The sequence below is a fragment of the Bradyrhizobium sp. WSM4874 genome (assembly GCF_055811835.1).
The window spans coordinates 69,089-124,190 of the sequence record NZ_JBVVPR010000006.1; the positions used below are offsets into that span (position 1 = coordinate 69,089).

Below are 55,102 nucleotides of genomic sequence, written 5' to 3' on the forward strand. Positions count from 1 at the left end.
GAAATGGGCGAGCGAGGTGCCTGATGGTTTCGTCTTCTCGGTCAAGGGGCCGCGCTTTGCCACCAACCGGCGCGTGCTGGCCGAGGCTGGCGATTCCATCAAACGTTTCTATGATTCCGGCGTGCTGGAACTGGGCGATCATCTTGGGCCGGTGCTGTGGCAGTTCGCGCCGACCAAAAAATTCGACGGTGCCGATTTCGGTAAGTTCCTCGAGCTGTTGCCGCGCAAGCTCGACGGACGCGCGCTGCGCCATGTCGTCGAGGTCCGTCACGACAGTTTCTGCACGCCGGACTTCGTCACGCTGATCCGCGAATTCGAGACGCCCGTCGTGTTCGCCGAGCACGGCAAATATCCTGCGATCGCCGACGTCGCCGGCGATTTCGTCTATGCCCGGCTTCAAAAGGGCAATGACGAGATCAAGACGTGCTATCCGCCGAAACAGCTCGATGCTTGGGCCAAGCGCTTTCAGGACTGGGCCGAGGGAAGTGAACCCGACGACCTGCCGAAGGTCGACAAGGCCAAGCCAAAGAAGGAGCCGCGCGACGTTTTCGCCTATGTCATCCACGAGGGCAAGGTGCGCGCGCCGGCCGGCGCGATGGAACTGATCGCACGAGTGAGTTGAGGTGTTTCGCTAAAGGTGTCTCATGGCAAAGGCCAAAAAGCTCTTCACCATCGGCTATGAGCAGACGCCGCCCAAGGCGGTGCTGGACGAGTTGGAGCAATCCGGCGTCAAGCTCGTCGTCGACGTGCGCGCGGTAACGTCATCGCGCCGACCCGGCTTTTCCAAGAAGCAGTTGTCCGCGGGCCTCGATGAACGCGGCATCGCCTATGTCCACCTCGCGGCGCTCGGAACGCCCAAGGAAGGCCGCCTCGCCGCCCGCAGTGGGCAATACGATGTGCTGGAGAAGATCTACGCAAAGCACCTGAAGACGCCGCAGGCCAGGAAAGAGATGGACGAACTCTCGGCACTGGTGAAGAAAGCCGGCCCCGTCTGCTTGCTCTGCTACGAGCGCGACCACACCCATTGCCACCGCCAGATGATTGCGGAGATCATCGAGGAGCGCGACGGCGTGGCGGTGAAGAATTTGGCGGGGCGGCAGGTGTAGCGGTCGTTCGTGTACCGTCTGCTTGAGCAGAAGAAGGACGACGGCGTGCCGCGGAGGTCGCAGGTCGGCCGTTCATCCTTCGAGGCTCGCAAGAGCTCGCGCCTCAGGATGACGGTTCTGACTTCGGTGCGTAGTGCACAACTAAAACGGCGAATGGCGAAAGCCTACCCCTCTCCCGCCAGCTTAAACGTCCCTTCCATCATCTGCACGCATTGCCCGCCGACATGGGCCGAGACGATCTTGCCGTCCTGCTTGCTCACGCGCGTCTGCAGGATGCTCGGCCGGCCCATGTCAAAACCCTGCCCAACCGTGAGCTTCAACTCGCCGTCGCGCGTGGCATCGAGCTCGGCGAACAGCGCGGCTGCGGCAACCGTGGCGCTTCCGGTGGCGGGATCTTCGGCGAGGCCGCCAGCGCCCCGCATGAACATCCGCGCCTGCCGCTCGCAAGGCGCCTCCGCCGCGGGCACATCGCGCGTATAGAACCACGCCGAGAATGCGCCGTCGCACGGAAATACCTTGCCGAAGGCCGTCGCGTCGGGCCTTGCTCGCCTGAGCGCATCGCGCGAGTGCACCTCAATCACCAGAAACGGCGTTCCAACACTGACGACCTGCGGCGCGTGACGGTCGACCTTGATGTCGTCTGCACTGAGCGAGATGCAGCTTGCGGCATCGGCGGCAGACAATTGCGACAGGCGCGCCAAAGGCTGTGGTGCGGTGAGCTCGGCGCTGATCACGCGGCCCTGCTCTCGCGAGACATCGACCGGCACCAGCCCCGCCTTCTCCTCGAACCGCAGGCGCGGCTTCGGCTCCTTCGCGATCGTCGCCAGCACGAAGGCGGTACCGACATTGGGATGGCCAGCGAAAGGAAGCTCCCTGACAGGCGTGAAGATGCGCACCTCGGCATCATTCGCATTGTCGCGCGGCGGCAGCACGAAGGTCGTCTCGGAATAGTTGAACTCGGTCGCGATCGACTGCATTTGCGTGGTCGACAACCCGCCGGCATCGAGCACCACGGCGAGCTGGTTGCCGCCGAAGGCGCGGTCGGTGAACACGTCGACGGTGATGTAGCGGCGCTGCATCTATCGCTTCCTCATGCAAGGCGCGGCCGCAACCGGCCGCATCGCGCGCCAGTCTACAAGCCGACGACATCGCTCGTCATGCCCCAATATTCGGTGCAATCGGAGCAATCGCGGTGACGCGTCGGAGGCCGAGAAGCGGCTTCTGCAATGCAAGACCCAGGCTTGCGGAGATAGTTCATCACGCGCCTCACCGAAGCGCGCCCCACTTCAACGAAGCGCGACTCGCATTTGAAGGCGCGTTAGCCCAATTGAAACACCGCCACCTTCTGCTCATAGCCGCGCACCTCGACCTCGCCGAGCGCGACGGCATCGCTGCCGTCCTCGCCCAGCGCCTCGCGGACGGCCGCGGAGATCAGGAGCTGCGAGCCGAACTCCTTGTTCAGCGCCTCCAGCCTGGAGGCGAAGTTCACGGTGTCTCCGATGACGGTGTATTCCTTGCGCCGGGGCGAGCCGATATTGCCGGCGACGACCTCGCCGAAATGGATGCCGATTCCGATTCTGAGCGGCCAGCTCGTCTGCGCGTTGATGCGCTCCATCGCGGTCAGCATCTCGCGGCCCGCGGCGACCGCGCGGTGCGCGGCGTCGGAGGTCTCGAGCGGGGCGCCGAACAGGGCAAGAAAGCCGTCGCCCAGAAACTTGTTCACGATGCCACCCTCGCGGTCGAGAATGTCGACCAGCACGGCAAAGGCACCGTCGAGCCTATCGACCACCTCCTGCGGGGTGCGCGACTGCGCGCCCGTGGTGAAGCCGCGGAAATCGACGAACATCACGGCAACGCGGCGGAGGTCGCCGGCGGCGCTCGTCCCCGCCGCCATCAGCCGCTCCACCACCTGAGGGGAAACGTGCTGGCCGAACAGGTTGGTCACCCGGTCGCGCGCGGTCGCTGCCGCAATGCTCGCGGAGAACTGGCGCCGGAGCTGCGCACCGACCGCGCCTGCAAGCACGCCGCAGATCAGGATGATGGTGCTTCGCACCGCGTGGAAATAGATCTGCGGCTCGCCGCTCCCGCTGACGGGGTCGAAGATCAGCGCCACGGTGAGCAGCTCACCCGCAGCAACGAAGCCGGTGAAGGTGGACAGCCAGAAGTCGAGCCGCAGGGTCGAGAGGATGACGAAAATGAAATAGATCAGCGGCACGACGAAGCCGAGCGCCTGGCTCGCACCCATGCTGCGGATCTGCAGGATCAGGATGACGGTCGGCAGCGAGGTCTCGATCAGCGCACCGATATAGCGCCGGATCACCGGCAGATCGCGGTCGAGCTTGAGGTTTCGCCTTATCTGGCTATGGACCCAAACCTCGAACAGGATGAAGCCGGTCAGGAGACCATAAACCTCGGCAAGCCCCTCCGTGCCCCGCCAGACCCGCTGCACCACGGAGGAATCGACGAGATAGATCGCGGTGAGGAACACGACGATGACGCAGCCCGTCGTGAGCAGCGCCCTCACCCGTACGAGCTCGGTACGCAGCACTTCGCGCGTCAGCTCGCGCTCGAAGTCCTCGGACATCACGGCATGCTGCCGGGCCTTCCTGCTCGCAAAACTGACCATCCTGCCCCCTTGATTCCAGGGGCATCTTGCCTCAATCCAGCGTGCGGCGGAAGCGCGTCACGGCGATGGTCATGGCGAGCAGCATCAGGACTGCCAGCGCCAGCGCGTCGAAATGCAAATTTTGCATGCTCGCGCCCTTCAGCATGATGGCGCGGACGATGCGCAAATAATGCGTCAATGGCAGGCACTCGCCGACATATTGCGCCCAGGCCGGCATCCCGGCAAACGGGAACATGAAGCCGGACAGCAAGATGCTCGGCAGGAAGAACATCATCGACATCTGCATCGCCTGGAGCTGGTTCTGCACCAGGGTCGAGATCGTGTACCCGACCGCCAGGTTGGTCGTGATGAACAGCGTCGAGAGCAGCGCCAGCAGGAACAGATTGCCGAGCACCGGCACGCCGAACAGGCCGACCCCGATGCCGATAATGAGAAACGCCTGCACGAATCCGACCAGCACGTAGGGAATGATCTTGCCGAACATCACCTCGACCGGCTTGATCGGCATCGACAGCAAGGCCTCCATGGTACCGCGCTCGACTTCCCGTGTGACCGATAGCGCGGTGAAGATCAGCATGGTCATGGTGAGAATGGTGCCGACGAGGCCCGGCACGATGTTGAGGCTCGACGCGGCGGCGGGGTTGTAGCGGGCATGCGCGCGGATCTCGAACGGCATCTCCGGGGGATCTCCGATGTAGAGATCGTGCTTGAGCGCGGTCTGCACGACCATGCCGAGCGAGCCGATCGCCGCACTCGCTGCGACCGGATCGGTGGCGTCGGCCGCAACCAGCAGCGTAGGTCTGTCGCCGCGCCGTACCGCCCGCTCGAAGCCGCGCGGGATCTCGACGCCGAACAGCACCTTGCCGGACTTCAGCAAATTGTCGAAATCGTCGACGTCGTGCACCTCGTAGATGAAGCGGAAATAGGCCGTATTCTCCAGCGCCTTCAGGATCGAGCGGGCGAGATCGGAATCCTCCTGGAGCAGCACCGCGCTCGGCAGATTATGCGGCGTGGTGTTGATGGCATAGCCGAACAAGAGCAGCTGCATCACCGGCAGCATCACGATCATCGCAAACGACACGCGGTCGCGCCCGAGCTGGATGAACTCCTTGATCAGCATCGCATAGGAGCGCCTCCAGAAACCGAAGCGCTCCCGGATCGCGTGCCGTGGTTCGGGACCGTCGACGGCGGTCATTGGAAATTGTCCTTGGAACGGCCCATCAATTCGATGAACACGTCTTCCAGTGACGGCGATGATTGATGCCAGTGCAGCCCGCTTTTCTCGCGCCACGGCGCGATGCTGGCTTCGAGCGCGGCGACGTCGCGGCCGGAGACGTGCAGCGACGTACCAAACGGCGCCACCATGTCGATTCCCGGCTTGCCGGTGAGCGCAGCCGTGAGCTCGTTCAGGTCCTCGCCTGTCACGGTGTAGGTCGTCAGCGCGGATTTCGCGATCACCTCCTCCACGGTGCCGTGCACGAGCAGATGGCCATAGGCGATATAAGCGATCTCGTGACAGCGCTCGGCCTCGTCCATGTAGTGTGTCGAGACCAGCACGGTGAGACCGTCGGCCGCCAGTGCATGAATCTCGTTCCAGAAATCGCGCCGCGCTTTGGGATCGACGCCGGCGGTCGGCTCGTCGAGCAGCAGCAGCTTCGGACTGGGCAATGTGCAGGCACCCAGCGCCAGCCGCTGCTTCCAGCCGCCGGAGAGCTCGCCCGCGAGCTGCTCCTCGCGACCCGACAGCCCCAGCCGCTTGATCATGTCGCGCGCGGCGCCGCGTGCATCGCGAAGGCCGTACAGGCGCGCGACGAATTCGAGGTTTTCGCGGACAGAGAGATCCTGATAGAGGCTGAATCGCTGGGTCATGTAGCCGACCTGGCGCTTGATCTTTTCCGCATCGCGCCTGATGTCGTAGCCGAGGCAGGTGCCCTCGCCGCTGTCGGGCGTGAGCAGGCCGCACAGGATGCGGATGGTCGTCGTCTTGCCCGAGCCGTTCGGGCCGAGGAAGCCGTAGATCGAACCGCGCTTCACCTGCATCGACAAATCGTGCACGACCTCGCGGCCACCGAACGACTTGGTCAGGCCCTTGACGTCGATCGCGATGCCATTGCCGCCGCTCATCGCTTGTCCGCCACCGGGGTTTTTGGATTGAAATGGACGTCGATAGGTTGTCCGACGCGCAGCGCATCGGGGCGCGACGGCCGCGCCTGGATCAGATAGACGAGCTTGTTGCGCTCCTCGAGACTGTAAATGACCGGCGGGGTGTATTCGGCCGAAGTCGCGATGAAATAGATCTTTGCTGTGAGATCGGCGGCGCAATTGTCGCACGCGACCCGCACGGTATCGCCGATCGCAAGCTTCGGCAGCTCGGTCTCCGGCACGAAGAAGCGCAGCTTCATGTTGCCGGGCGGCATGATCGAGAGCACGGGCCGCTGCGCCGCCACCATCTCGCCCTCGCGAAAATAGATCTGCTGGATGGTACCGGCTACGGGCGCAAACCCTTTGCGGCGCGCCATCCGCGTCTCCGAGGTCGCCACCCGTGCCTCTGCGACGCGCAAGGCGGAGACGGCCGAGTCGAGATTGGCCTGCGTGCCCGAGCCGGTCTTGCTCAGCGAAGCCGCGCGGTCATAGGTCTGCTGCGCGTTCGCCAGTGTCGCCTTGTTCTGGTTGAGATCGGCAAGCTGGAGATCGTCGTCGACGGAATAGAGGTGATCGCCGACCTTGACTTCGTCGCCCTCGCGGATGTTCAGCTTCGTCACGCGGCCCGCCTCGTCGGGGCTGACGAAGATCATGTCGGCCTCGACCCAGCCCTGGAAACCGGGATCACGTTTCTCCTTGCACCCGGCAAGCCCGGTTGCGAGCGCGATGATCAGTGCAGCTCCGAAAATTACCTGCGACGACCTCATGTCGTGCTCCGTTCGCCAAAAATCAAATCGAGATGAACGCGCAGCATGTCCTGCGCGTCGAGCGGCGCGTGCCGCGCAAACAGGCTCTGCCAGATCACCGCGATCATCGCGGGTGCGACCAGGATCTGCGGATAGTGCGCCAGGTTCTTCTGGCGGATCTCGCCGCGGGCGATGGCGAGTTCGATCAGCGCGCGCATGGCGGCGATGCCGCGTGAGACGACCTCGCGGTAGTAGAAATCGGCCACGGACGGAAACCGCGGTCCCTCGGCCACGATCAGGCGCACGAGATCGCCGCGCCTGGTGCCGATGACCTCCTTCAGGAAGTTGCTGGCAAACGTCTCGACGAGATCGCGCACCGACCCCGCCGGCGGCGGCAATGCCGTCAACCGCGTCACAACAGGCACGATCACGGTCCGCACCAGCTCCTCGAACATCGATTCCTTGTCCCTGAAGTGCAGGTAGATGGTGCCCTTGGCGACACCCGCGCGCTTCGCGATGTCGTCGAGCCGCGTCGCGGCAAAGCCGCGCGCGATGAATTCCTCCATCGCGGCATCCACGATCGCCGCACGCCGTTCCGCCGCACGCGTGGCACGGCTCGACGCGGGGGCCGGGTCGTTGCCAGCACGTGCAGAGGCCTTCGCGTTGGCGCGAGTTACCGGCGGCGTGGTGGCTTTGGCGGGCTTCTTGATCATCCACATATGATGACTGACCGGTCAGTCATAGTCAAGGCGCAGCATTGCGGACCTAGTGGCCAACAATTTAGTCTTGACTAATTTATTAGCGCATACTAATCTAACTTCTATGATCGAAGCCGCCCCAAATCCCGTCACCACAGTGATGCGCGCCCTTGCCGATCCAACCCGGCGCGCCGTGTTCGAGCGCGTCTTCGAGAGCAAGGAGATCAGCGTCGCCGAGCTCACGCGCGGCAGCGGCGTGACGCAAGGCGCGATCTCGCAACATCTGAAGTCCCTCAAGCAGGCCGGCCTCGTCGCCGAGCGTGCCGAGGGCCGCAACGTCTATTACCGTGCCGCGCCGCAAGGCCTCGAACCGCTGGTCTCCTGGATGGACCATTACGGCGTGTTCTGGCGCGAGCGCTTCCAGAACCTGCGTGACCTCTTGAAGGAGATCGACCCGTGAGTGCTGTTGAATTGAAAGCCGAGACAAAAGACATTGTCCTCGACGAGGTGCTCCCTCACGCGCCGGAGACGATCTGGAAGGCGCTGACCAGCGCCCAGCTGATCGCGCGCTGGCTGATGCCGCCGAGCGGTTTCGAGCCTGTCGAAGGCAACACCTTCACCTATCAGACTACGCCGGGCGGCGCCTGGGATGGCGTCATCCATTGCCGCGTCCTTGAAGTCATGCCGAACCGGCGCCTCGTCTACGCCTGGAAGGGCGGCGATGAGCGCAACACCGGCTACGGCGCGCCGCTCGACACTATCGTGACGTGGTCCCTCACCCCGGTGGAGGCCGGCACGCGGATCCGTCTGGTTCATGCGGGCTTCGTCATACCCAGGAACGAATCCGCCTACACGGGCATGAGCGGCGGCTGGAAGAAGGTCGTCCGCCAGCTCGACGAGATCAGCGGCGAAGATAAGTAAGGAGTTGTCGCAATGACCAATCCGTTTACCGGCGGCTGCGCCTGCGGCGCGATCCGCTATTCGATCGCTAGTGAGCCCCTGTTCAGCAATCACTGCCAATGCCGGGACTGCCAGCGCGAAAGCGGCAGCGGCCACGGCTCCTACGTAACCTTCGCGCGCGCCGGCGTCACGCTTACCGGCGAGGCGAAGCATTGGGACATGGTCGCCAACAGCGGCAACGTGAAGACGCGCGGTTTCTGCACGCAGTGCGGCGTGCCTGTGTACATGACCTTCGCGGCACAGCCCGACGTCTTTACGATCCGCGCCGCAAGCCTCGACGAGCCTGCCCGCTACAAGCCGCAGGCGGTCACTTTCGCCGCGCGCGGACATGACTGGGATCGTCTTGACCCGGACCTGCCGAAATTCGCGGGCATGCCGCCGGGATAACGCATCGCAAATGGAAGCGCGCGCAAGACCGCGCGCGTTCACGTCAACTATGAAACTTCAGCCCATCAACGATCTTGTCGATCACCTTGCGCTCGGCGCGCACCGCGAGTCCGACGAGGTTGAGGTCAGGGCGCGCCACCGCCCTTACCGCCTCGCGGTTGGCGGCGTCATGGGTGGTCGCGAACATGTCCTGGGTGTAGACCGCCGGCTTGACGCTACGCGTCAGTGCCCGATCGAGCGCGCGCGTCAATGCGGGACCGTCGGCGCCATAGATCAGGATGGGCTGGCCGATGAGCGCGTGATACTTCGTGCCCGACGCGTCCTCATAGGGCTCGCCAATGCATTCCGGAAAGGCTGCGGCGATGCCGCTGGTGAGGAAGGCCGCGACATTGAGCTTCTGCCAGGCCTGAAGATCGGTGCGGATCACGATGGCGATTTTGGTATCGAACTGCATACAACTCCCCGACTGTCATTCCGGACTCGATGCTACGCACCATCGGAATGACGGCAAGAGGAATCAACCCTTTGCGTCGCAGGCCCAGGCGCGGATCACGCATTCCTTGCCGCCGTATTTGTAGCATTCGCGCGTCGCGGCATTGAGCGTGGCCGAGATCTTCGGCTTGACGGCATAGCCATAGGCACCGCAGGGATTGGAAAGGTCGACCGACATCGCGGCGCATGCGCGCTTCATCGTCACGGTCGTGCAATCGCCCTTGCACTGCTTCTGCGCCGCCGCACGCGCTTCGTGCTCGGCGCCATAATCAAAGGCCTGGCCATAGGCGCCACACTTGCCGACCGCAAATGCACCGGCGGCGTGCGCATCCGTGATATGGCGAGCGCCCGCGACGCACACGGACAGCGCAAAGAAAAACATCGCGCAACGGCGCGCGACGACGTTCGAAGCCATGGAAAAACCCCTCCCCCCAAGGCAGGTGGAGTGGACTGTAAGCGCCGGTCGTTTCCAGATGGTGAACGGGGCGTTGAAATCGGCAGGCTGGGAGGCGCTTCGTAGGGTGGATTAGCGAAGCGTAATCCACCAACTTCGTTCCGCGGCCGGTGAAGCGTGGTGGGTTACGCTTCGCTAACCCACCCTACAAGAGCTATCCCCGCCGTGCCGCTTCCAACGCCTGCGGCGTGTCGATGTCGAGGAAAGCGCTCTCGCCATCCACCGGCACTTCGGCGACTGCCTCGGTGTGCTTGGCGATTAGATGGCGCGCGCCGACATCGCCGTCGAGCGTCATCAACTCCTTGAAGAAGCGGCGCGACCACAGCACGGGATTGCCGCGGCGGCCCTCGCTGACGGGCACGACGATGAGATTACCGCGGTCCGGTGCGAACGCGTCGATGAGACGATCGATTAGGCCGGCATCGATCAGCGGCATGTCGCCGAGGCACACCACAGCGCCGTCGGACGTCTCTGGGACGGCCGCGATCCCGGCCTTGACGGAGCTTGCGATGCCGCCGGCGAAATCCGGATTCCTGGCGAAACGCACCTTCAGGCCTTGCAAGGCTTGCTCGATCAGCTCGGTCTGATGGCCGGTGACGACAATCACCTCGGACGCCTTGGAGGCCAACGCCTGCTCGGTCGCGATTCGCACCAGCTTCTTGCCGTCGAGCTCGGCTAGAAGCTTGTTCGGTCCGCCCATCCGGGTCGAGCGGCCTGCCGCGAGCACGATGACTGCGACCTGGTTGTTCCCCTCGATCTCCGGTTTTGCGCGCGGCTGCGGGCGTGTAACGATCTCCATCAGGAGACCGCCGACGCCCATGCCCATCAGCTCGGAACGCGTCACCTTGATGCCGGCCAGGAGCCGCATCAGCACCCAGTCAAAGCCGTTCTCGACCGGCGAGCGCGCGCAGCCGGGCGCACCCAGCACCGGCACTGTGCCGGCCCGGGCAATCAGCAGCAGATTGCCGGGATCGACCGGCATGCCGAAATGCTCGATCTCGCCGCCGATTCCGGTCACCGCCGCAGGGATCACGTCGCGGCGGTCGGCGATCGCGGATGCCCCGAACACGATGACGAGTTCGGCGCCAAGACCCAGCAATTCCTTGATCGCAGCCGACAGCGCCTGCTCCTCATGCGGGACCCGCCGCTCGGCGATGATGCCGGCCCCGGCCGGCGCCAGCCGCTCGGCGGTGACGCGCAACGTCTTGTCGATCACCTTGGAGGACAGGCCGGGCAGCAGGGTCGAGACCACGCCGACACGCTTGATCGCGTAAGGCGCGATCTTCAGCACGTCGCGACCCGCGGCCTTCACCGCGGCATCACGCAAGTTCCCTTCGACGCCGAACGGGATGATCTTGACGGTGCCGACCATCTCGCCCTCGACCACCGGCTTGAAGGCGGAGAGCGTGGCAAAGGTAATGGCCTCGTCGATATTGTTGATGCGGTCCACCGCGGCGCGATCGATCACCAGCACGCCCGGGCGCGCGGCGAACAGATTGGCGCGACCGGTGAAGGCACGCTCGACGTGAATGCCATCGCCACCAACGGCGAGTGCGATGCTGGCAGCCGCGATGTCCTCGGAGACATCGCCCTCCTCCATCCGCACCACCACGACGTCCTTGATGCCGGCGCGCTCCAGCGCCTCGACCTCGGTGGGCCCGATCGTCGTGCCCTTTTTCAACACCAGCGGTCCCTGACGCAGGGTGTGGACGGTCACCCCGCCGATCGCATCCCTGGGGCTCGCCGGGCCGAATTTCATGCCGCTTCTTCTTTTTCTTTGGGCGGCAGGCGAAGCACCGCCGTGATCTCGGCCATGATCGACACCGCGATCTCGGATGGCGAGACCGCACCGATCGCAAGCCCGATCGGCGCATGGATGCGCGCGATGTCAGCCTCCTTGGCGCCCTGCGCCCGCAGCCGGTCGCCGCGCTTGGCGTGCGTCTTCCGCGAGCCGAGCGCGCCGATATAGAAGCAGTTGCGCTCGAAGGCGTGCAGCAGCGCGGGGTCGTCGATCTTGGGATCGTGCGTTACCGCGACGAAAGCCGTGTAGGCATCGACATTAAGCGACGGCAGCGCCGTGTCGGGCCATTCCGCAACCAGCGGAATGTCGGGGAAGCGCTCCGGGCTCGCAAAGGCCGTGCGCGGGTCGACTACGGTGACGTCGTAGCCGAGCGAGCGCGCCAGCGGCGCCAGGGCCTGGCTGATATGAACGGCGCCGACGATGACGAGCTTTGCGGTCGGCGCGTAGACGTTGAGGAAGAGCTTCTTGCCGCCGGCTTCGACACTGGCGCTTTTGCCCATGCGGAGCTGCTTGTCCAGCTCGGCGCCTAATGGATCCCTGGCAAAATCCTTGGCCTTGACCAGGCGCTGTTCGCCGCTCTCGGTGTCGGTCACCAGGATCACCGGGCGGCGCGCGGCGCGCTCGGCATTGAGTTCGTGCAGGATTGCGAGCTTCACGGCTAGCCGACCTTCTCGACGAAGACGCGGATGGTGCCGCCGCAGGACAGCCCGACATTCCAGGCAGTCTCGTCGGCAACGCCAAACTCCAGCATCCTGGGCTTGCCGCTCTGGATCACATCCATCGCCTCCGTGACCACGGCGCCCTCGACGCAGCCACCGGAGACCGAGCCCAGGAACGTGCCCTCGTCGTTGATGACGAGGCTCGAGCCCGCCGGGCGCGGTGCCGAGCCCCAGGTCTCCACCACTGTGGCGAGCGCGACGCCACGGCCGGCCTTCTGCCAGTCCTCCGCCGCCTTCAGAATATCCTCGTCGCGATCGAGCATGGCTACCTCTCAGGCTGCGGAGCGGATCAGGCTGCGGTGATGCGGCGGCAGCGGCCGTGAGAGCGTGGTGATCAGCTCCTGGATCGAGCTCAAATTATGTACGGGGCGGAATTCGTCAACGTGCGGCAGCATCATTTTGATGCCCTGGGCCTTGGCCTCGAAGCCGCCAAACCGCAGCAGCGGGTTGAGCCAGATCAGCCGCCGACAGGAGCGGTGCAGCCGGTCCATCTCGAAGGCGAGCTTGGAATCGGCCTCCCGCTCCAGCCCGTCGGAGATCAGCAGCACGATGGCGCCCTGGCTCAGCACGCGCCGCGCCCATAATTTGTTGAAATTGTGCAGGGAGGCCGAGATCCGCGTGCCGCCGGCCCAGTCCTCGACCGAGGCCGAGCAGCTCGCCAGCGCCTCGTCGGGGTCACGCTGGCGCAGCGCCCGGGTCACGTTGGTGAGGCGAGTGCCGAACAGGAACACCGAGACACGTTTGCGCGCGTCCCCTATGGCATGCAGGAAATGCAGGAACAGGCGGGTGTACTCGCTCATCGACCCCGAGATGTCGAGCAGCGCGACGATCGGCGCCGGTTTCTCGATCCGCCCGAGACGATGGATGTCGATGATGTCGCCGCCGGTGCGTAGCGAGGCGCGCAGCGTGCGGCGGAGGTCGAGGCGCAGGCCACGGGAATCGGGCAGGTGCCGGCGCGTCAGAAGCTCGGCCTGCGGCAATCGCATCCGCTCGACGGCGCGGAGCGCTTCGGTGATCTCTGCCGCGCTCATCTGCGCAAAATCCTTTTTCTGAAGGATTTCCTTGTCCGAGACCGACAGGCGCAAATCCTGCTCCTGGTGCTGCGGCGTCTCCGTCATGCGCGGCTGCGACATCGCCTCCTGGACGCGGCGAGAGCCGGCCTGCGGCTTCTTCTTGGCCTGCTCCGGCAGCGGCACCGAGTCCAGCATATGCTTCCACTCTTCCGACGCGCGGAAGAACAGGTTGAAGGCCTGCTTGAAGATCAGCGCATGCTCGTGACGTTTGACGAAGATCGCCTCCAGCGTGGTGAAGACGTCGTTACGGCGGCCGATGTCGATCACCTCTAGCGCGCTCATGGCATCGATGACCGCACCCGGCCCGACCGGCATGCCGGCCGAACGCAGCGCGCGGGCGAAGCCGACGATGTTGTCGGCGAATTGCTCGGTTTGCTCAGGCGCAAGGTGGTTGATGGCCATGGTTCATCCTTGCTCCGTCATTCCGGGGCGCCGCGAAGCGACGAACCCGAAATCCGGAGATTGTGGCGCGAGATTCCGGGGGCCCGCTCACGCGCGCCCCGGAATGACGGCTAGTCGCTCGTCACGTCCTTCAGCACCTTCTGCAAGGTGTCGCCCTGCATCCGCGTGATGTCGTCCTGATACTTGAGCAGCGCGCCCAGCGTGTCGCCGACCACTTGCGGGGTCAGGGATCGGGCGTCGAGCTCCGACAGCGCGGTGGCCCAATCGATGGTCTCGGCGACGCCCGGCGACTTGTAGAAATCCTGATTGCGCAGCGCCTGGACGAAGCGCACGACCTGCTGCGACAATTTTGCGGAGATGCCCGGCACGCGCGACTTGACTATCGCGAGCTCGCGATCGGCGTCGGGATAATCGACCCAGTGATAGAGACAGCGCCGCTTCAGCGCGTCGTGGATTTCGCGGGTGCGGTTGGAGGTGATGATGACGATCGGCGGGCTCGGCGCCTTTACGGTGCCGAATTCGGGGATCGTCACCTGGAAGTCGCTGAGGATTTCGAGCAGATACGCCTCGAACGCCTCGTCGGCGCGGTCGAGCTCGTCGATCAGCAGCACCGGCGGCCCGGCGACGTCGGGCTCCAGCGCCTGGAGCAGCGGTCGCTTGATCATGTAGCGATCGGCGAAAATGTCGGATGACAATTGATCGCGATCGGTGTCGCCGGCCGCCTCGGCCATCCGGATCGCGATCATCTGCGCGGCGCTATTCCACTCGTAGACCGCCGAGGAGACGTCGAGGCCTTCGTAACATTGCAGGCGGATCAGCTTCCGTCCCAGTGCCGCCGACAGCACTTTTGCGATCTCGGTCTTGCCGACGCCGGCCTCGCCTTCCAGAAACAGCGGCCGGCCCATCCGCAGCGACAGATAGGTCACCGTGGCCAGCGATCGCTCGGCGAGATAGCCGCGCGACGTCAGGAGTTCGAGCATCGAATCGACCGATGCCGGCAAGGCACCGGACGTGTTGGCCGCTGAGGTCATGAAAAAGCCAGTCTCGCTACGCCCTCACCGGGGACAAGTTTGGGCCGAGGCGTGAGGATCACTCACTCCTTGACGTTGGCGGCATCGAGGGCACGCCGCGTCAGCACGCCGATGAGGTGCGCGCGGTATTCGGCGCTGCCATGGATGTCGCTGTTGAGGCCGTCCGCCGGCACCTCGATGCCGTCAAGCGCCTTCGCGGCGAAGCGCTTCTTCAGGGCTTCCTCGAACGCGGTGACACGGAACACGCCTTCGGAGCCGGCGCCGGTGACCGCGACCCGAACATCGGAGGGGCGCCGCGCCACGAACACGCCGACCAGCGCGTAACGCGAGGCCTGGTTACGGAACTTGATATAAGCCGCCTTCTTCGGCAGCGGGAACATTACCTTGGTGATGATCTCGTCGGCCTCGAGCGCCGTCGTGAACAGGCCCTGGAAATACTCTTCCGCCTTGAGGCGCCGCTTGTTGGTGACGATGGTGGCGCCGAGCGCCAACACCGCAGCCGGATAGTCTGCGGTCGGATCGTTGTTGGCGAGCGAGCCGCCGATCGTGCCCTTGTGGCGCACGGCGGGATCGCCGATCTGGCCGGCGAGGTTCGCGAGCGCCGGGATCGCCTCGCCGACGATGGCGGAGCTTGCGACTTCGGCATGCCGGGCGGTGGCACCGATCACGAGCGCGCGGCCCTTCATCTCGATCGTGTTGAGCCCATCGATATGAGAGAGGTCGACCAGATGCGGCGGGCTGGCGAGGCGCTGCTTCATGACGGGAATCAGCGTGTGGCCGCCGGCGATCACCTTGGCGTCTTCGTTCTTGACCAGGATGTTGGCGGCCTGCCGAACCGTCCCGGGGCGATGGTATTTGAAATCGTACATCTGAATGTCCTGATCGCAGAGTGCGCGCGCGGTTTACGCGAGATCGGATTTCGCCATCGCCTTGGCGCCGGCGGAGATCGAGGTGACGATGTTCTGGTAGCCGGTGCAGCGGCAGAGATTGCCTTCCAGCTCCTCGCGGATAGTGTGGTCGTCGAGCTCGTTGCCCTTGCGATGGACGATGTCGATCGCGGTCATGATCATGCCGGGCGTGCAGAAGCCGCACTGTAGGCCGTGGTGTTCGCGGAAGGCCTCCTGCATCGGATGCAGCGGCGCGCCGTCGGCGGCCAGCCCCTCGATCGTCTTGACTTCGTGGCCATCGGCCATCACCGCGAGCGTGGTGCAGGACTTCACGGCCTTGCCGTCCAGATGCACAACGCAGGCGCCGCACTGTGAGGTGTCGCAGCCAACATGGGTGCCGGTGAGCCGCAGATTCTCGCGCAGGAACTGCACCAGCAGGGTGCGGGGATCGACATTGGCCGTGACAGGATTGCCGTTCACGATGAGGGAGATTTTTGCCATAAGCACTCTCTATCAGCGCCCCGACGGGTCCCGTCGAAGCGGTTCTTATAATTATTCCAACCCATCATATGGGCCATTATGCCCCGGGGCAACATCACCGGGAATGCAAGGCGCCATGACAAAACGCGATATGCCGAAAGGCGCCATGCTTGAGGTATTGGCCTTCAGCCCTGTACCGCCTTGGCGAAGTTCGCGAAAAATTCGTCGGCCAGTTTCTTGGCGGCGCCGTTGATCAGGCGCTGGCCGAGCTGCGCCAACTTGCCGCCGATCTGCGCCTCGACCTCGTAGGACAAAAGCGTGCCGCCGTCCTTCTCCGCAAGCTTGACCACGGCGCCACCCTTGGCGAAACCGGCCACCCCGCCCTCGCCTTCGCCGGAGATCTTGTAGCCGTTCGGCGGGTCGAGATCGGACAGCGTGACCTTGCCCTTGAAGCGCGCCGACACCGGGCCGACCTTCATTTTCGCCGTCGCACGAAAGCCGCCATCATCGGTCTTCTCCAGCTCCTCGCAGCCGGGGATGCAGGCCTTCAGCACCTCGGCATCGTTGAGCTTGGCCCACACGGCCTCGCGCGGCGCCGCAAGCTGGACTTCGCCGTTCATCGTCATGGCCATGGGTGCCTCCCGGGATATCGAACTTGGATCGCGCAACTATAATGCTGCTCAAGTACCGCAGCGAGGCGGCAAAAGCAAAGGGTGGCCCCCGGTCACGTGCAATGCATATTCGCAACTGCAAAAAGCTTGCGCCGGCGGTTTGGGATTGGCACAGGCGGGCCATGGTGGTTAGGTCGCACAATATGAGCACATCCCTCTCCCCCCTGCTCGCGCCGATGCTGTCGAGCGTGGCCATGCGCGCGGTCTGCGACGACCGGTCGACCCTCCAGAACATGCTCGATTTCGAGGCAGCCCTGGCCCGAGCCGAGGCGGCCACAAGTGTGATTCCCGCGTCCGCGGTGGGCCCGATCGAAGCCGCATGCAAGGCCGATACCTTTGACATGGCCGCGCTGGCTGAGGCCGCCACGCGATCCGGCAATCTCGCGATACCCCTGGTCAAGACGTTGACCGCCAATGTCGCCAGGACCGATGCAGAGGCCGCACGCTACGTGCATTGGGGCGCGACCAGCCAGGACGTCATCGACACCGCGACCATGCTCACGCTTCGCGCCGGCATCGTTGCGCTGGACGCCGATCTCGGCCGCGCCATTAAAGGCTTTGCCGCGCTGGCACGAGCCCACCGCAACACGGCAATGGTGGCGCGAACCTGGCTCCAGCACGCCCTGCCGATGCCGTTCGGGCTGAAGGCTGCCGAATACGCAGCAAGCCTTGCCCGCGCCCGCTGCCGCTTGAGGCGGCTCTCCCGCGAGGGCCTCGCACTGCAATTCGGCGGCGCGGCCGGCACGCTTGCAGCACTTGGCGACAAGGGCCTCGTGGTTTCCGAACGGCTGGCGCAGGAGCTGAACCTGCCGCTGCCCGAAGCGCCCTGGCACACCCATCGCGACCGCATCGCGGAAGCCGCATCAGCTTTCGCGATTCTCGCCGGCAGCTGCGGCAAGATCGCCCGCGACGTCTCACTGATGATGCAGACCGATGTCGGCGAAGCGTTCGAGCCTGCCGGCGAAGGCCGCGGCGGCTCCTCGACCATGCCGCACAAGCGCAACCCGGTGGCCGCCGCAAGCGCGCTCGGCTGCGCAACCATGGCGCCGCAGCTCGCCGCGACGATATTCGCTGCGCAGGTGCAGGACCATGAGCGCAGCGCTGGCCCCTGGCACGCGGAATGGCCGACGCTGCCGCAATTGATGCTGGTCACCTCCGGCGCGCTTGCCGCCATCGTCGACGTCGCGGAAGGACTGGACGTCGATGCGGCGCGCATGCGCAGCAATCTCGATGCGACGCACGGGCTGATCATGGCGGAAGCGGTCACCTTTGCGCTGGCCGAGACGATCGGCAAGAGCGATGCGCATCATCTGATCGAGGCCGCGAGCAAGCGCGCGGTCGCCGAGAAGAAGCATCTGCGCGAGGTGCTCGCAGCCGATTCGCAGGTCACTGCGCATCTTTCGCCGGAAAAAATTGCGGCGTTGTTCGAGCCGATGGCCTATCAAGGCGCTTCCCAAGCCCTGATCGACCGCCTGCTCGACAGCCTCGAACGCGAATAAAACAGTCCTGAGCGCAAATAAACGGAGACGCCCGCATGCCCATGATCGATGCCGACGGTTGCCTGATCAACGTCTCCGTCGAGGGCCGCGACGGCGGGCCGACGCTGATGCTGTCGAACTCGCTCGGCTGCACGCTGCAGATGTGGGAGCCGCAGATGAAGGCGCTGACGCAGATATTCCGCGTCATCCGCTACGACCGCCGCGGCCACGGCAAGTCCAACGTTCCGCCCGGCCCCTATACGGTGGAGCGCTTCGGCCGCGACGTGCTGGCCATCCTCGACGACCTCAATATCGAGAAAGTGCACTGGTGCGGCCTGTCGATGGGCGGCATGGTCGGGCAATGGCTGGGCGCGAACGCGCCGGAGCGCTTCGGCAAGCTCATCCTCGCCAACACCTCCTGCTACTATCCCGAGCCGACCAAATGGCTGGAGCGCATCGACGCCGTGAAGAAGGGCGGCATCGCCGCCGTCGCCGACGCCGTTATTGCCGGCTGGCTCACCCAGGATTTCCGCGAGCGCGCACCCGACATCACCGCCAGGATGAAGGCGATGCTACTGGCCTCGCCGGTCGAAGGCTATCTCGCCTGCTGCGAGGCGCTGTCGACGCTCGACCAGCGCGCGCTGCTGCCGAAGATCAAGAGCCCGACCTTGGTGATCGCCGGCCGCCACGACATGGCGACGCCGATTTCGGCGGGTGAATTGATCCGCTCAAACATTCCCGGCGCGAGCATGACCATCATCGACGCCGCCCACATTTCCAATGTCGAGCAACCGCACGCGTTCACCGACGCGGTCGTGGGCTTTTTGACGCAACGCTGATCGCGCCATCGTCATTCCGGGGCGATGCGAAGCATCGAGCCCGGAATTTCGATCCGCATTTCACCACTTCGAGATTCCGGGTTCGCCTCTCCGAGGCGCCCCGGAATGACTGTCCGGAGGAGAACAGCATGGACGACCAGAAACGCCGCGATGCCGGCATGAACGTGCGCCGAAAAGTGCTGGGCAATGCCTGGGTCGACAAGTCGATCGCGAGTCGCAATGCATTCAACACCGATTTCCAGGACATGATCACGCGCTACGCCTGGGGCGAGATCTGGACGCGGCCGCATTTCGATGAGCGCACGCGGCGGGTGCTGGTGATCGGCACTATGGTTGCGCTTGGCCAATGGGACGAATTCCGCCTGCATGTGCGCGCGGCGCTCGCCGAGGGCGGCTTCACGCCCGACGACATCAAGGAAATCCTGCTGCAGCAGGCGATCTATTGCGGCGTGCCGGCGGCGAACCACGCCGTCAAGGAAGCCTCAGCGATTGTGCAGGAGCTCGGCCTGCTCAAGACCTAGCGGCGGGGTCGCCTCGACGGTCTTCTGGACGATCTTGGGCGCCGCCTCGGGCCGTTCGATCACCACCACGATGGCGGCACCGAGCAGGAGCAGGAGCTCGGTGGCGTGCAGCCGCAGCGCGGCCATCTCGCCGACCTTCGAAGCCATGATCATGCTCGCAAACGAGATCAGGCTGCCGATCGCAAGCGCAATGCCGAGCGCTTCGTCGCTGCCGCCGTTCTTGCGGACGCGGGGGATGCAGAGCAGCGCAAGGTAGATCGCAAAGAACGCCACCACGGTCAGTCGCCCCAGGGCCAGCAGCCAGGCGGCGCGCACCGTGTCCATGCCCGCCATCTGGAGATGGTCGCTGAGGAAAAGAGCCACTGCGACGCTCGGCCGCTCATAGAGCCCGTGCACCGGCGCCACCATGATGTTGAAGGCAACGAGGGTCCAGGCCGGGATGAAATAGGCCGCCAGCAGTGCGCCGTTGACCGAACCGATCCGCCAGTTTCCGAACATGCCGCTTCCCGTTTCGCTTGGCCCGCGCCTTCGATGGAAGGCTTTGCCGGAGCTAACTCGCATCAGACTGTGGCGGCAATTTAAACCCTTTGTTTACCTTAACTGCCTCCCGACAGGCATCCAATTGAGCGCCGGCGGAACCGGTTCCGCTCATTGCCGGGGGAACCGGAGCGCCAAATGATCTCTGTAAAAGCCTTGATGCGGAGGCGGGGCCGGTTGCAGCCGCCGGTTCCCTCCTGTTACAAAACGAGAATGCTTAAGGGCTGCCGGGGCCCGAGAAGAAACCAGCACTCTCTCTCGAAGAGCTCCCTTTAGAGCCGCGTCAGATTTGGGTACGGCAGCCTATGGATTATTTCGCCCAGCAGCTCATCAACGGCCTCGTGCTCGGCTCGATCTACGGGCTGATCGCGATCGGCTACACGATGGTCTACGGCATCGTCGGCATGATCAACTTCGCCCATGGCGATGTCTTCATGATCGGGGGGTTCATCGCGCTGATCACCTTCCTTCTCCTGGTCTCGACCGGTCTGACTGCGGTCCCGGTGATCCTTTTGATCGTGATCCTGGTCTCGATGGCGGTCACAGCGCTGTATGGCTGGACCATCGAGCGCATTGCCTACCGTCCGCTGCGGCACTCCTTCCGCCTCGCTCCGATGCTGTCGGCGATCGGCATGTCGTTCGTGCTGACCAACTATTCGCAGGTGGCGCAAGGCGCGCGGGTGAAGCCAGTGCCGCCAGTGATCACCGGCGGCTATACGCTGCACGAGAGCGCCGATGGCTTCGTCATCCAGCTCTCCAACATCCAGATCGTGGTGGTCATCACCACCATCGTGCTGCTGGCGATCTTCACCTGGCTGGTGTCGCGCACCCGGCTCGGGCGCGACATGCGCGCCTGCGAGCAGGACCAGACCATGGCGGCGCTGCTCGGCGTCAACGTCGACCGCACCATCTCCATGACCTTCGTGATCGGCGCTGCGCTCGCCGCAGTAGCCGGCCTGATGTACCTGCTCTATTACGGCCTGGTCGATTTCTTCATGGGCTTCGTCGCCGGCATCAAGGCGTTCACTGCGGCCGTACTCGGCGGCATCGGCTCGCTGCCCGGCGCCATGCTCGGAGGGCTCGCGATCGGGCTGATCGAGACGTTCTGGTCGGCCTATTTCTCGGTCGAATACAAGGACGTCGCCGCGTTCTCGATCCTGATCGTCGTGCTGATCTTCATGCCGACCGGCCTGCTCGGCCGTCCCGAAGTCGAAAAAGTCTGACGGTCGCGCGCGTGAACACACCCTCGATCAATACGGCCAAAGCTGCATCGGGCATCCCCGCTCTCCTGAAGACCGCCTCCTTCAACGCGCTGATCGCGCTGGTGCTGTTCTCGCTGATGGTCGGCGTCCGCACCGAAGCCGGTTCAGACGGCCAGCTCACCTATTGGACGCGCTTCGGCGAGGTCGCTTCCCTCGTCGCCGCGGTATTCGGCGGCTCGATCGTGCTTGAGCTGCTCAAGCAATGGATCGGTCCGACCGGCGCCGAGAAGCTGGTGCCGCCGGCGGTGCAGAGCGGAATGTCGTTCCTCGGCCGCTACCTCGCACCGGCGCTCCTGATCTTCACGCTGCTGGTGCCCGTGATCTTCTATGACCAGCGCTACATCCTCGATCTCGCCATCCTCGTGCTCACCTATGTGATGCTGGGCTGGGGGCTGAACGTCGTGGTTGGCCTCGCCGGCCTGCTCGATCTCGGCTACGTCGCCTTCTATGCAGTCGGCGCCTATTCTTACGCGCTGCTCGCGACCAATTTCGGTTGGTCGTTCTGGATCTGCCTGCCGCTAGCGGGCGTCCTCGCCGCATTCTGGGGCGTGCTGCTCGGCTTTCCCGTGCTGCGCCTGCGCGGCGATTACCTCGCCATCGTGACGCTCGCCTTCGGCGAGATCATCCGCCTCGTCATCATCAATTGGCAGGATCTGACCGGCGGTCCCAACGGCGTCTCCAGCATTCCCCGCCCCTCCTTCTTCGGCATCCCGCTCGACAACAGCGACAACGGGCTCGCCGCCAGGCTCGGTATCGAATATTCGCCGACCCACCGCATCGTCTTCCTGTTCTACCTGATCCTGGCGCTCGCGCTGCTCACCAACTGGGTGACGATCCGGTTGCGCCGCCTGCCGATCGGCCGCGCCTGGGAAGCCCTGCGCGAGGACGAGGTCGCCTGCCGCGCGCTCGGCATCAACACCACGACGACCAAGCTCACGGCATTCGCGACCGGTGCGATGTTCGGCGGCTTTGCCGGCGCATTCTTCGCGACACGCCAGGGCTTCATCAGCCCGGAATCCTTCACCTTCCAGGAATCGGCACTGGTACTCGCCATCGTCGTGCTCGGCGGCATGGGCTCACAGCTAGGCGTGGCGCTCGCAGCGCTCGCTATGATCGGCGGTTTCGAGCTGTTCCGCAGCCTCGAGAGCTATCGCATGCTGGTGTTCGGCATGGCCATGGTGCTGATCATGATCTGGCGGCCGCGCGGCCTGATCGGCCATCGCGCGCCGACCGTGTACCTGACCAAGGCACACGCGATCTCATCCGACCTCGTCAAGGAGGGGCACGGATGAGCCGCGACCAGATTCTCGAGGTCGACCGGCTCACCATGCGCTTCGGCGGCATCGTCGCGGTGCAGGACCTGTCGTTTGCCGCCGAGCGGAAGAAGATCACCGCGCTGATCGGACCCAACGGTGCCGGTAAGACGACGGTGTTCAACTGCATCACCGGATTCTACAAGCCGAGCAGCGGCGCCATCCGCCTCAGCCATGACGACGGCAAGGTGATCGCGCTGGAGCGGCTGAACGATTTCCGCATCGCCAAGCAGGCCAAGGTCGCCCGCACCTTCCAGAACATCCGCCTGTTTCCCGGCATGACCGCGCTGGAAAACCTGATGGTGGCGCAGCACAACGCGCTGATGCGCGCCTCCGGCTTCACCTTGCTCGGGCTCGTTGGCGCGCCCGTCTACCGCGACGCCGAGAAGCGCGCGATCGATCTCGCCACCGACTGGCTCAAGCGGGTCAATTTGCTCGATCGCGCCGACGATGCCGCCGGTAATTTTGCCTATGGCGACCAGCGACGGCTCGAGATCGCACGCGCGATGTGCACCGAGCCCGCGCTCTTGTGTCTGGACGAACCCGCCGCCGGCCTCAATGCGCGCGAGAGTGCCGCCCTGAGCGAGCTGCTGCTGTCGATCCGCAACGAGCTCGGCACCTCGATCCTGCTGATCGAGCACGATATGTCTGTGGTGATGGAGATCTCCGACCATATCGTGGTGATGGACCACGGGGTGAAGATCTCTGAAGGCTCCCCGCGCGAGGTTCGCGACGATCCAAAGGTGATCGCCGCCTATCTCGGCACAGATGAGGAAGAGGCGGCGGCCGTGATGGAGAGCGGGTCGTGACGTCGCCCACTGCCCTGCTCGCGATCCGCGGCCTTCGCGCCGCCTACGGCAAGATCGAGGCGCTGAAAGGCGTCGACCTCGAGATCACTGCCGGCGAGATCGTGGCGCTGATCGGTGCCAACGGTGCCGGCAAGTCGACGCTGATGATGACGATCTTCGGCAAGCCGCGCGCCCGCGCCGGCCAGATCCTGTACGAAGGCCGCGACATCACCGAAGTGCCCACCCACGAGATCGCGCATTTGCGCATCGCGCAATCGCCGGAGGGCCGCCGCATCTTCCCGCGCATGAGCGTGGCGGAAAATCTCCAGATGGGCGCGGACGCCACCGAATGCACCGACGCCGAACGCGAGGCGACGTTAGACCGCGTGTTCGCGCTGTTTCCGCGGCTGAAGGAACGCTACGCCCAGCGCGGCGGAACCCTGTCCGGCGGCGAGCAGCAGATGCTGGCCATCGGCCGCGCCTTGATGAGCCGTCCTCGGCTGCTCCTGCTCGACGAACCCTCGCTCGGTCTGGCGCCCCTGATCGCGCGCCAGATTTTCGATGCGATCCGCACTCTGAACCGGCAGGACGGCCTGACCGTGCTGATCGTCGAGCAGAACGCCAACCATGCGCTCAAGCTTGCCCATCGCGGCTATGTCATGGTCAATGGCCTGATCACGTTGGCCGGGACCGGTGCCGAGTTGTTGCAGCGCCCCGAGATTCGCGCCGCCTACCTGGAAGGCGGCCGGCACGGTTGAGGCGCCCGAAAGCGAACCCGTGCGGCCGAATGAGGCGAGATATCTCTGCCAATGCCCGTATTTTGCCGGTGACTTCTCCTCAAATTCATTCAAGAATGGCGCCGGTTTGAACCGGGCATGCCCGGTAACTTCCACAGGCGACCACCCTCGAGGTATCTCATGAAATCACTGAAGCTCATCGGTCTGGCATTCGGCGCATCGATCGCGCTGTCGAGCGCGACATTCGCGCAGGATGTCACCGTCGCAGTCGCAGGTCCGATGACCGGCGGCGAGTCCGCCTTCGGCCGCCAGATGAAGAACGGCGCCGAGATGGCCGTAGCCGACATCAACGCCGCCGGCGGCCTCAACGGCAAGAAGCTCGCGCTATCCGTCGAGGACGACGCCTGCGATCCGAAGCAGGCGCGCTCGATCGCCGAGAAGATCGCCGGCGCGAAAATCCCGTTCGTGGCCGGGCATTATTGCTCGTCGTCGTCGATCCCCGCGTCGGAAGCCTATGCCGACGGCAACGTGCTCCAGATTACTCCCGCCTCCACCAATCCGAAGTTCACCGACAGCGGACTGTGGAACGTGGCGCGCGTCTGCGGCCGCGACGACCAGCAGGGCCTGGTCGCCGCCCAGTACATCGCCAAGAACTACAAGGGCAAGAATATCGCCATCCTCAACGACAAGACCACCTACGGCAAGGGTCTTGCGGACGAGACCAAGAAGGCGCTCAACAAGGCCGGCGTCACCGAGAAGATGTACGAGTCCTACAACAAGGGCGACAAGGACTTCAACGCGATCGTCTCGCGGCTGAAGCGCGACAACATCGATCTCGTCTATGTCGGAGGCTACCATCAGGAGAGCGGCCTGATCCTGCGCCAAATGCGCGACCAGGGCCTCAAGACCGTGCTGATGGCCGGCGACGCCCTCGCCGACAAGGAATATGCCTCCATCACCGGCCCGGCCGGCGAAGGTACGCTGTTCACCTTCGGCCCCGATCCGCGCAACAAGCCGACCGCGAAGAAGATCGTCGAGGCCTTCAAGGCCAAGAACATCGACCCTGAAGGCTACACGCTCTACACCTACGCGGCGATGCAGGTCTGGTCGCAGGCGGCCAAGAAGGCCGGGACCACCGACGCCAAGAAGGTCATGGCGGCCATCAAGGCCGGCAAGTGGGACACCGTGATCGGGCCGATCGAGTATGACGCCAAGGGCGACATCAAGCAGCTCGACTACGTCGTCTACAAATGGGACGCCAAGGGCGGCTACGCCGCGATCAGCGGCAACGGCACCTAAGCACGCGTGCCGGGGGCCTGAAGGCCTCGTGCCATCATCATCGCGCCCCGGCTTGCCCCGGGGCGTTTCTTCCTGCGTCAGGGTCAGACGGCTGCAGGCAGCGCGCTGTCAGCCGCGGCTTGGGCCTTCCGTAGGGCTTGAAGAAGATCGTTCGGCCGAAACGGCTTTTGCAGGCAGACTACGTTGGCGAGGTGTGGTGATTGTTCCATGAAATCCAGCGCCGTCATCCCCGACACGGCAACGACCGGGAGGCTCGGTGCAAGCTCGCGGAGGGTCGCGATGACCTCGACGCCGCTGGTATCGCCGAGGAAAATGTCCACGATTGCCGCGTCGAAGCCGGCCTCGGTGAAGGCTTTTACCCCGGCTGCGCCGCTGTCGGCCTCAACGACGTCGTAACGGTTGACGCGCAGCACGATCGCGACCATCGCACGGACGTCCTTCTGGTCGTCGATGATGAGAACGCGGGGCATAGGGAACAACTCCCGGATCCTGAAATGAAAATGCCTGATTCAAACCTGGAACCCGTAGCGGCGGGAGAGCATTATGGCACCGTCCAGTAAAGCGCATCTTACCCGATCCCCCGTGCGCGTTCCCCATAAAATTAAGTAAGCTGTAACCTTCGGTTGAGTCGCGGTGGGTTTTTGTCATGATGCGTGCCCAGAACCCGCTACCATGGGCGGAAATTGATTGGGCCAAATGAGATTGGCAAAAATGCTCAAGACCGATCTGCGAGAGCTGCACGTGTCCGCGACAACCGATCGGAACACATTCCTTTCGACGTTGCCGGCCACCCCGAAAGACCGCAGCGCAGCATTGGCGATCGTGGGCGTCTCCTCGATCCTGTTCGCAGTGGCCGTGCCCTTTGCAGGTATTCCGCTGCTGCCTGTGCCAGCCTTCGTCGCGAGCTATCAATCCGCCCTCGTCGTCGCGGACATCGTCACCGCGGTCCTGCTGTTGTCGCAGTTTGCGGTGCTCAGGACCCGCGCGCTGCTCGTGCTCGCGACCGGCTATCTGTTCACCGCCGCCGCGGCCGTGGTCCATGCCCTCACCTTCCCCGGACTTTTTTCGCAGACCGGGCTGCTGGGGGCCAACCAGCAGACCACGGTCTGGCTCTACATGATCTGGCACGGCGGCTTCCCGCTCTGCGTGCTGGCCTATGCCTGGCTCAAGGAGGCCGACGGCGGCGCCCGGATCGCGGGCTCGACAAGCAAGGCGATCTGCGCCAGCGTGGTCGGCGTCGTCGCGGTCATGATCGTCTTGACCTGGATCGTCACTGCCCAGCACGACCTGCTTCCGGTGCTGCTGCGCGATGGCCGTTACACGCAGATCATGATCGGCGTGGTGTCCTTTGTCTGGTCCTTGAGCTTCGCCGCGCTAGTCTCGCTGTGGTTCCGCCGTCCGCATTCGGTTATCGATGTCTGGCTCATGGTGGTGATGTGCGCATGGCTGTTCGACATCGCGCTGTCGGCGATCGTCAACGTCGCGCGCTTCGATCTCGGCTTCTACGCTGGCCGCCTCTACGGCCTCTGCGCGGCGACCTTCGTGCTCGCGGTGCTTTTGATCGAAAATGTCCGCCTTCAGGCGCATACGCTGGGTCTCGTCGGCAGGCTGCGGCAGCAGTCGGCATTGGATCGCGACTATTATGGCAAGCGCCTTGCCCTGTACGGCGCCGTCGTCGAATCCGCCAATGATGCCATCATCACGAAGACGCTCGACGGTGTCATCACGGGCTGGAACAAGGCCGCCGAACAGCTGTTCGGCTATGCCGCCGCGGAGGCCGTCGGCCAACCGATCGACATCATCGTGCCTGAGGATCGCAAGGCCGAAGTTAGGGGCATCCTGAACCGGGTCGGCGGCAACGAAACGATCGCCCAGCACGAGACGGTCCGGATCCGGAAGGACGGCCGGCGAGTCGACGTCGTCCTGAATGTTTCTCCGCTCAAATCAGCCAACGGACAGATCATCGGCGCTTCCAAGATCGCCCACGACATCACGGAAGAGAAGCAGGCACGGGAAAAACTGCGCCGCGAGGTCGAGGAGCGGCAGCGGATCTTTGAGACCTCGCAGGACCTGATCCTGGTTACCGACGGTTTTGGCAATTTCATCCAGGTCAGCCCGAGCGTGAAGACCATTCTCGGCCTGAGTCCGGAGGACATGATCGGACACAGCGCGACCGAGTTCATTCATCCCGATGACCTCCAGAAGACGCGCGACGAGATGCGCGCGGCGCGGCGCGGCGCGGTCAAGCGCAGCTTCGAGGCGCGCTACTACCACTACGACGGTCACGAGGTCACGCTGAACTGGATGGGCACCTGGTCCGAGCCGGTCAAGCGCCATTTCTTCATCGGCCGCGACCTCACCGAGAAGCAGGCCGCCGAGGCGCAGTTCAGGCACGTCCAGAAGATGGATTCCATCGGTCAATTGACCGGCGGCGTCGCGCACGACTTCAACAATGTGCTGACCGTCATCACCGGCACGATCGGCATTTTGGCGGACGCCGTCGCTGACCGTCCCGAGCTCGCCGCCATCACCAAGCTGATCGACGACGCCGCCGAGCGCGGCGCGCAACTGACCAAGCATCTGCTCGCCTTCGCCCGCAAGCAGCCGCTCCAGCCGCGCGAAATCGACGTCAACGCATTGACGCTCGAGGCCGCAAAGCTCCTGCATCCCACGCTCGGCGAGCAGATCACCATCATGCCGCAACTCACCGAGGATGCGTGGCCGGCACTGATTGACCCGGGCCAGCTTTCCACCGCGATCCTCAATCTCGCGCTGAACGCGCGCGATGCGATGCCCGACGGTGGCACGCTGGTGCTGGAAACCCGCAACATCTTCCTCGACGACGGCTATGCCAGCATGAATCCCGACGTGATGGCCGGCAATTACGTCATGATCGCCGTCAGCGACACCGGCTCCGGAATCCCGCCGGAGTTGATCGACCGGGTGTTCGATCCCTTCTTCACCACCAAGGAGGTCGGCAAGGGCACCGGCCTCGGGCTCAGCATGGTGTTCGGCTTCGTCAAGCAGTCCGGCGGACACATCAAGATCTACAGCGAGGAAGGCCACGGCACGAGCGTGAAGATCTACCTGCCGCGCTCGAGCGGCGTGCAGGAGACCGAATTCGAGGCGCTCCAGAACGCACCCGTCACCGGCGGCCACGAAAAAATCCTGATCGTCGAGGACGACGCGCTGGTGCGCCAATATGTCGTGACCCAGATCAAGAGCCTCGGCTATGCAGCCCTCGAAGCCGCCAACGCGGCCGAGGCCCTCGTCATCATCGACGCCGACAAGGACATCGACCTGCTGTTCACGGACGTCATCATGCCGGGCAGCATGAACGGCCGCCAGCTCGCCGATGAGGCCGCTCGCCGCCGCCCCGACCTGAAGACGCTGTTCACCTCGGGCTACACCGAGAACGCCATCGTCCATCACGGGCGGCTCGATTCCGGCGTGCTGCTGCTGGCAAAGCCCTACCGCAAGTCCGAGCTCGCCAAGATGCTGAGGACCGCGCTCGCGGGTTGAGCGTGCGGCATCCCTACGATATCGCTGAAGCGAACGCCTTTCAGCCTGCGGAGCCGCCTTGAAAAACCTTCTCACCGATATCGCCGGCGTCCGCGTCGGCCATGCCGAGGATGCGAAAATCGCCACTGGCACGACCGCGATCATCTTCGACGCCCCCGCGGTTGCGGCCATCGATGTTCGCGGCGGCGGACCCGGTACGCGCGAAGATGCGTTGCTCGACCTCGCCAGCACCGTCGATCGCGTTGACGCCATTGCGCTGTCCGGCGGCTCCGCCTTTGGAATCGACGCAGGCGGCGGCATCCAGGCCTGGCTCGCCGAACAAGGCCGCGGCTTGCGGATTCGCGAGGCTGTGATTCCGATCGTGCCGGGCGCGATCGTTTTCGACCTGCTCAACGGTGGCGACAAAGCCTGGGGACGCTTCGCGCCCTATCGCGATCTCGGCTACGCCGCAGCGTTGGCCGCCAGCGACGATTTCGCGCTGGGCAGCGTCGGCGCCGGCCTTGGTGCCACCACCGCGACCTTCAAGGGCGGACTGGGCTCGGCCTCCGCGGTCCTAGCCAACGGCGTCAAGGTCGCAGCGATCATGGTCGTCAACGCGGTCGGCAGCACGACCGTTGGCGAAGGGCCTTGGTTCTGGGCTGCGCCATTCGAGGAGAACGGCGAGTTCGGCGGGCGCGGTCTGCCGTCCGCGTTCACGCCGGACATGCTGGCGATGCGCATCAAGGGCGGCCCCGCAGCGAGCGCGCGTGAGAACACCACGATCGGCCTCGTCGTCACCGATGCCACGCTGACCAAGGCACAGGCCAAGCGGCTTGCGATGATCGCGCATACCGGGTTTGCCCGTGCGATCTATCCGGTGCATGCCCCGACCGACGGCGACGTGCTGTTCGCCGCCGCAACGGGCGAAAAGCCGATCGAACCGCTGGTTGGGCTTACCGAACTCGGCACGGTCGCCGCCAACGTGGTCGCACGCGCGATCGCTCGCGGCGTCTACAATGCGACGGCCCTGCCGTTTGCCGGCGCGATGCCGGCGTGGAAGGATCGGTTTGGCTAGAAACGAAACGGCGGGCACAGCGTTACCCTGAGGGGCCAAGGTGCACCGCCATGCCGTCTTCCGTGATCCGCTTTTTCCGCTATGCACCCGACACGCGCGAACTGAAGGTGGCTTTCGTCAGCGGACGCCTCTATGTCTACGAGGACGTTCCGCCCGAGGTGGCCGCGGCGTTCAGGAATGCGCGCTCAAAGGGTACGTTCTTCAACCACGAAATCCGTGATCGGTATGTCTTTCGTGACATCACTCACGAATATGCCGGTTAGCCGTGAGCGGGGCTACACGCTCATCGACATCGATGAACCGACAGTCGCTGAGGCACCTTGTCCCTGCCCGCCTTGCCGCTGCATCAACTGTGCGAACAGATCGTAGGCTGAATTACGCGAGCTGGAGGCGCCCGGGACCGTCGTCGACATCTTGAAGCCGTCGGCGTAGGTGACGGTGGTGGTGGTCGAGCCGTCGGCGCCCGTCGTCGAGGTCGAGGTGGAGCCGCCGGTGGATCGCGAGGATGAATCTGAACCGCTGCCGGACGCATCGCCCGCACCTTGCGCGTGATGGTGGCCGCGATGACCGCTCTTCAGTGCCTTCGACATCTCATCGAGGCTAACGCTGCCGTCGGTATTCGAATCCAGCTTCGAGAAAACGTCGTCGGCCTGCGCGAGGTTGGTGCCGCCGGCGCCGAGCGCATTCTCGAATTCCGACTTGGTGATCTTGCCGTCGCCGTCCCCATCGATCTGCGAGAACAGATCCTTCAAGGCGGCGTCGCGGCGCGTCGAGGACGAAGACGTCGAGCTCGACGAGGTCGAGCTGGCTGTGCTGCTCGTACTCTCCGAGGATTGGCTCTGCGCGGCGAACAGCGCGTTCATCGTCTCCGGCGAGATCTGCGGGGTTTTGCCCGCATTGACCGACGAGGTCGCGCCGGTCGTGCTGTTGCTGCCGCTGTCGATCGCGAACGGATTCGTCGCCGGTTTTTGCGAGGACCCCGTCTTCTGCGCCGACGTGGACGATTTCGAATTTGTCAGCGACTGGATCGCGTCGAGCGCGCTCGATACGGCCCCAAGAGCGAACAACATTGCACAACTCCAACCGATGCGGCATGCCGCGGCCAATGTTCTGTTCAGGTGAAGTCAGCAAGCGCCGTGCCAGCGCAAAAAGCTCAATGAAATCCGCTTTCACCGCGCTTTGCACGGCCCGGGAACACCGGCAATTCGTGCCGGTCGCGGCAGAAATTTCCGCCCACAGGAAGCACGCCGCCCCTGCATTGCCCGGCTGAGAGGCCCATGTTAGGCGAGTCCATCTTTCACGGCCGCCACGGGAAACCGCCATGACCCAAGCCTTCGCCCCCCGCCCCCTGGCAATCGCGCCCTCGATCCTGGCCTCGGATTTCTCCAGGCTCGGCGAGGAGGTGCGCGCCGTGGACGCCGCCGGAGCCGACTGGATCCATCTCGACGTCATGGACGGGCACTTCGTTCCCAACATCTCGTATGGCCCCGACGTCATCAAGGCGATGCGCCCGCACACCAAGAAGATCTTCGACGCGCATCTGATGATCTCGCCCTGCGACCCCTATCTAGAGGCCTTTGCGAAAGCCGGCTGCGACCACATCACGGTGCATGCCGAAGCCGGTCCCCATCTGCACCGCTCGCTCCAGGCGATCCGCGCGCTTGGCAAGAAGGCCGGCGTTTCGCTCAATCCGGGCACGTCGATCAGCGTACTCGAATACGTGCTGGACCTGGTCGACCTCGTACTGGTGATGTCGGTCAATCCCGGCTTCGGCGGCCAGGCCTTCATCCCCTCTGCAATCAGCAAGATCCGCGACATCCGCGCGATGACAGCGGGCCGTCCAATCGATATCGAAGTCGATGGCGGCGTCGGCTCCGACGTCGCAGGTCCGCTGGCCGCGGCCGGCGCCAACGCCTTCGTCGCGGGCACATCCGTGTTCAGGGGCGGCACGCAGGACGCCTACAAGACCAACATCGCCGCGATCCGCAACGCCGCCGCGGGCGCGCGCGGCGAGGCGATCTGAAGGCTCGCGCGCAGCTCCACAGATGTGCGGCTTCTACGGGTGTTGCGGCGCGCAATGCCTAAACTTGCAACCTTGATCCGTACTCCTCCGGGCTTCCCTGATTCGCGCAAATCACCGCTAGTGATTCTTGCCTGTTTTCGCGGAGCACATCATGACGACGACCCTGGTTTGGACTGGCGTGGCGTTGTGGCTTGGTTTTTGTGCGTTTGTTGTGTTTGGTCCATCGGCCGGACCGGTGAAGGTCTCGGCTCGCTCGACCCGCATCGCCCGTCGCGACTGGTATCGGGCCTGACCCCATGCAGATCGCGCTCGTGAAACGTCAGCCGAAGCGCCGGTGCCGCATCCCGCGGCGCCCGCATCCTGACCTCGATTTTTTCTTCGGTCGGCTCGAACGCACCGAAGGCGAGATGCGCGACGACATCGGGCCCGAGACGGACCTGGATCACCCGCTCCGGTCACCGCGCCGGCATTGAATTCTTTTTCTGGACCAAGCTCATGAAGCCGCATTGCCCGAACTGCCTGAAGGAAATGACCAAGGCGTCCGCGTCGCGTAACCTGTTCAACTGCGAGCCCTGCCGCGAGATCATCCAGTTCTTCGGCGGCAGCGCGGATCACGGCGAGCCCGGCCCGCAATTCTCCTGGCCGATCCGTCGCAAACGCTCCGTCCATACCGCTCACGCGGCCTGAACCTTCCAGGATTTAGAGCGCGGCCCTATCCGGCCACCTCGCCCGCATCCGCAGCCATTCGCGGCGGTCGTACCACGGTGACGGTGCAGGCCGCTTCCGAGGCCACCTTGGCCGAAACGCTGCCGAGCAGCGTGCGCCTGAACGAGCCCTGCCGCGCGCCGATAATGATGTGGTCGACGTGGTTGATCTCGCAAAACTCCAGGATGGCCGCGGCCGGATCGACGGCTTCCAGCACATGAGCCGACAGCCGGCTTTCATCCAGCTTGAGCGGCGTGGCCCAGTGCCTGAGCGCCACCAATCGGTCGATATGCTTGTTGGAGCCCTGCTCATCCAGCGTCCTGTCGATCGCGATGCGGTTGAGCTTCAGCACGTTGAGACAGGCGAGCCGCGCCGACGGCAGCGTGGCGAGAATGCGCTCGGTGGTGACGCGCAACGCTTCGTTCAGCTCGGGGGCGCCTTCCACGGTGTCGAGCGCGACCGCGAGGATCGGGCTTGATGCGATCTGGGCTGCGACATCCGATTTCGCGCGCGGCTGCATGACGCCCTGGTTGAAGCGGCGCCGCCAAGCGACGCTTAGCGGATCGCGCTTCATCCGCTCCGAGCGTGTGGTGAGCCTGACCTGGTCCGGGTGGGTGAGATCGAAGGCGAGCTGGGACGCCGTCGGATAGCGCCGCACCGGCTCGATCTCGAGGCATCGCAGCACCACCTCCTGGAGCCAGGGCGGATAGTCGGCGCGAAGCGAGCGCGGCGGGTGCGGATCGCGCCACAGCCGTCGCTGCATCGCACGCAGAGTCTCGCCCTCACCGAACGGCCGCTCGCCGGTCGTGAAGAAATAGAGCAGCACGCCGAGCGAGAACAGATCGCTGCGCGGATCGTCTCGCACCCCTGACAGCCGTTCCGGCGCCATATAGGGCGCAGTACCGTAAGGCAGGCGGAATTCCTCCTGCAACAGGTCCGGCAGGTGGTTGTGATGCGACAGGCCATAGTCGATCAGCACCGCCTCGCCGCTCTCGCGGAACATGATGCTGCTCGGCTTGATGTCGTGATGGATCACGTTCTGTCGATGCAAATCCGCGAGCCCCGTCGCGATCCTGGCGACGAGTTGCCGCGCCTCGTCATAGGGCAGCGGCAGGTCGGGCAGCCGCTTGTAGAGCGTTGTCCCGGAGATGCGCTCGATCACGACATAGGCCTGGTGGGCGAAATCGCCGGTGCCGAAACATGAGGGTACGTGCGGCCCGGCCAGCCGCGGCAGGATCATCATCTCCATTTCGAAGGAGACGATCGCCGCAGGGTCCTCGCCCTCCGATACCCGCGGAATCTTCATCAGCAGCGGCACGTCGATGCCGGGATGGGTGACCGTCCACAGCGTCGCCATGCCGCCGGCATGGACGCATTCGCCGATCGTGTAGCCGTCGATCTCTGCGCCCGATTTGACGAGGGGTTTCGGCATCGGCCTCTAGCGTCCCTGCGACAGTCGGTCGGCGAGCCAATGCGGCAGGCCGTTCTCGCGGATCCGGCTTGCGGCCGTCTCGACATCGTAGGGCGCGCGGCAATAGGTGATCAGACACGAGACCGTGTCGAACAGCGCGAAAGCCGCGGATGGATCGTTATCGCGCGGCTGGCCGACCGAGCCAAGCACAGCAAGCCATTGCCGCCCGCGCAGCAAAGGCACGGAGACGTCGGTCTTAGGCACGAGTCCCGACATCTTCGCCGTCACCGACATCGAGTAGATCGCCGGGCGGTGGATGTGGCCGCAGAACGTGACATGAGCTGGCGTCGCGATCAGGCTTTTGGCGGCGTCCGCCGTCGACCGGACATAGTGCCAGCTTCGGGGACTGGAGGCTTCCGAATGCACGAACAGGCGATCGCCGTCCTCCACCAGGATCGGCAATTCCGCCAGGAACCGCCGCTGCGCGGTGTCGAGCCGGCCGCGGGTCCATTCGATCGCGATTTGCGCCTCGGCATTCATGGTCTCGGCCGAGGAATTCACTGCCTGGTCATGATTCCCGCGCACGGCGACGGCGCCCTGGGCAACCAGCTCCATCGCGGTATCCACCACCCATTCCGGATCGGCGCCATAGCCGACGAAGTCGCCAAGCAAGATGAAGCGCTCGGCGCCACGCGCCCGCGCGACTTTCAGGCACGCCTCGAACGCCTGCCGGTTGCCGTGGATATCCGAGAAAACAGCGAGAAGCACGCACCCTCCACCCTCGAACCTTATTGGGAGCCGATGAGGCCAAATTGAGGGAGGTCAAGAACATGCGCCAGCGGCGCGCGGTTTGCCAGCGCTGCCCTGTCGCGATGGTGAAGAGCCTATTGCTCGTCCTTCGGCGGCATCCGGGGCGGCGGAATCGGGGTGAACACGGCGCCCTGCGCGCCGGCCTGCGGAGCGCTGAACTCGCCGGTCGAGGAGTCTCCGCCACTCGTCTCCATGATGGTCTTAGGCGTCACATATTCCCGGACCATGTCGATGAGGCTGCCATCGCCGCCGCCGAAATCGGCGGCCCGGCCGCCTTGCGGATGTCCCAGCGCGATCTCGTTCTCCGCCGCGTGGGTCTTGTCGGCCAGCCGGTCATTGTAGGGCACACGAAAGGCGCGCGGTATGCCGCTCGGGCGATTGTCCTCGTCGAGCTGCTCGACCCAGAGATAGATCGAGCCGGGATAGCCCTCCAGCGAATGCGGCTCGACGATACGGGCCTTCAGCAGCTTGAAGCTCACCGGCAGCCGATCGGCGCTCGCCCAGCCGAGCAGCCCGCGCATCTCGGTGAAGCTGACGACATAGAACGCGCTGGTCACGATCACCGCGACGGCCTTGATCGACCAGTGCAGCCGCGCATAGACCAGCACGACCAGCAGCAGCGCGCCGATGACGGCATAGGCTATCGATAGCGTGAGGATGACCGTCTGCAAGCTAGTCACGGCGCACCCTCACGGCGTTCTTGCTCACGCCGGTGTTCGGGTCAAGATCGGCGCCGTTGCGCCAACTGCTGCGAAAAGTCTCCAACAGCGATTTCGGCCGCTGATCCACATTGACGACCTTGCCTTCGGCATCGAGCCGGAACCGCACCGCGGTCTTCTCGTCGCCGGTGTGGTCGAGGGTGAACTTGTTGTCGAAGACCACTTGCGCCGTCGGATTGAGCTTCTGCACCTTCACATTGGCCGTGACGGGTTCGCCGGTCGTGGCCACGAAATGTGAGACGTTGACGGTGTATTCGCCGGGGACGATGCCGCGCACGGTGACGATCTCCTCGCGGATCGGCGAGGCAATCTTCTTGCCGTTGACCACGATGAAGTCGTTGGCTCCGCCGCGATCGTCGCGGTCGAGCGTGAGGAAGCCGGCCTCGCGGTGGCGATACCAGGCGATATTGCCCACGGGATCCTGCACGAACAGATCGAGATCGTCGGGATGGCTGTCCGGCCAGTCCAGCGTGATCATGAACTCGGCCTTGGAATCGATCTTGCCGTCCTTGGCGTCCGGCGAGACGGCGAGCAGTGCGAGGAAGAACAGGAAAGCGATCACCTGGAGGGCTTTGAACAGCATCACGCCCAGCGGGTCGAACGGCTCCTCGCGCGGATAGAGGCCGAAATCATCCATCATGACTGGCTTCCGGCGCCCTTGATTCCAGACCCCTCGATTCCAAAACCCTTGCGCTCCAGCACCGGCGTCACATAGGTCTCGGTCAGCACCACCGCATCCGAGAACACCCGCTGGGTCGCGGCATCCAGCATGTAATACTGGATGCGGACCAGGATCGAACCGACCAGGCCCGCCAGTGTCGTGTACATCGCGACCGCCATGCCGTCGCTCATCAGCCCCATCGAAGATCGCATCGCGACCTTGTCGGCGGCATCCAGCCCCGCGATCGGCGCCAGCATGATGATGAAGCCGACGATGGTGCCGAGCAGGCCGAGCTTCATCAGCGTATCCGAGACGAAGGCTCCGAAGCCGTTGGAGCCGCGCAGCCGGTCGGCAAGCGTCCGCAGCAATAGCGTCTGGTCCACCGGACGATAGTCCTGCGCGGCGGCCTTTGTCACAAGGCTGTCGATATGGTCGCGGACCAGCCCGCGCGGCAATGCGGTCGCGCTAGCATCGAGCACTTTGCTGCCGTCGGGTGCCGCGAGCGCCGCCCGGCAGCGCCGGGCCGCCGCGCCCTCACGGGCAATGGCCCGCGTACGCAGGAAGCAGTGGCCGCAGGTGAGCACATAGAGCAGTGCGATCACGCTGGAAATGTAGGTCCGGTCCGAGGTCAGCATCAGACGGATCAGGCCGAACCGCCACAGCAGCACGACGGCGAAGATCGAAAGCCCGGTGAAGATCATCCAGAACAGGAGCGCGCTGCGCTCGGATGGGTCGGCAGCAGGCCCCGCGATCGGCCCAATCGTCATCGAACTCATGCTGCACCGCTCCTGGCCTGCCGCGATTTCCCGCCCATTAGATCAAAGCCGCCGCGCCCGGTCCAAAGAGCCATGCCCAATCCGGCTTGGGAAATTTGCCCGAGCTGCCATCTTGCCGTGCCTCGCAATTGGCAAGGCGCGGCGGCGTTGTTAGGCTGACCTTACCAAACTTTGGGGTGATCGCATGCGCCTTGTGCTTCAGCTTGTCGCCCGTCTGTTTCTCATCGTCGCCCTCTGCCTTGGCGCGGCGACCATCTGGGCGACGTTCGACGCCTATCGCAGCGTCGACCGGGCGACTGCGGCCTCGGCGCAGCGGGTCGCCCAGGCGCTTCAGGCCCTGTATTGGCACGAATTCCTGTTGCGCAGCAGCAGAACACGCGAGCAGCTTCTGCCGGTTCCGGAGTGGCGCACGTTGGAGACGATGAAGCTGATCTCACCCGGCGTCTGCGTGGAGTTCCAACCCGCTATCGCATTCGAGAAGCCGCTCTGCGGCCAGAGCGAGGGGCTCGGCAAGACGCCTCCGCGCTGGTTCGCGTCAATTGTGCCGACCTTCCTTGGCAGCCATGCGGAGGTGATACGGCCGGTCAGTCCCCGCGCGGCGACCGCCGGAACGGTGGTCGCGACGCCGGATGCCGCAGCCGCCATCTCGCTCGCTTGGGAATACATCCTCAACGTAATCGACGTCGCGCTTTTGATGGCGGCGGCGATCGCGCTGCTGGCTTCGCTCGCGATCGCGCATGCGCTGGCGCCGGCGCGCACCATCGTGACCGCCTTGCAGCGCATGGCGCGCGGTCAGTATCGCACGAAACTGCCGCGCTTCCGCTCGATGGAGCTGGCGATGATCGGCAGCGCCGTCGGCGAGCTCGGCGGGCGGCTGGAGGAAGCGACCGAGCAGCGCGCGGCGCTGACGCGGCGCCTGATCGAGATCCGCGACGACGAACGCCGCGCGCTCGCCCGCGAGCTGCACGACGAGTTCGGACAAAATCTCTCGGCCATCCTCGCCTTCGCCAACACCATCGAGACGGCGAGCACGAAGGGGGACAAGCACAGCGACATCGTGCAGGACGCGCGGATGATCTCGCAGGCCACGCATCATCTGATGGCCTCGCTGCGCGACGCGCTGAAGCGCCTGCGCAATCCCCTGCCCGCCGAGCTTGGGCTGGAGGCGAGCCTCGTGAATCTGGTGGATAGCTGGCGCTCGCAGAGCTCGGCGCGGCCGACGATCCAGCTCGATCTTAAGGGCGACCTCACCGACATCAGCGGCCCGGCCGCGACCACCGCCTATCGCGTCGCGCAGGAATGTCTGACCAACGCGTTGCGCCACGGCGCGGCACGCGAGATTTCGGTCAGCGTCGAGCGGCGCGCGGGCGACGACGATGCGTTGCTGATCCGTATCGAGGACGATGGCGGCGGCGACGCGGCACGCGTTGAGCGGTCGGCCGGCTTCGGCCTCACGGGCATCCGCGAACGGCTCGCGGCGGCCGGTGGATCATTGTCGATCCTACCCGCCCATCGCGGACTCAGCGTCGCCGCCACCATCCCGCTCGCCGCGTGAGGACGGGATGAACGAGATTACGGCAACAGGCATCTCCGTGCTTCTGGTCGACGATCATCCGATCGTACGGCAAGGCTATCGGCGCGTGCTGGAAAGCCAGGGCGATCTGCATGTCGTGGCGGAAGCCGACAACGCCGCGGATGCCTACAGCGCCTTCAAGGCGCGCGATCCTGATGTCGTCGTGCTTGATATCTCGATGCCGGGCGCGAGCGGGCTGGAAGCCATCCGCAACATCCGCGCGCGCAGCCCGCGGGCGCGGATCCTCGTTTTCACCATGCACAACGAGGCCGTGCTGGTGAAGGCAGCTTTCAGTGCCGGCGCCAGCGGCTTTGTCACCAAGAGCAGCGAGCCGTCCGCGGTCGTGTCCGCGATCCGGAGCGTTGCGCGCGGCGAACGCGCCATGAGCGACGACATCGCGCACATCCTGGCCGAGGACAGCCTGTCGGCGGGCTCTGCGCTGGATCAACTGGGCGAACGCGAGATCGAGATCCTGCGCCAGTTCGCCGGTGGCGCCACGACCGAACAGATCGCTGCGCATCTCAATCTCAGCGTCAAGACAGTGCAGAACTATCACTACCTGATCAAGACCAAGACCGGCGCGCGCACGGATGCGCAGCTCGTGCGGTTGGCGGCCAATTGTGGACTGACCAAAATCTAGATGCTCGCCCCACCCTGGAGGTAGAACGCACGGAGCCCTCCTCCGCATGCGGGCACATCCAAGGATATTTCGACCGCCTTGCGATGCGGATTGGAACGGAGGCCGTCGAACTCTGGTTAGTACCGGAGTGAAGGAGTTCCGCCATGAGTAAGGCTATCCGCGAAGCTACCTATCCCGCGCTCATCACTGTCGGCGAGCTCATCGATGAACTCTGTCGCTTGCCAGACACAGCAACGATTCGATTCCACTGCCCCATGCTCGAACAAGAGCTTGCATTCTACAGGCTTCGAAAGCGGGCGAAGGACCTGGTCGAAATCGAAGTCAATGCGTATCCGGAAAGCCCGCCGGTCGTGCCGTTGGCGGGTACCGCTCTTCGTGGGCGGAAAAAGGCCCACCATCCGCGTTCGCTCCGCGATGGTGCGCTCACCCACAAGGTCGAAGGATAGTTAAGCGGCGCCAATGCGTATCGAACGGCTTTGGAAGGGCGTGGAGGTGTTCGGCCTACGCCTTCAGCCCGCGCAATACCAAAGCCAGCGTCGCATCGACACGCGCCGAGAGATCGGCGTCCTTCCATTCGTCGGCGTGGGCCGGATGGTGGAAGCGGACGGTGGCATCGAAGATGGCGCGTGCGGTGGTCTTGACGTCGCCCACCTCGAACACGCCCTGCTTCACGCCATCGTTCAGGATCGCCGCAATCTGGTCGATCATGGTGTCTTTGTGGCACTTGACGGCTGCACACGCCTCGCGCGCCAGAGTCAGATAGGTGTCGAACATCTCGGGGTCGTCGAGCACGCGCGAACGCTTGGCGGCGAACAGGGTGCGCAGCCAGCGGTCGAGCCGTGCTGGGGCCGGCCCCTGCTCTTCGGCCAGCTGGCGCAATGGCGCGTCGATGCGGTCCAGCCAGCGTTTGGCGACGGCCTCGCGCAGGGAGGCCTTGCTCGGAAAATGGCGGTAGACGCTGCCGTGGCTCACATCGAGCGCACGGGCCACGTCGACCACGGTGGCCTTGGCGAGTCCGTAACGCCGCAGCACGTCCTCGGTGACTTCGAGGATCCGCTCCGGCGTCAAGATAACGGCTTCGTTCATGCCAGCACCATGTTCCCGTTGAGGGCTCAGTTACCCGGCGACGGAGCTGCTTCCGAAGCGCCCGTGCCGGTCGTTTCGGAAAGCTCTCGCCTTAATGAGGCAGTTTTGCAGCCTGCGCCGCGATCTGGCGCGCCACCAGTAAATTGAGCCAATGCCCAATCGTCCCGGTCAAATTGATGATTTCGGTCGTCATTGTCGTAAGTCTCCAATCAATTGGCGGTCCCCGTTGTTCAATTGCGACCCTCAATCCCCATCTGTCTGGGGACGTCGGGCTCCCGGGATGCCGCCAGACGCCCAATCGGAGCGTCCGAGAAGAGATATACACGTCTCGCTGACAGATTTCAATATCTGTCAGTCAATGATCCGTGATTGACAGTTAATATCTGCGCCCCCTTGGGCGCGGGCCGCCCATCGCCCGCGGCGGCCGGGCCGATGATCCTGTCCAGCCCAATCATCCCCCGCTACGTTGCCGGTGTCGTTTGTTTCGCCCTCCCCGCTCTGCTAGATCACGGCGTAAAAAGCATTTTGGCAGGTCGCTCCCTTGGGGTCGCCCGCCCACCTTCCTGGAGCAGTCCAATGATCCCCCGCTATACCCGCCCGGAAATGGCCTCGATCTGGGAGCCGCAGACCCGGTTCAAGATCTGGTTCGAGATCGAGGCGCATGCGGCGGACGCCCTTGCCGAGCTCGGCACGATTCCCAAGGAGGCCGCCAAAACGGTCTGGGCCAAGGCCAGGAACGCCACCTTCGACGTCGCCCGCATCGACGAGATCGAGCGCGAGACCAAGCACGACGTCATCGCCTTCCTCACCCACCTCGCCGAGATCGTCGGCCCCGAGGCGCGTTTCGTGCACCAGGGCATGACCTCCTCAGACGTGCTCGACACCTGCCTCAACATCCAGCTCACCCGCGCCGCCGACCTGCTGCTCGCCGACCTCGACAAGGTGCTGGCTGCGCTGAAGAAGCGCGCCTTCGAGCACAAGATGACGCCGACCATCGGCCGCAGCCACGGCATCCACGCCGAGCCCGTGACCTTCGGCCTCAAGCTCGCCTATGCCTATGCGGAGTTCTCGCGCGCCAGGGAACGCCTGATCGCGGCGCGGAAGGAAGTCGCGACCTGCGCCATCTCCGGCGCGGTCGGCACTTTTGCCCAGATCGATCCGCGCGTCGAACAGCATGTTGCCAAGGCGATGGGTCTCGTGCCCGAGCCGATCTCGACGCAGGTCATTCCCCGCGACCGCCACGCGATGTATTTCTCGACGCTCGGCGTGATCGCGTCCTCGGTCGAGCGTTTCGCGGTGGAGGTCCGCCACATGCAGCGCACCGAAGTGCTGGAAGCCGAGGAGTTCTTCTCCGAAGGGCAGAAGGGTTCGTCCGCGATGCCGCACAAGCGCAATCCGGTGCTCTCGGAGAACCTCACCGGCCTGTCGCGCATGGTGCGCGCCTATGTGACGCCGGCGCTGGAGAACGTCGTGCTCTGGCACGAGCGCGACATCTCGCACTCCTCCGCCGAGCGCATGATGGCCCCCGACGCGACCGTGACGCTCGACTTCGCGCTGGTCCGCCTCGCCGGCCTGATCGACAAGCTGCTGGTGTACCCCGCCAACATGCAGAAGAACCTCGACCGCCTCGGCGGCCTCGTGCATTCGCAGCGTGTTCTGCTGGCGCTGACGCAGAAGGGCGCGAGCCGCGAGGACGCCTACAAGCTCGTGCAGCGCAACGCCATGCCGGTCTGGCGCGGCGAAGGCGACTTCCTCCAGCTCCTGAAGAAGGACGCTGACGTGAAGAAGTATCTCACCGACGCCGAGATCGAGGAGCAGTTCGACCTCGCCTATCACTTCAAGCACGTCGACACGATCTTCAAGCGCGTGTTCGGCGAAAGCTGAACGTCATTCGTAGCCCGGGTGAGCGCAGCGATACCTGGGACTTCTCTCACAAAAGATCCCGGATGGCCCTTCGCTCATCCGGCAACAACAACAGAGACGGAGCCTCCATGCCCATCGTCAACCGCGTTGCCGCCCTCTCCGACGAAATGGCCGCCTGGCGCCATGACTTCCACGAGAACCCGGAGCTGCAATACGACGTCCACCGCACCGCCGGCATCGTTGCCGACCGCTTGCGCGAGTTCGGCTGCGACGAGGTGGTGACGGGCATCGGCCGCACCGGTGTCGTCGGTGTGATCCGCGGCCGCAAATCCGCCTCGGGCAAGACCATTGGCCTGCGCGCCGACATGGACGCGCTGCCGATCATGGAGACCTCGGGCGTCGCCTACGCCTCCAAGGTCCCCGGCAAGATGCACGCCTGCGGCCATGACGGCCACACCGCCATGCTGCTCGGCGCCGCCAAATATCTCGCCGAGACGCGCAACTTCGACGGCACCGCGGTCGTGATCTTTCAGCCCGCGGAAGAAGGCGGCAGCGGCGGCAAGGCGATGGTCGAGGACGGGCTGATGACGCGCTGGAACATCCAGGAGGTCTATGGCATGCACAACATGCCGGGCCTGCCAGAAGGGCATTTCGCGACCACGCCAGGCGCGATGCTCGCCTCCTCCGACAACATTCAGATCACGGTCCACGGCAAGGGCGGCCATGCCGGCGCCGGTCCGCACAAGTCCATCGACAGCGTGCTGATCGGCGCGCAGATCGTCAACGCGCTGCAATCGATCGTCGCGCGCAACGTCGATCCGCTGAAATCCGCCGTCATCTCGATCACGCAATTCCACTCCGGCACGGCCTTCAACATCATCCCGGAGATCGCCGAGCTCGGCGGCACCGTGCGCACGCTCGACCCTGAAGTGCGCGATCTCGTCGAGCGCCGTATCGGCGAGGTCGCCAACAGCGTTGCGCGCGCCTATGGCGGTTCGGCGGAGACCAAATACACGCGGATGTATCCGGTGACGATGAACCATGCCCGCGAGGCCGGCCTTGCCGCCGACGTCGCCCGCGACATCGTCGGTGCCGAGCGCGTTAACGACAAGTTCATTCCCATGATGGGCGCCGAAGACTTTTCATTCATGCTGGAAGCGCGCCCCGGAGCGATGATCCTGGTCGGCATGGGCGACGGCAACGAGTGCCACCACCCGGCCTACATCTTCAACGACAACATCCTCGGCCACGGCGCATCGTATTGGGCGCGTCTAGTGGAGACGCGGATGCCGGCGGGTTAGTCGGATTCGTAGGGTGGGTTAGCCGAAGGCGTAACCCACCGCCGTCTCTGTCCACGGAAACAGAAGAGGTGGGTTACGCCGAGCAGATGCGCTTTGCGCATCGGCAGGACTAACCCACCTACGCGCTCCTCCGCTCATCCCTGATATTGCAGCACGTGCATGCCGGCGTTCCAGTCGGAGACGAACATCAGCCCGTCGGGCCGGACATAGGCGTCGCAGGTCTTGGCCGCGAGCGCGACGTTCGGGCGGGGGTCGATGAGCTTTTTCGGTGTCGGCGGCACCCAATACGCGATCTCCTTCGGTGCGAAGGCGTCCCTGACGTCGAACACCCTGACGCCGGCATTGTTGTAGGTCGCAAAGATCGTCTCCTCGCTCTGGAACGAGCCCGGGCGGTTCTCGTGCAGATTATGCGGTCCGAAGGTACCGTTCGTGCAGAAATCGCGTTCGCGCGGGGTCGGCAGGGTTGCGATCGGCACCGGGTTTCCAGGCGCGCGCACTTCGAGGACGAATGTATGGAACAGGCCCTTGGCGCAATTGTCCGCATTGGCTTCGTCCGCGACGATCGCGAGCTGCCGCTTGGGCAGCGGCAGCGGCGTATGCGTGCCACCGGCGAAGGGCGGCGACCAGTTGATGTGGGACAGCAGCTTTGGATTGGTGGGATCGCTGATGTCATGAATGGTGAAGCCGCCATCGCGCCAGGCAGCATAGCCGCGATCACCAGCCGTGATCATGTGATGGAGCGCAAAGCGCTTGCCCTTTGGCGTCGCCGGCTCGCCGGCCGCGCGGTTCATGCCGGGCAGCCACCATTTCGCGACGATCTCCGGCTTCGTGATGGTCCTGAGATCGACCACGCAAAGGATGTGGTCGGTGAACCCGTCGAGATGCGCCGACACATAGGCATAGCGGCCGCCCGGCCACCACAGCCGGTTGATGCCGAAGCCAGGCATTTCGAGAAACGCGATCTCGCGCATCTCGTTCGGCTTCGAGATGTCGTGGATCGAGAGGCCGCAGCGGAATTTCTTTGCCTTGGTGATGCTGTCGACCAGCGTGTTCTCGAAATAGCCGCGCATGTTGTCGTAGGACTGCATCGCGACAATATTGGCGCCGTTCGCAAGCAGCAGCAAATCTTCCGCCACCTGTAAATGGTGGGTGCGGGTGTATTGTCCTGCGGTGAAGAAATTGACCGGCTTCAGCGCACGCGGGTCGGATGCGTCCAGGATCGTCACGCCGTCGCTGAACATATGTCCGACATAGACGTGCTGCCGGTTGAACATCACCTGTACGCTGTCGGGCCGTCCGCCGATGTCGCTATAGGAGATGTGCTTGATGCCCTTGCCGATGCCCTCGGGGGGAATGTCTGCCTCCGAAGCCGATACCGGCCTCGACCATCCTGACAACGCGGCGGATCCGAATACGGCCGACAATTGCTGAAGGTGGTGGCGGCGAGAGAGTTGTGGCATCGGTTTCCCCCATTTTTTTGGGGATGATGATCGCTTGCGGCGAGGCATGCAAGGCTCGTGTCGTCTGTCCTCACCTCAATCGCAGGCGTGTCTAGTCCGGCCGGACATCACCGCTGCCTAGACCTCAGTTGCAGACCTCACCTGTGATTTTTAAGCTGGCGTTCGCATTGGGCACGAGCCCAAGGCGACAGCCCTTCGCGACCGGTCTGCATCCGGCGCCGTTGCAGATCATCTGGCCGGAGGCTTGTGACTTTGGCGCCGTAGACTCAGCATCTCTGCGGTCGCTGTCGCGCCTCTTCGAATTCTCGCGCGCCGCGACCGGCTTCTTCTCCTGAATCTTCTCGCACTCGTTGTCGTCGCCGACGTGATAACCGGCGCGGCAGGTGATCTTCGCGCATTGATCGCCGTCGGCCTTGAAGCCGAAATTGCATACCAGCGGGCAGACCCGCCCCGGCTTCGCCTTCAGCGCATCGAGCGCGTCGACACTCGCGAGCTTTGCGTCGAACTGGGTGCCGGCATATTTGTTGAACAGAGTCAGCGAGCGCTGCGTTGCAGCGTTCCAGTCGCCGTCAGCGGCGGACGAAAGACAGCCGACCCGGCGCAGTTCGCCCTGAACGGATTTCGCGAGGTCGCCGGGTGGCGCAGCGTTTGGCGGCGGCGGCGACAGCGCGGCGACCTTCCTGCTTTCGGCATCAGCCGCCTGCTTGTCAGCCGCCTGCTTCGCAGCCGCCTCGGTCGCCGCCTTCTCCAGCGCCCGCTTCTCCGCGAGCGACTTGGCCGCGGCAGCTTCCGCCGCCTTGCGATCTCGTTCGGCCGCCTCCGCCTTGGCCTGCTCGACCTGCTTGGCCTTCTCCGCCGCGATCCTCGCCTCTTCCGCGGCTTTGGCAGCGGCGGCGGCTTTCTCCTGCTCGGCCTTCTGGGCTCGTTCGGTAGCGAGCCTCGCCTTCTCCTGTTCGGCCAACCGCGCCTTCTCGGTCGCCACCGTGCGATCCTCCTCGGCGGCAATCTTCTTCAACTGGACACGGGCGAGGTTGGCGTAAAACCCGTCCGGATAGGTCTGGAGGAATGCCTCCCAAGCTTCACGCAGGCCGGCCTGAAGGGCTAGCTCGTAGTCTTTGCGCACACTGTCCTGCGGATTTGCCTGCGGGCCGGCTGCGGCGGCCGGCCTCACCGGCACCAGCGGCACATCGCTGCCCCCCAGCGAGCCATAGACATACGGCTCCTGCTTGTTGCCGGTCTTCTTCAAGACGTCGTCACGGACAAACCCGAACGCCTTGCGCAAGTCGAGCCCGGGCTTGGGCAGATGATCGGTCAGCGCGACCGCGAACGGGCTGTTGCGGGAGTCGCCATCCGACGCCGTCGATCCCGCTTTGGCCGCAAACGCGATCATCGTGTTCGGACTGGTCGGCTCGACCTTGGCAAGCCCGCCACCAATCGCGCGCGAGGCCAAGGTGCGCTTCATCGTCTTGGCGAAGGGATTGTCGCGGCAGGCATCGAGGATGACGAGACGGAGTTGTTTGGCTGGTTCGACAGCATACAGCGCGCGATCAAGCGCGATCGTCTCGTCGAGGACATCGCCGTCGGTTTCCAGCATGGCATCGGTCGGAACGAGATAGTTGCTGCCGTCCAGTTCGATGCCATGGCCCGCATAGTAGATCACCGCCATGTCGGCATCGCGCGTCCTGGCCGCGAAGTCGCGTAGCGATCGCCGCATTTCGCTGGCGTTGAGGTCCAGCCTGATCTCGACCGTATCGAAGCCCGCGTTCCTGAACATACCGCCGACCAGCCCGGCGTCGTTCACCGGGTTCGCGAGCCGCGGCGCGTTTTTGTAGGCGGAATTGCCGATGACGAGCGCAACGCGCTTGTCGGCCTGGGCCGATCCGCACCCCAGCCAAAGACCGAAAATCAACATTGAAAGAGATCGCAAGACGATCATAGAAGAACGAGCCTTATACGGGCGATTGCCAGTGACACCCTAGTTGCAGACCTCGAAGTTGCCGCCGGTGGCTGTATTCGAACTAACCCTACCGGGGATCGTGCCGCTAACAAGCCGACATCCCTTTTGCACCGGGCGACAGCCGGTCGAACTGCAAATGATTTGTCCACTCGCCTCAGGCCTGGACGGCGAAGATTCGCCTGCCTTCCGGTCCGTATCCCGCCTCCTCGAATCTTCGCGCGTCGCCACCGGCTTCTTCTCTGGTACCTTCTCGCACTCGTTATCATCACCCACGCGATAGCCGGCGCGGCAGGTGATTTTCACGCATTGATCGCCGTCGGCCTTGGAGCCGAAATTGCAAATGAGCGGGCAAACCCGTCCGGGCTTTGCCTTCAGCGCATCGAGCGCGTCGACGCTTGCGAGCTTGGCGTCGAACTGGGTGCCCGCATATTTGTTGAACAGGGCCAGCGAACGCTGCGAGGCGGCGCTCCACTCGCCATCGGCGGTGGCGGACAGGCAGCCGACACGGCGCAATTCGCTCTGCAATGATTTTGTCAGATCAGCCGACGACAATGTGGATGCCGGCGCCGGTGAAAGGGCTGCAACTTTTTGCTCGACCTCAGGAATCTGCCGATCGGCCGTCGGCTTTGCCGCCTGCTCCGCCTTCTCTGCGGCCTGTTTGGCAACAAGCTCGGCCTTGGCCTTCTCCGCCGCCTGCTTCTCGGCCTGTGCTTTCGCAGCGGCAGCCTCGGCCAGCTTGCGCTGGTGCTCGGCCGCATCAGTCCGCGCCTGCTCGATCTGCTTCTGCTTCTCGGCCGCGATCCGCGCCTCTTCGGCGGCTTTGGCCGCCGCGGCCGCCCTGTCCTGCTCGGCCTTCTGGGCGCGTTCGGCAATAAGCCTTGCCTTCTGCTGCTCGGCCGCATTCGCTTTTTGCTCGGCCGACGCGCGCGTCTCCTCGGCGCCGATCTTATTCAATTGGCCCTTGGCGAGATTCGCATAGAACCCCTCGGGATATTGCGCCAGAAAGGCTTCCCAACCGTCGCGCGTGGCAAGCTGCAGCGCGAGCTCGTAATCCCTGCGAATAGAATCCTGCGGATTGGCCTGCGGGCCGGTCGCCGCCGGCTTGGTCGCGACCAGCGGCACATCGTCGCCGCCGAGCGAGCCGTAGACATAGGGCTCCTGCTTGTAGCCGGTGTTCTTGAGCACGTCGTCGCGCACGAAGCCGAACGCCTTGCGCAAATCGAGTCCCGGCTTCGGCAGGTGCTCGACCAAAGCGACGGCGAACGGGCTGTTCCTGGAGTCGCCGTCGGACGCGGTCGAACCGGCCTTTGCCGCGAACGCAATCATGGTGTTGGGGCTGGTCGGCTCGACCTTGGCAAGCCCCCGTCCGATCGCGCGCGAGGCCAGCGTCCGCTTCATGGTCTTGGAAAACGGATTGTCGCGGCAGGCGTCCAGGATGATCAGGCGCAGCTGCTTGGCCGGCTCGACCGCGAACAGCGCACGTTCCACCGGGATGGTCTCGTCGAGCACGTCGCCGTCCGTCTCCAGCGTCGCGTCAATCGGAATGAGATAGTTGGTGCCTTCCAGCTCGATGCCGTGGCCGGCGTAATAGATCACCGCCATATCGGCATCGCGGGTCCTGCCGGCGAACTCACGCAACATGCGCCGCATCTCGCTGGCACTGAGATCCAGCCTGACATCGACGGAATCAAAGCCCGCCTTCTTGAACATACCGCCGACCAGAGTGGCGTCGTTGACGGGATTGCCGAGCTTGGGCGCGCTCTTGTAGGCGGAATTGCCGATGACAAGCGCGACCCGCCGGTCCGCATGGGCCGGTCCGCAGGCGAGGCCAATAGCCAAAATCAACAAAGCAAATATCCGAAACGGAATCACTTGCGTCCCCCCGGATGCAATTCCACGAGACTATTCGGACCATCGCTCAATTACCAATTCTTCCTATGTGATACTTGTCACATAAGGGGCTCTATCGGGGGTATGGATAATGCGGCGAAGCGTCGCTCTGCTTTCGAGCTGACGCCAAAGCCGTCCGTCGGGTCCGTTACATTTGCACCACCTCATGGCGCATCACGAACGGTGCAAGCAGTGCGTGCACCTCGCTCGCAACCGCCTCGCGCTGATCCGCCGGCAGGCCCGCCAGCGTCACGGTGGCGATCGAACCGTGGCTGCCGTGAGCGCCGACCCTGACCTTGCAGTCGATGCCACGCGCGGCGAGCGGTGTCAGCACCTTCGTGAACACGCGCTGGGCTGCGTCCCAGCGCAGCTGCGGCTTGAACACTTTGCCGACGCCTGTCACCGGCATCGGATCGATCGGGATGACCTGCACCGGGACAGCCGCGCGCTCCGGCGTACGCTCGCGCACCCATGTCTCCAGCTCGCCCGGTTCGACGATCGCCCCCGGCTTCAGCTGCACATACCCCACCGGCAGCTCGCCGGCATAGGCGTCGGGTTGGCCGACCACCGCGGCAAAGCCGACGGCGGGATGGCGGAACATAATCTCCTCGATCGGCGCGGGATCGATGTTGTGGCCGCCGCGGATCACGAGATCCTTGGCGCGGCCGGTGATCCAGAGATAGCCGTCGGCATCGAGCCGGCCGAGATCGCCGGAATTGACCCAGACCTCGTCGACGAAGGCACCCTTGTTGTGCTCGTCGTTGAGATAGCCGCCGAACACGCCGGGCCCGGCCATGATGACGACGCCGATCTCGTCCGGCGCGCAGTCGCGGATCAGGCGGCCATCGGCATCGAGCTGGACGATGCGGACCCGCGCGTAGGGCATCGGAAGGCCGACCGAACCGAGCCGGATCGGCCGCGACCGATAGGCCAGCGTGTGCACGCTCGAGGTCTCGGTCATGCCGTAGACCTCGACGACAGGCAATTTGAGCTTGTCCTGGATCGCAGACCCCACCGCGACCGGGATCGCCGAGCCGCCACCGGCCGCGTATTTCAGGCTGGAGATGTCGGCATTGCCAGGCGGCACCGCGAGCGTTGCGGCGAGTACCGTCGGCACGCTCGACAGCGCCTCCGGCTTGAAGCGCTCGACCAATTGCCAGATGTTCTTCACCGCATTCGGATTGCGCCAACCGCTCGGTGACAGCACGACCAGTGAGCCGCCGGCCGCCAGCGTCGTCAGCACCTGCGTCAACGAGCCCCCGACGTGAAACAGCGGCATGCCGAACAGCATGTTGGCGCCCGGCTTCGACTTCAGCAGCAGATTGAGCGCCCAGGCCTGATAGACCTGGTTGGCATGCGTGTGCCGCACCAGCTTTGGCGTGCCGGTGGTGCCGCCGGTGTGGAAATAGGCGGCGATGTCGTTGCCCAGAATCTTGCGTCCGCTGATAAGGCGGTCTGAAGGCTGCTGCTTGATCAGGTCGCTGAAGGCAAAGACTCCCTTCCCCGGGTCACCGCCACCGAACACCTGTACGATCGCCTTGAGATGCTTGAGCTGCGGCTTGATCTGCTCGACTTTCTGCCAGATGTCTGTGCCCGGCATCGGCCCGAGCGCCACCAGGACTTTTGTGTTCGCCGCTTCCAGAATCTCCGCGATCTGGTGCGGCTCCAGGAGCGGATTGACGGGATTGGCGATGCCGGCGGTCTCCGCGCCGAACAGCGTTACAAAGGCGTCCGGCACCAGCGGCAGCATGAAGCTGACGACGTCGCCTTTCTCGACGCCAAGCGCGTGAAACATGTTGGCGGCCTGCGTGACGCGCGCGATGAAGTCGCGGTACGTGACCACGACCGGCGTGTCGGCCGGATCGGCATTTTGCAGGAACTGGAGCGCCGGCCCGTCGGGGTTACGGGCCGCACCCAGCCTGATGGCGTCGTAAGTGCTCTCGGCCGCGACGCGATCGGCGTAAGGGACTTGCTCGAAGGCCCGGACCTCTTCGTCAGTCGCCAATTCCGGATAGTCGTTGCCGATGAACCGATCGAGCGCATGGATGCCCGCCATGAAATTCCGTTCTCCCTCAGATGCACTTCCCCACGCCCTGTCTTTTGACTTTTGGTTGGCGAGGCGCCGACCAGTCGCCGGTCGCGCACGGATAGAATGATGGATTATTTGGCGTTCGTCCATGACTTAAGGCTACCGCAGTCGCATTCGGATAAGAGGCCTTTGAACCTCCGCGTCCGGTCCGGGGACCAAGAACATGCATCGGACTCGCCTGCCAGCGCCCTGCCGCAAGACTCGAGGTAATCATGACGACGCCCCTGCGGGACCGCGCCACACGGCTGATCGTCGCACTCGCCATGATGGCCGTGCTCGCGCCGACCCGCGCGGCCCACGCCGAGGACGGCCAGACCGACAAGATGCGCGCCAAGATCTCGGCCTTCATCAGCGACAAGATGGAGAAGCTCGGCGGATCGCGCATCGTCTACAAGGTGGACACCGATGGCCTGCGCGAGAGCGTCGTCACGGATTTGCGCGACGACGTCTACAAGACCCTGCGCGAGGGCAAGATCGCCTTCTCCGGTCTCGCGATCCGCGACGGCGGCGTCGAGTTGAAGATTGCCGACGTCAAGGGCCGCGAGCAACTCGCACGCAAGCTGGCGTCGGCCGCGGAAGGATTGCCGTCGCATGCACTCGCCGTGACCGACGGCGGCGACGGACTGGTCAGGCTCGCGCCGACCAATGCGGCATCCGCCGCGCGGTTGCACGATCTCGTCGAAGATGCCATCGCCATGATCGAGCAGCGTCTGAAGGAGGCCGGCGTCCAGCTCGCCAGCGTCCAGCCCGATGGGACCGACCGTATCCGAATCTTCCTGCCCGGTGTGATGGAGCCCGAGCGTGTCACCACAGTCTTCGCCCGAAGGGTCAAGGTCGGCTTCCGCCTGATCGACCTCTCGATGCAGCCTGAGCAGGCGCAAGCCGGCACGCCGCCGGCTGGCACGGAAGTCCTGCCCGGCTTCAAGGACAAGAGCCTTTATCTGGTCGCCAAGGACAGCGTGCTCGACGGCGACGACATCAGCTATGCGGGCCCGGGGTTTGCGACCGCCACGAAAGAGCCGATCGCCTCGTTCCGTTTCAACGGCCGCGGCACGCGGCGCTTTGCCCACATCACCGAGGAGAATATCGCAAAGCCCTTCGCCATCGTGCTCGACGGAAAGGTGATCTCCGCTCCCGTGATCCGCGAGCCCATCACCGGCGGCTCGGGCCAGATCTCCGGCAATTTCACCCTGGAGGAAGCAAACAGCGTCGCCATGCTGCTGCGCGCCGGTTCGCTGCCCGGGCACCTCGGCCTGGTCGAGCAGCAGGTCGTGCCGCCCGCCAAGCCCTAAGGCGGGGGATCGCCCCACGCCCACGCCTGGTCCTGCCCCGCCCCGTCGGCAGCCGGGATCCACCACACAGAGGCTCGTACCCGGTGGGCCCCGAATCGCGGGCGCGCCACGGCCATACACACCGTCAAACAGGCAATTGCCGAAACGCCCGATCAGGCTAAAATTTGCCTCTTGCGGCACGGCGGCCGAAAGCTTCATTCAAGCGGTCGTCGTTCGATTTCGGCTATAGGTGTCGAGAATACGACCGTGACTGAAGGCCTTACGCGGGGATAGTACCATGCCGTCCGGCAGCGCAGACATTTCGTCGATCCTCGACCGCATTCTCGAGGCGGCGACGGATAACCTCAGGATCGCGAAGATCCTGGTCCAGATGGGCCTCGATCCGAACAACGTCACCTACGATTCGATCTTCAATCGGATGCTGGAGATCTTCGTCCAAAACATCACGCTGGCCAATATGTTCGCCGCGGTCGGGGCCGGCTTCTTCGTCGCCACCCTCCTGATGCGGACCATGGTGCCGCTGCGCGTCGCCAACATGATCGGCTGCGCGTTCTTCGCCGTCTTCGGCGCGCTCTCCGCCAACGTCTCGACCTTCCTGCTCTATCTCCTGCTGCTACCCATCAACGCCTTGCGCCTGCGGCAGATGCTCAAACTCGTCAAGAAGGCGCGCCATGCGGCCGAAGGCGACATGTCGATCGAATGGCTCAAGCCGTTCATGACCGAACGCAAATATCGCCGCGGCGACACGCTCTTCAAACTCGGCGATCCAGCCAAGGAGATGCTCCTCACGGTCACCGGCAAGTTCCTGGTCAAGGAGATCAATATCGAGATCATGCCGGGCGCGCTGATGGGTGAGCTCGGCTTCCTCACGCCGGGCAACCGGCGCACCGGAACGATTGAATGCATCGAAGACGGACAGGTGTTGACGATTACCTATGACCGGTTGCTCGAGATCTACTTCCAGGATCCGCAGTTCGGCTATTACTTCCTGGTGCTGACCAGCCAGCGCCTGCTGCAGAACATCGATCGGTTGCAGAATCAGCTGGCGTCCGAGCGGGCGGCCACCACGAACAGGATTGCGTGATCGAGTGCGCGTCGCCGCTCAGCTCAGCAGCAACGCCATGCCCGGATCACCCTTCTCCATCGCACGCCGATAGCCCGCCCGCGCGCTGATGCGGCCGAGATATTTGGCCACGTTGGGACAGCGCTGGAGGTCATAGGTCTGGAAGTAGCGCATGGTGGTGAGTGAGAACACCGTCATGATGTCGGCGGTCGTGAAGGCGCTGCCCGCAAGATATTCGGCCTCGTGAAGCCTTGCGTCGAGAAGATCGTAGGCCCGATCGAGACGCCCCTTCATCGCGAGCAGGGTCGGATTGTCCTTGGCGAGATCCAGCCGGCTCAGGATCATCATCCGTCCCATGCCGGGTTGCAGGGTGCCATTGGCGAAATGAAGCCAATACAGAAACTGCGCGAAGGCAGGATCAGTGGGACCGAGCACGAGTCGTCCGTTGCCATATTTTGCAACGATGTAGTCGACGACAGCGCCGGATTCCGCGAGCACCAGCTCGCCGTCGGTGATCACAGGCGCCGTACCAGCTGGATGCAGCGCCTTGTACTCGGCCGGAGCCAGCATCGTGACGGGATCGCGCGTATAGCGCTTCAGCTCGTAGGGAATTCCCAGCTCCTCGCACAGCCAGACGATTCGCTCGGACTGCGACTTGCCGAGATGATGGACGGTGAGCATGAGGCCTCCTGCGAGTCATGAGTTTGATCGGTCGTGGCGCCGCATCATACTGCGTCATTGCGATGTCGAAGCAATGTCATTCCACAACCGTCACCCTGAGGTGGCCGCTTCTTCAGCGGCCCTCGAAGGGCGACGGCCCGGCTGCATCCGGCGGCTCATCCTTCGAGGCTCCGATTGCGATGCATGCGCATCGCAATCCTCGCACCTCAGGATGACGGATCGAACAGAAGCACGAAGCCGCCCTACCCCGCCTCGTCCGTCACCATCCGCGCCACGACGCGGTCGCGGCGGATGAAATGGTGCCACAGGGCGGCGATCACGTGAACCGCGATCAAGGCGAGCAGCACATAGGCAAAGAGAATGTGGCGGTCTTCATAGGCGTCCGCCTCCGCGCGGTCGGGAGCGGTGAATTGCGGCACGTGAAACAGGCCGAAGAAGCCCGAATAATCAGGCGCGTGCGCACCGGAATGTGCCCAGCCGAACATGGTGACGAGGATGACGGCGAGATAGAGCGCGCCGTGACTGACATGGGCCGCGACCTTCTGCCAGCGCGAGGTCTCGGCCGGCATGGGCGGTGTCGGGTTGACGAGGCGCCACACCAGGCGCAGCACGGTGAGCAGCAGGATCACATAGCCGATATCGGCGTGGATCGAACGGTAGAAAAAGCGGTCGGGACGCGCCGGGATGTGGTTCATCCACCACCCGAAGCCGATCATACCGATGATGGTCAGCGCCAGACTCCAGTGCAGCCATCGGGAAATGATGCCCCAGCCGTGACTGGTATTTCTGATCATGTCGGCTCTCCGGAGTTTTGCGGGCCTGTCCGTATCCGCACCGCAGTACGGCAGCTGATACCGGGACCATGCGGCAATCCCGAAATCGAATCGCTGCAAATTAGCCTTAAGCGCCCCTGCCGCAAAACCGCCCCAAAAACCGAATGGTAACCATGTCGGGCTAGAGTGATCACGTGACCAATTCCCCGACGATTCTGGTGTTCGATTCCGGCCTTGGCGGGCTCACGGTCCTGCGTGAGGTCGTGGCCGCGCGCTCCGATGCGCATTACGTCTACGTCGCCGA

At 64.3% G+C, this 55,102-nt stretch carries 59 protein-coding genes (2 of these 59 cut by a window edge); 28 read left to right on the forward strand and 31 right to left on the reverse strand.

Annotated elements, in window-relative coordinates:
- Both AC0L3P_RS08370 and AC0L3P_RS08375 read left to right on the forward strand, forming a co-directional pair.
- Positions 1–622, forward strand: the 3' portion of a protein-coding gene (locus AC0L3P_RS08370) for a DUF72 domain-containing protein (protein WP_473301572.1). Its footprint begins 200 nt before the window's first position; only the last 622 of its 822 coding nucleotides appear in the window; its start codon lies off the left edge, out of view; the stop codon is at positions 620–622.
- 22 nt (positions 623–644) lie between these two features.
- Positions 645–1,106 (forward strand): DUF488 domain-containing protein, encoded by a 462-nt coding sequence (locus AC0L3P_RS08375; RefSeq protein WP_473301573.1) that lies wholly within the window; start codon positions 645–647, stop codon positions 1,104–1,106.
- A gap of 164 nt (positions 1,107–1,270) precedes the next feature.
- Here the strand turns inward: AC0L3P_RS08375 and AC0L3P_RS08380 are convergent, their stop codons facing one another.
- The 6 genes from AC0L3P_RS08380 to AC0L3P_RS08405 form a co-directional block, all read right to left on the reverse strand.
- Positions 1,271–2,185 (reverse strand): PhzF family phenazine biosynthesis protein, encoded by a 915-nt coding sequence (locus tag AC0L3P_RS08380; protein ID WP_473301574.1) that lies wholly within the window; start codon positions 2,183–2,185, stop codon positions 1,271–1,273.
- Positions 2,186–2,424: 239 nt separating this feature from the next.
- On the reverse strand, positions 2,425–3,732 hold the full coding sequence (locus AC0L3P_RS08385) for an adenylate/guanylate cyclase domain-containing protein (protein ID WP_473301575.1): 1,308 nt from the start codon (positions 3,730–3,732) through the stop codon (positions 2,425–2,427).
- Positions 3,733–3,763: 31 nt separating this feature from the next.
- Positions 3,764–4,927, reverse strand: coding sequence for an ABC transporter permease (locus AC0L3P_RS08390; RefSeq protein ID WP_473301576.1), 1,164 nt, complete (start codon positions 4,925–4,927; stop codon positions 3,764–3,766).
- Positions 4,924–5,856, reverse strand: a complete 933-nt coding sequence (locus AC0L3P_RS08395) for an ABC transporter ATP-binding protein (RefSeq protein ID WP_106944523.1) — start codon at positions 5,854–5,856, stop codon at positions 4,924–4,926. Before AC0L3P_RS08395 ends, AC0L3P_RS08390 begins: the two co-directional genes overlap by 4 nt.
- Complete coding sequence (locus AC0L3P_RS08400) at positions 5,853–6,641, reverse strand: HlyD family secretion protein (RefSeq protein WP_473301577.1); 789 nt, start codon at positions 6,639–6,641, stop codon at positions 5,853–5,855. The genes AC0L3P_RS08395 and AC0L3P_RS08400 overlap by 4 nt, the downstream gene beginning before the upstream one ends.
- Entirely contained in the window at positions 6,638–7,333 is a 696-nt protein-coding gene (locus AC0L3P_RS08405; protein WP_473301578.1) for a TetR/AcrR family transcriptional regulator, read from the reverse strand. The genes AC0L3P_RS08400 and AC0L3P_RS08405 overlap by 4 nt, the downstream gene beginning before the upstream one ends.
- 109 nt (positions 7,334–7,442) lie before the next feature.
- Between AC0L3P_RS08405 and AC0L3P_RS08410 the strand changes: the two genes are divergently transcribed.
- Genes AC0L3P_RS08410 through AC0L3P_RS08420 form a run of 3 tightly spaced genes read left to right on the forward strand, consistent with a single transcriptional unit; the run spans position 7,443 to position 8,665 of the window.
- Positions 7,443–7,778, forward strand: a complete 336-nt coding sequence (locus tag AC0L3P_RS08410) for an ArsR/SmtB family transcription factor (RefSeq protein ID WP_007611986.1) — start codon at positions 7,443–7,445, stop codon at positions 7,776–7,778.
- Positions 7,775–8,239, forward strand: a complete 465-nt coding sequence (locus AC0L3P_RS08415) for an SRPBCC family protein (protein ID WP_275170126.1) — start codon at positions 7,775–7,777, stop codon at positions 8,237–8,239. The genes AC0L3P_RS08410 and AC0L3P_RS08415 overlap by 4 nt, the downstream gene beginning before the upstream one ends.
- A gap of 12 nt (positions 8,240–8,251) precedes the next feature.
- Positions 8,252–8,665 carry a GFA family protein gene (locus tag AC0L3P_RS08420; protein WP_354058356.1) on the forward strand — a complete coding sequence of 138 codons (414 nt, stop codon included), beginning with the start codon at positions 8,252–8,254 and terminating at the stop codon, positions 8,663–8,665.
- A 43-nt stretch (positions 8,666–8,708) separates the two neighbouring features.
- On the opposite strand, the gene AC0L3P_RS08425 is transcribed toward AC0L3P_RS08420, so the two are convergent.
- The 10 genes from AC0L3P_RS08425 to AC0L3P_RS08470 all read right to left on the reverse strand — a co-directional run bounded on the left by AC0L3P_RS08425 (position 8,709) and on the right by AC0L3P_RS08470 (position 16,636).
- Positions 8,709–9,119, reverse strand: coding sequence for a DUF2000 family protein (locus AC0L3P_RS08425; RefSeq protein ID WP_473301579.1), 411 nt, complete (start codon positions 9,117–9,119; stop codon positions 8,709–8,711).
- A gap of 63 nt (positions 9,120–9,182) precedes the next feature.
- Positions 9,183–9,572, reverse strand: coding sequence for a DUF4189 domain-containing protein (locus AC0L3P_RS08430; protein WP_007611990.1), 390 nt, complete (start codon positions 9,570–9,572; stop codon positions 9,183–9,185).
- Between the two features lie 193 nt (positions 9,573–9,765).
- Positions 9,766–11,370 (reverse strand): NTP transferase domain-containing protein, encoded by a 1,605-nt coding sequence (locus AC0L3P_RS08435; RefSeq protein WP_473301581.1) that lies wholly within the window; start codon positions 11,368–11,370, stop codon positions 9,766–9,768.
- Positions 11,367–12,068, reverse strand: coding sequence for an XdhC family protein (locus AC0L3P_RS08440; protein ID WP_473301582.1), 702 nt, complete (start codon positions 12,066–12,068; stop codon positions 11,367–11,369). The genes AC0L3P_RS08435 and AC0L3P_RS08440 overlap by 4 nt, the downstream gene beginning before the upstream one ends.
- Before the next feature lie 2 nt (positions 12,069–12,070).
- Positions 12,071–12,394: an XdhC family protein gene (locus tag AC0L3P_RS08445; protein ID WP_007602422.1), complete on the reverse strand. Its 324-nt coding sequence runs from the start codon at positions 12,392–12,394 to the stop codon at positions 12,071–12,073.
- A gap of 9 nt (positions 12,395–12,403) precedes the next feature.
- Positions 12,404–13,606 carry a vWA domain-containing protein gene (locus tag AC0L3P_RS08450; RefSeq protein WP_473301583.1) on the reverse strand — a complete coding sequence of 401 codons (1,203 nt, stop codon included), beginning with the start codon at positions 13,604–13,606 and terminating at the stop codon, positions 12,404–12,406.
- A 110-nt stretch (positions 13,607–13,716) separates the two neighbouring features.
- Complete coding sequence (locus tag AC0L3P_RS08455; protein WP_354208532.1) at positions 13,717–14,637, reverse strand: AAA family ATPase; 921 nt, start codon at positions 14,635–14,637, stop codon at positions 13,717–13,719.
- 62 nt (positions 14,638–14,699) lie between these two features.
- On the reverse strand, positions 14,700–15,506 hold the full coding sequence (locus AC0L3P_RS08460; protein WP_473301584.1) for an FAD binding domain-containing protein: 807 nt from the start codon (positions 15,504–15,506) through the stop codon (positions 14,700–14,702).
- Between the two features lie 33 nt (positions 15,507–15,539).
- Positions 15,540–16,025 (reverse strand): (2Fe-2S)-binding protein, encoded by a 486-nt coding sequence (locus AC0L3P_RS08465; protein ID WP_007602418.1) that lies wholly within the window; start codon positions 16,023–16,025, stop codon positions 15,540–15,542.
- Positions 16,026–16,189: 164 nt separating this feature from the next.
- Complete coding sequence (locus AC0L3P_RS08470) at positions 16,190–16,636, reverse strand: SRPBCC family protein (RefSeq protein WP_018455582.1); 447 nt, start codon at positions 16,634–16,636, stop codon at positions 16,190–16,192.
- A gap of 182 nt (positions 16,637–16,818) precedes the next feature.
- Here AC0L3P_RS08470 and AC0L3P_RS08475 point away from each other — a divergent pair, with 182 nt between their 5' ends.
- The 3 genes from AC0L3P_RS08475 to AC0L3P_RS08485 all read left to right on the forward strand — a co-directional run bounded on the left by AC0L3P_RS08475 (position 16,819) and on the right by AC0L3P_RS08485 (position 19,513).
- A complete protein-coding gene (locus AC0L3P_RS08475; RefSeq protein ID WP_473301585.1) occupies positions 16,819–18,174 on the forward strand; it encodes a 3-carboxy-cis,cis-muconate cycloisomerase in 1,356 nt (451 codons plus the stop codon).
- A gap of 35 nt (positions 18,175–18,209) precedes the next feature.
- Positions 18,210–18,992, forward strand: a complete 783-nt coding sequence (pcaD, locus tag AC0L3P_RS08480) for a 3-oxoadipate enol-lactonase (RefSeq protein ID WP_473301586.1) — start codon at positions 18,210–18,212, stop codon at positions 18,990–18,992.
- A gap of 128 nt (positions 18,993–19,120) precedes the next feature.
- Positions 19,121–19,513: a carboxymuconolactone decarboxylase family protein gene (locus AC0L3P_RS08485; RefSeq protein WP_275170116.1), complete on the forward strand. Its 393-nt coding sequence runs from the start codon at positions 19,121–19,123 to the stop codon at positions 19,511–19,513.
- On the opposite strand, the gene AC0L3P_RS08490 is transcribed toward AC0L3P_RS08485, so the two are convergent.
- Positions 19,475–20,011 (reverse strand): hypothetical protein, encoded by a 537-nt coding sequence (locus AC0L3P_RS08490; RefSeq protein WP_473301587.1) that lies wholly within the window; start codon positions 20,009–20,011, stop codon positions 19,475–19,477. The genes AC0L3P_RS08485 and AC0L3P_RS08490 overlap by 39 nt on opposite strands.
- Before the next feature lie 344 nt (positions 20,012–20,355).
- On the opposite strand from AC0L3P_RS08490, the gene AC0L3P_RS08495 reads away from it, so the two are divergent.
- The 5 genes from AC0L3P_RS08495 (at position 20,356) to AC0L3P_RS08515 (ending at position 25,449) form a co-directional block, all read left to right on the forward strand.
- The gene (locus tag AC0L3P_RS08495; protein WP_007602412.1) at positions 20,356–21,273 is read left to right on the forward strand and encodes an ABC transporter permease subunit; all 918 of its coding nucleotides are present in this window, start codon (positions 20,356–20,358) and stop codon (positions 21,271–21,273) included.
- Positions 21,274–21,284: 11 nt separating this feature from the next.
- Complete coding sequence (gene livM, locus AC0L3P_RS08500; protein ID WP_473301589.1) at positions 21,285–22,604, forward strand: high-affinity branched-chain amino acid ABC transporter permease LivM; 1,320 nt, start codon at positions 21,285–21,287, stop codon at positions 22,602–22,604.
- Positions 22,601–23,434 carry an ABC transporter ATP-binding protein gene (locus tag AC0L3P_RS08505; RefSeq protein ID WP_354058329.1) on the forward strand — a complete coding sequence of 278 codons (834 nt, stop codon included), beginning with the start codon at positions 22,601–22,603 and terminating at the stop codon, positions 23,432–23,434. The genes livM and AC0L3P_RS08505 overlap by 4 nt, the downstream gene beginning before the upstream one ends.
- Entirely contained in the window at positions 23,431–24,171 is a 741-nt protein-coding gene (locus AC0L3P_RS08510; RefSeq protein WP_473301590.1) for an ABC transporter ATP-binding protein, read from the forward strand. Before AC0L3P_RS08505 ends, AC0L3P_RS08510 begins: the two co-directional genes overlap by 4 nt.
- Positions 24,172–24,330: 159 nt before the next feature.
- Positions 24,331–25,449: a branched-chain amino acid ABC transporter substrate-binding protein gene (locus AC0L3P_RS08515; RefSeq protein WP_275170111.1), complete on the forward strand. Its 1,119-nt coding sequence runs from the start codon at positions 24,331–24,333 to the stop codon at positions 25,447–25,449.
- A gap of 83 nt (positions 25,450–25,532) precedes the next feature.
- On the opposite strand, the gene AC0L3P_RS08520 is transcribed toward AC0L3P_RS08515, so the two are convergent.
- Entirely contained in the window at positions 25,533–25,919 is a 387-nt protein-coding gene (locus AC0L3P_RS08520; protein WP_473301591.1) for a response regulator, read from the reverse strand.
- A gap of 241 nt (positions 25,920–26,160) precedes the next feature.
- Between AC0L3P_RS08520 and AC0L3P_RS08525 the strand changes: the two genes are divergently transcribed.
- Genes AC0L3P_RS08525 through AC0L3P_RS08535 form a run of 3 tightly spaced genes read left to right on the forward strand, consistent with a single transcriptional unit; the run spans position 26,161 to position 30,288 of the window.
- Positions 26,161–28,971 (forward strand): PAS domain S-box protein, encoded by a 2,811-nt coding sequence (locus AC0L3P_RS08525; protein ID WP_473301592.1) that lies wholly within the window; start codon positions 26,161–26,163, stop codon positions 28,969–28,971.
- Positions 28,972–29,029: 58 nt separating this feature from the next.
- Positions 29,030–30,025: a P1 family peptidase gene (locus AC0L3P_RS08530; RefSeq protein ID WP_354208523.1), complete on the forward strand. Its 996-nt coding sequence runs from the start codon at positions 29,030–29,032 to the stop codon at positions 30,023–30,025.
- A gap of 50 nt (positions 30,026–30,075) precedes the next feature.
- Complete coding sequence (locus tag AC0L3P_RS08535) at positions 30,076–30,288, forward strand: KTSC domain-containing protein (RefSeq protein WP_473301593.1); 213 nt, start codon at positions 30,076–30,078, stop codon at positions 30,286–30,288.
- 12 nt (positions 30,289–30,300) lie between these two features.
- Here the strand turns inward: AC0L3P_RS08535 and AC0L3P_RS08540 are convergent, their stop codons facing one another.
- Entirely contained in the window at positions 30,301–31,095 is a 795-nt protein-coding gene (locus AC0L3P_RS08540) for an EF-hand domain-containing protein (protein ID WP_354058318.1), read from the reverse strand.
- A 251-nt stretch (positions 31,096–31,346) separates the two neighbouring features.
- On the opposite strand from AC0L3P_RS08540, the gene rpe reads away from it, so the two are divergent.
- From rpe to AC0L3P_RS08560, 4 genes are all read left to right on the forward strand, one after another.
- A complete protein-coding gene (gene rpe / locus AC0L3P_RS08545) occupies positions 31,347–32,048 on the forward strand; it encodes a ribulose-phosphate 3-epimerase (RefSeq protein WP_354058316.1) in 702 nt (233 codons plus the stop codon).
- Positions 32,049–32,199: 151 nt separating this feature from the next.
- A complete protein-coding gene (locus AC0L3P_RS08550) occupies positions 32,200–32,340 on the forward strand; it encodes a hypothetical protein (RefSeq protein WP_007602382.1) in 141 nt (46 codons plus the stop codon).
- 4 nt (positions 32,341–32,344) lie between these two features.
- Positions 32,345–32,521, forward strand: coding sequence for a hypothetical protein (locus tag AC0L3P_RS08555; protein WP_473301594.1), 177 nt, complete (start codon positions 32,345–32,347; stop codon positions 32,519–32,521).
- Between the two features lie 22 nt (positions 32,522–32,543).
- Entirely contained in the window at positions 32,544–32,735 is a 192-nt protein-coding gene (locus tag AC0L3P_RS08560) for a hypothetical protein (protein WP_007602380.1), read from the forward strand.
- A gap of 25 nt (positions 32,736–32,760) precedes the next feature.
- Here the strand turns inward: AC0L3P_RS08560 and AC0L3P_RS08565 are convergent, their stop codons facing one another.
- From AC0L3P_RS08565 to AC0L3P_RS08585, 5 genes are all read right to left on the reverse strand, one after another.
- A complete protein-coding gene (locus tag AC0L3P_RS08565; RefSeq protein ID WP_473301595.1) occupies positions 32,761–34,185 on the reverse strand; it encodes a protein kinase domain-containing protein in 1,425 nt (474 codons plus the stop codon).
- 6 nt (positions 34,186–34,191) lie between these two features.
- The gene (locus AC0L3P_RS08570) at positions 34,192–34,932 is read right to left on the reverse strand and encodes a metallophosphoesterase family protein (RefSeq protein WP_473301596.1); all 741 of its coding nucleotides are present in this window, start codon (positions 34,930–34,932) and stop codon (positions 34,192–34,194) included.
- 116 nt (positions 34,933–35,048) lie between these two features.
- On the reverse strand, positions 35,049–35,654 hold the full coding sequence (locus AC0L3P_RS08575) for a hypothetical protein (protein WP_473301597.1): 606 nt from the start codon (positions 35,652–35,654) through the stop codon (positions 35,049–35,051).
- A complete protein-coding gene (locus AC0L3P_RS08580) occupies positions 35,647–36,333 on the reverse strand; it encodes a hypothetical protein (protein ID WP_473301598.1) in 687 nt (228 codons plus the stop codon). The genes AC0L3P_RS08575 and AC0L3P_RS08580 overlap by 8 nt, the downstream gene beginning before the upstream one ends.
- Positions 36,330–37,130, reverse strand: a complete 801-nt coding sequence (locus AC0L3P_RS08585; RefSeq protein ID WP_354208516.1) for a MotA/TolQ/ExbB proton channel family protein — start codon at positions 37,128–37,130, stop codon at positions 36,330–36,332. Before AC0L3P_RS08585 ends, AC0L3P_RS08580 begins: the two co-directional genes overlap by 4 nt.
- Positions 37,131–37,314: 184 nt before the next feature.
- On the opposite strand from AC0L3P_RS08585, the gene AC0L3P_RS08590 reads away from it, so the two are divergent.
- From AC0L3P_RS08590 to AC0L3P_RS08600, 3 genes are all read left to right on the forward strand, one after another.
- Positions 37,315–38,685: a sensor histidine kinase gene (locus tag AC0L3P_RS08590; RefSeq protein ID WP_473301599.1), complete on the forward strand. Its 1,371-nt coding sequence runs from the start codon at positions 37,315–37,317 to the stop codon at positions 38,683–38,685.
- 7 nt (positions 38,686–38,692) lie between these two features.
- Entirely contained in the window at positions 38,693–39,343 is a 651-nt protein-coding gene (locus AC0L3P_RS08595; RefSeq protein ID WP_085396093.1) for a response regulator, read from the forward strand.
- 143 nt (positions 39,344–39,486) lie between these two features.
- Entirely contained in the window at positions 39,487–39,789 is a 303-nt protein-coding gene (locus AC0L3P_RS08600) for a hypothetical protein (protein WP_473301600.1), read from the forward strand.
- Positions 39,790–39,844: 55 nt separating this feature from the next.
- On the opposite strand, the gene AC0L3P_RS08605 is transcribed toward AC0L3P_RS08600, so the two are convergent.
- Positions 39,845–40,429 carry a TetR/AcrR family transcriptional regulator gene (locus tag AC0L3P_RS08605; protein ID WP_473301601.1) on the reverse strand — a complete coding sequence of 195 codons (585 nt, stop codon included), beginning with the start codon at positions 40,427–40,429 and terminating at the stop codon, positions 39,845–39,847.
- Positions 40,430–41,005: 576 nt separating this feature from the next.
- Here AC0L3P_RS08605 and purB point away from each other — a divergent pair.
- Both purB and AC0L3P_RS08615 read left to right on the forward strand, forming a co-directional pair.
- Positions 41,006–42,313, forward strand: coding sequence for an adenylosuccinate lyase (gene purB / locus AC0L3P_RS08610; RefSeq protein ID WP_473301603.1), 1,308 nt, complete (start codon positions 41,006–41,008; stop codon positions 42,311–42,313).
- A gap of 107 nt (positions 42,314–42,420) precedes the next feature.
- Entirely contained in the window at positions 42,421–43,593 is a 1,173-nt protein-coding gene (locus tag AC0L3P_RS08615) for a M20 aminoacylase family protein (protein WP_473301604.1), read from the forward strand.
- A gap of 134 nt (positions 43,594–43,727) precedes the next feature.
- Here AC0L3P_RS08615 and AC0L3P_RS08620 read toward each other — a convergent pair whose 3' ends face one another.
- From AC0L3P_RS08620 to AC0L3P_RS08635, 4 genes are all read right to left on the reverse strand, one after another.
- Positions 43,728–45,053: an LVIVD repeat-containing protein gene (locus AC0L3P_RS08620; protein WP_473301605.1), complete on the reverse strand. Its 1,326-nt coding sequence runs from the start codon at positions 45,051–45,053 to the stop codon at positions 43,728–43,730.
- A 124-nt stretch (positions 45,054–45,177) separates the two neighbouring features.
- Entirely contained in the window at positions 45,178–46,989 is a 1,812-nt protein-coding gene (locus AC0L3P_RS08625) for a caspase family protein (RefSeq protein WP_473301606.1), read from the reverse strand.
- A gap of 39 nt (positions 46,990–47,028) precedes the next feature.
- Positions 47,029–48,855: a caspase family protein gene (locus AC0L3P_RS08630; RefSeq protein WP_473301607.1), complete on the reverse strand. Its 1,827-nt coding sequence runs from the start codon at positions 48,853–48,855 to the stop codon at positions 47,029–47,031.
- Between the two features lie 193 nt (positions 48,856–49,048).
- Entirely contained in the window at positions 49,049–50,956 is a 1,908-nt protein-coding gene (locus tag AC0L3P_RS08635; RefSeq protein WP_473301608.1) for an acyl-CoA synthetase, read from the reverse strand.
- A 245-nt stretch (positions 50,957–51,201) separates the two neighbouring features.
- On the opposite strand from AC0L3P_RS08635, the gene AC0L3P_RS08640 reads away from it, so the two are divergent.
- On the forward strand, positions 51,202–52,281 hold the full coding sequence (locus AC0L3P_RS08640) for a SecDF P1 head subdomain-containing protein (protein WP_473301609.1): 1,080 nt from the start codon (positions 51,202–51,204) through the stop codon (positions 52,279–52,281).
- Positions 52,282–52,558: 277 nt separating this feature from the next.
- Positions 52,559–53,365 carry a Crp/Fnr family transcriptional regulator gene (locus tag AC0L3P_RS08645; RefSeq protein ID WP_275170088.1) on the forward strand — a complete coding sequence of 269 codons (807 nt, stop codon included), beginning with the start codon at positions 52,559–52,561 and terminating at the stop codon, positions 53,363–53,365.
- An 18-nt stretch (positions 53,366–53,383) separates the two neighbouring features.
- Here the strand turns inward: AC0L3P_RS08645 and AC0L3P_RS08650 are convergent, their stop codons facing one another.
- Together AC0L3P_RS08650 and AC0L3P_RS08655 are read right to left on the reverse strand one after the other, a co-directional pair.
- Positions 53,384–54,025, reverse strand: coding sequence for a glutathione S-transferase family protein (locus AC0L3P_RS08650; protein WP_473301610.1), 642 nt, complete (start codon positions 54,023–54,025; stop codon positions 53,384–53,386).
- Between the two features lie 242 nt (positions 54,026–54,267).
- Positions 54,268–54,819: a cytochrome b gene (locus AC0L3P_RS08655; RefSeq protein ID WP_473301611.1), complete on the reverse strand. Its 552-nt coding sequence runs from the start codon at positions 54,817–54,819 to the stop codon at positions 54,268–54,270.
- Between the two features lie 173 nt (positions 54,820–54,992).
- On the opposite strand from AC0L3P_RS08655, the gene murI reads away from it, so the two are divergent.
- Positions 54,993–55,102: the start of a glutamate racemase gene (murI, locus tag AC0L3P_RS08660; RefSeq protein ID WP_354208504.1), read on the forward strand. 688 nt of this gene lie beyond the right edge of the window; the window shows 110 of its 798 coding nt (coding positions 1–110); it begins with the start codon at positions 54,993–54,995; the stop codon falls past the right edge of the window.

Coding starts and splice junctions, on each gene's coding strand:
- AC0L3P_RS08375 (WP_473301573.1), top strand. CDS start 645: ATGGCAAAGGCCAAAAAGCTCTTCACCATCGGCTATGAGCAGACGCCG.
- AC0L3P_RS08380 (WP_473301574.1), bottom strand. CDS start 2,185: ATGCAGCGCCGCTACATCACCGTCGACGTGTTCACCGACCGCGCCTTC.
- AC0L3P_RS08385 (WP_473301575.1), bottom strand. CDS start 3,732: ATGGTCAGTTTTGCGAGCAGGAAGGCCCGGCAGCATGCCGTGATGTCC.
- AC0L3P_RS08390 (WP_473301576.1), bottom strand. CDS start 4,927: ATGACCGCCGTCGACGGTCCCGAACCACGGCACGCGATCCGGGAGCGC.
- AC0L3P_RS08395 (WP_106944523.1), bottom strand. CDS start 5,856: ATGAGCGGCGGCAATGGCATCGCGATCGACGTCAAGGGCCTGACCAAG.
- AC0L3P_RS08400 (WP_473301577.1), bottom strand. CDS start 6,641: ATGAGGTCGTCGCAGGTAATTTTCGGAGCTGCACTGATCATCGCGCTC.
- AC0L3P_RS08405 (WP_473301578.1), bottom strand. CDS start 7,333: ATGATCAAGAAGCCCGCCAAAGCCACCACGCCGCCGGTAACTCGCGCC.
- AC0L3P_RS08410 (WP_007611986.1), top strand. CDS start 7,443: ATGATCGAAGCCGCCCCAAATCCCGTCACCACAGTGATGCGCGCCCTT.
- AC0L3P_RS08420 (WP_354058356.1), top strand. CDS start 8,252: ATGACCAATCCGTTTACCGGCGGCTGCGCCTGCGGCGCGATCCGCTAT.
- AC0L3P_RS08425 (WP_473301579.1), bottom strand. CDS start 9,119: ATGCAGTTCGATACCAAAATCGCCATCGTGATCCGCACCGATCTTCAG.
- AC0L3P_RS08430 (WP_007611990.1), bottom strand. CDS start 9,572: ATGGCTTCGAACGTCGTCGCGCGCCGTTGCGCGATGTTTTTCTTTGCG.
- AC0L3P_RS08435 (WP_473301581.1), bottom strand. CDS start 11,370: ATGAAATTCGGCCCGGCGAGCCCCAGGGATGCGATCGGCGGGGTGACC.
- AC0L3P_RS08445 (WP_007602422.1), bottom strand. CDS start 12,394: ATGCTCGATCGCGACGAGGATATTCTGAAGGCGGCGGAGGACTGGCAG.
- AC0L3P_RS08450 (WP_473301583.1), bottom strand. CDS start 13,606: ATGGCCATCAACCACCTTGCGCCTGAGCAAACCGAGCAATTCGCCGAC.
- AC0L3P_RS08455 (WP_354208532.1), bottom strand. CDS start 14,637: ATGACCTCAGCGGCCAACACGTCCGGTGCCTTGCCGGCATCGGTCGAT.
- AC0L3P_RS08460 (WP_473301584.1), bottom strand. CDS start 15,506: ATGTACGATTTCAAATACCATCGCCCCGGGACGGTTCGGCAGGCCGCC.
- AC0L3P_RS08465 (WP_007602418.1), bottom strand. CDS start 16,025: ATGGCAAAAATCTCCCTCATCGTGAACGGCAATCCTGTCACGGCCAAT.
- AC0L3P_RS08470 (WP_018455582.1), bottom strand. CDS start 16,636: ATGGCCATGACGATGAACGGCGAAGTCCAGCTTGCGGCGCCGCGCGAG.
- AC0L3P_RS08475 (WP_473301585.1), top strand. CDS start 16,819: ATGAGCACATCCCTCTCCCCCCTGCTCGCGCCGATGCTGTCGAGCGTG.
- pcaD (WP_473301586.1), top strand. CDS start 18,210: ATGCCCATGATCGATGCCGACGGTTGCCTGATCAACGTCTCCGTCGAG.
- AC0L3P_RS08485 (WP_275170116.1), top strand. CDS start 19,121: ATGGACGACCAGAAACGCCGCGATGCCGGCATGAACGTGCGCCGAAAA.
- AC0L3P_RS08490 (WP_473301587.1), bottom strand. CDS start 20,011: ATGTTCGGAAACTGGCGGATCGGTTCGGTCAACGGCGCACTGCTGGCG.
- AC0L3P_RS08495 (WP_007602412.1), top strand. CDS start 20,356: ATGGATTATTTCGCCCAGCAGCTCATCAACGGCCTCGTGCTCGGCTCG.
- AC0L3P_RS08505 (WP_354058329.1), top strand. CDS start 22,601: ATGAGCCGCGACCAGATTCTCGAGGTCGACCGGCTCACCATGCGCTTC.
- AC0L3P_RS08515 (WP_275170111.1), top strand. CDS start 24,331: ATGAAATCACTGAAGCTCATCGGTCTGGCATTCGGCGCATCGATCGCG.
- AC0L3P_RS08520 (WP_473301591.1), bottom strand. CDS start 25,919: ATGCCCCGCGTTCTCATCATCGACGACCAGAAGGACGTCCGTGCGATG.
- AC0L3P_RS08525 (WP_473301592.1), top strand. CDS start 26,161: ATGCTCAAGACCGATCTGCGAGAGCTGCACGTGTCCGCGACAACCGAT.
- AC0L3P_RS08535 (WP_473301593.1), top strand. CDS start 30,076: ATGCCGTCTTCCGTGATCCGCTTTTTCCGCTATGCACCCGACACGCGC.
- AC0L3P_RS08540 (WP_354058318.1), bottom strand. CDS start 31,095: ATGTTGTTCGCTCTTGGGGCCGTATCGAGCGCGCTCGACGCGATCCAG.
- rpe (WP_354058316.1), top strand. CDS start 31,347: ATGACCCAAGCCTTCGCCCCCCGCCCCCTGGCAATCGCGCCCTCGATC.
- AC0L3P_RS08550 (WP_007602382.1), top strand. CDS start 32,200: ATGACGACGACCCTGGTTTGGACTGGCGTGGCGTTGTGGCTTGGTTTT.
- AC0L3P_RS08555 (WP_473301594.1), top strand. CDS start 32,345: ATGCAGATCGCGCTCGTGAAACGTCAGCCGAAGCGCCGGTGCCGCATC.
- AC0L3P_RS08560 (WP_007602380.1), top strand. CDS start 32,544: ATGAAGCCGCATTGCCCGAACTGCCTGAAGGAAATGACCAAGGCGTCC.
- AC0L3P_RS08565 (WP_473301595.1), bottom strand. CDS start 34,185: ATGCCGAAACCCCTCGTCAAATCGGGCGCAGAGATCGACGGCTACACG.
- AC0L3P_RS08580 (WP_473301598.1), bottom strand. CDS start 36,333: ATGATGGATGATTTCGGCCTCTATCCGCGCGAGGAGCCGTTCGACCCG.
- AC0L3P_RS08585 (WP_354208516.1), bottom strand. CDS start 37,130: ATGAGTTCGATGACGATTGGGCCGATCGCGGGGCCTGCTGCCGACCCA.
- AC0L3P_RS08590 (WP_473301599.1), top strand. CDS start 37,315: ATGCGCCTTGTGCTTCAGCTTGTCGCCCGTCTGTTTCTCATCGTCGCC.
- AC0L3P_RS08595 (WP_085396093.1), top strand. CDS start 38,693: ATGAACGAGATTACGGCAACAGGCATCTCCGTGCTTCTGGTCGACGAT.
- AC0L3P_RS08600 (WP_473301600.1), top strand. CDS start 39,487: ATGAGTAAGGCTATCCGCGAAGCTACCTATCCCGCGCTCATCACTGTC.
- AC0L3P_RS08605 (WP_473301601.1), bottom strand. CDS start 40,429: ATGAACGAAGCCGTTATCTTGACGCCGGAGCGGATCCTCGAAGTCACC.
- purB (WP_473301603.1), top strand. CDS start 41,006: ATGATCCCCCGCTATACCCGCCCGGAAATGGCCTCGATCTGGGAGCCG.
- AC0L3P_RS08615 (WP_473301604.1), top strand. CDS start 42,421: ATGCCCATCGTCAACCGCGTTGCCGCCCTCTCCGACGAAATGGCCGCC.
- AC0L3P_RS08620 (WP_473301605.1), bottom strand. CDS start 45,053: ATGCCACAACTCTCTCGCCGCCACCACCTTCAGCAATTGTCGGCCGTA.
- AC0L3P_RS08625 (WP_473301606.1), bottom strand. CDS start 46,989: ATGATCGTCTTGCGATCTCTTTCAATGTTGATTTTCGGTCTTTGGCTG.
- AC0L3P_RS08635 (WP_473301608.1), bottom strand. CDS start 50,956: ATGGCGGGCATCCATGCGCTCGATCGGTTCATCGGCAACGACTATCCG.
- AC0L3P_RS08640 (WP_473301609.1), top strand. CDS start 51,202: ATGACGACGCCCCTGCGGGACCGCGCCACACGGCTGATCGTCGCACTC.
- AC0L3P_RS08645 (WP_275170088.1), top strand. CDS start 52,559: ATGCCGTCCGGCAGCGCAGACATTTCGTCGATCCTCGACCGCATTCTC.
- AC0L3P_RS08650 (WP_473301610.1), bottom strand. CDS start 54,025: ATGCTCACCGTCCATCATCTCGGCAAGTCGCAGTCCGAGCGAATCGTC.
- AC0L3P_RS08655 (WP_473301611.1), bottom strand. CDS start 54,819: ATGATCAGAAATACCAGTCACGGCTGGGGCATCATTTCCCGATGGCTG.